This is a genomic window from Erythrobacter litoralis (assembly GCF_001719165.1).
GTDB classification, from domain to species: domain Bacteria; phylum Pseudomonadota; class Alphaproteobacteria; order Sphingomonadales; family Sphingomonadaceae; genus Erythrobacter; species Erythrobacter litoralis.
The window spans coordinates 227,763-281,267 of sequence record NZ_CP017057.1 but is presented as its reverse complement, the minus strand read 5'-3'; the positions used below and the strand labels follow the sequence as shown (position 1 = coordinate 281,267).

61 protein-coding genes (2 of these 61 running past the window's edge) are annotated in these 53,505 nt (G+C 64.9%); 17 read left to right on the top strand and 44 right to left on the bottom strand.

Features of this window, described 5'->3' with window-relative positions; genetic code table 11:
* From kynU to dksA, 7 genes are all read right to left on the bottom strand, one after another.
* On the bottom strand, window positions 1-737 hold the 5' portion of the coding sequence (gene kynU, locus Ga0102493_RS01325) for a kynureninase (RefSeq protein ID WP_034905638.1). It extends 487 nt beyond the left edge of the window; the window shows 737 of its 1,224 coding nt (coding positions 1-737); the start codon lies at window positions 735-737; the stop codon falls past the left edge of the window.
* Complete coding sequence (kynB, locus tag Ga0102493_RS01320; protein WP_034905640.1) at window positions 734-1,360, bottom strand: arylformamidase; 627 nt, start codon at window positions 1,358-1,360, stop codon at window positions 734-736. Before kynB ends, kynU begins: the two co-directional genes overlap by 4 nt.
* On the bottom strand, window positions 1,357-2,148 hold the full coding sequence (locus tag Ga0102493_RS01315; RefSeq protein ID WP_034905642.1) for a tryptophan 2,3-dioxygenase: 792 nt from the start codon (window positions 2,146-2,148) through the stop codon (window positions 1,357-1,359). Before Ga0102493_RS01315 ends, kynB begins: the two co-directional genes overlap by 4 nt.
* A gap of 36 nt (window positions 2,149-2,184) precedes the next feature.
* Entirely contained in the window at window positions 2,185-2,574 is a 390-nt protein-coding gene (locus tag Ga0102493_RS01310; RefSeq protein ID WP_150132383.1) for a DUF4112 domain-containing protein, read from the bottom strand.
* A gap of 44 nt (window positions 2,575-2,618) precedes the next feature.
* Entirely contained in the window at window positions 2,619-4,088 is a 1,470-nt protein-coding gene (locus Ga0102493_RS01305) for an ABC transporter substrate-binding protein (RefSeq protein ID WP_034905644.1), read from the bottom strand.
* 78 nt (window positions 4,089-4,166) lie between these two features.
* Window positions 4,167-4,541, bottom strand: a complete 375-nt coding sequence (locus tag Ga0102493_RS01300) for a PilZ domain-containing protein (protein WP_034905646.1) — start codon at window positions 4,539-4,541, stop codon at window positions 4,167-4,169.
* Between the two features lie 211 nt (window positions 4,542-4,752).
* A complete protein-coding gene (gene dksA / locus Ga0102493_RS01295) occupies window positions 4,753-5,211 on the bottom strand; it encodes an RNA polymerase-binding protein DksA (RefSeq protein ID WP_034905648.1) in 459 nt (152 codons plus the stop codon).
* 308 nt (window positions 5,212-5,519) lie between these two features.
* On the opposite strand from dksA, the gene Ga0102493_RS01290 reads away from it, so the two are divergent.
* Window positions 5,520-5,849 (top strand): SEL1-like repeat protein, encoded by a 330-nt coding sequence (locus tag Ga0102493_RS01290; RefSeq protein WP_034905650.1) that lies wholly within the window; start codon window positions 5,520-5,522, stop codon window positions 5,847-5,849.
* Between the two features lie 4 nt (window positions 5,850-5,853).
* On the opposite strand, the gene Ga0102493_RS01285 is transcribed toward Ga0102493_RS01290, so the two are convergent.
* The 5 genes from Ga0102493_RS01285 to Ga0102493_RS01265 are packed head-to-tail and all read right to left on the bottom strand — an operon-like array spanning window position 5,854 to window position 9,008.
* A complete protein-coding gene (locus Ga0102493_RS01285) occupies window positions 5,854-6,999 on the bottom strand; it encodes a GNAT family N-acetyltransferase (RefSeq protein ID WP_034905652.1) in 1,146 nt (381 codons plus the stop codon).
* Entirely contained in the window at window positions 6,996-7,724 is a 729-nt protein-coding gene (locus Ga0102493_RS01280) for a glycerophosphodiester phosphodiesterase family protein (RefSeq protein WP_034905660.1), read from the bottom strand. Before Ga0102493_RS01280 ends, Ga0102493_RS01285 begins: the two co-directional genes overlap by 4 nt.
* Window positions 7,721-8,176: a RidA family protein gene (locus Ga0102493_RS01275; protein ID WP_034905662.1), complete on the bottom strand. Its 456-nt coding sequence runs from the start codon at window positions 8,174-8,176 to the stop codon at window positions 7,721-7,723. The genes Ga0102493_RS01280 and Ga0102493_RS01275 overlap by 4 nt, the downstream gene beginning before the upstream one ends.
* A complete protein-coding gene (locus Ga0102493_RS01270; RefSeq protein ID WP_034905663.1) occupies window positions 8,173-8,802 on the bottom strand; it encodes an HAD family hydrolase in 630 nt (209 codons plus the stop codon). Before Ga0102493_RS01270 ends, Ga0102493_RS01275 begins: the two co-directional genes overlap by 4 nt.
* Window positions 8,799-9,008, bottom strand: coding sequence for a DUF3572 family protein (locus Ga0102493_RS01265; RefSeq protein WP_034905664.1), 210 nt, complete (start codon window positions 9,006-9,008; stop codon window positions 8,799-8,801). The genes Ga0102493_RS01270 and Ga0102493_RS01265 overlap by 4 nt, the downstream gene beginning before the upstream one ends.
* Window positions 9,009-9,142: 134 nt before the next feature.
* Between Ga0102493_RS01265 and Ga0102493_RS01260 the strand changes: the two genes are divergently transcribed.
* A complete protein-coding gene (locus Ga0102493_RS01260; protein ID WP_034905731.1) occupies window positions 9,143-9,511 on the top strand; it encodes a response regulator in 369 nt (122 codons plus the stop codon).
* On the opposite strand, the gene Ga0102493_RS01255 is transcribed toward Ga0102493_RS01260, so the two are convergent.
* Window positions 9,508-10,197 carry a Pycsar system effector family protein gene (locus Ga0102493_RS01255; RefSeq protein WP_051698303.1) on the bottom strand — a complete coding sequence of 230 codons (690 nt, stop codon included), beginning with the start codon at window positions 10,195-10,197 and terminating at the stop codon, window positions 9,508-9,510. The genes Ga0102493_RS01260 and Ga0102493_RS01255 overlap by 4 nt on opposite strands.
* 69 nt (window positions 10,198-10,266) lie before the next feature.
* Here Ga0102493_RS01255 and Ga0102493_RS01250 point away from each other — a divergent pair, with 69 nt between their 5' ends.
* A complete protein-coding gene (locus Ga0102493_RS01250) occupies window positions 10,267-10,509 on the top strand; it encodes an acyl carrier protein (RefSeq protein ID WP_034905665.1) in 243 nt (80 codons plus the stop codon).
* 14 nt (window positions 10,510-10,523) lie between these two features.
* On the top strand, window positions 10,524-11,768 hold the full coding sequence (gene spt, locus Ga0102493_RS01245) for a serine palmitoyltransferase (RefSeq protein WP_418251649.1): 1,245 nt from the start codon (window positions 10,524-10,526) through the stop codon (window positions 11,766-11,768).
* 9 nt (window positions 11,769-11,777) lie between these two features.
* Here spt and Ga0102493_RS01240 read toward each other — a convergent pair whose 3' ends face one another.
* On the bottom strand, window positions 11,778-12,401 hold the full coding sequence (locus Ga0102493_RS01240; protein WP_034905666.1) for a YqaA family protein: 624 nt from the start codon (window positions 12,399-12,401) through the stop codon (window positions 11,778-11,780).
* An 856-nt stretch (window positions 12,402-13,257) separates the two neighbouring features.
* Between Ga0102493_RS01240 and Ga0102493_RS01235 the strand changes: the two genes are divergently transcribed.
* Window positions 13,258-14,406, top strand: coding sequence for an OmpA family protein (locus tag Ga0102493_RS01235; RefSeq protein WP_069297415.1), 1,149 nt, complete (start codon window positions 13,258-13,260; stop codon window positions 14,404-14,406).
* Between the two features lie 232 nt (window positions 14,407-14,638).
* On the opposite strand, the gene Ga0102493_RS01230 is transcribed toward Ga0102493_RS01235, so the two are convergent.
* The 7 genes from Ga0102493_RS01230 to Ga0102493_RS16500 all read right to left on the bottom strand — a co-directional run bounded on the left by Ga0102493_RS01230 (window position 14,639) and on the right by Ga0102493_RS16500 (window position 21,632).
* A complete protein-coding gene (locus Ga0102493_RS01230) occupies window positions 14,639-16,261 on the bottom strand; it encodes an MFS transporter (protein ID WP_034905735.1) in 1,623 nt (540 codons plus the stop codon).
* Between the two features lie 68 nt (window positions 16,262-16,329).
* Window positions 16,330-17,028 carry a 7-cyano-7-deazaguanine synthase QueC gene (gene queC, locus Ga0102493_RS01225; protein WP_034905668.1) on the bottom strand — a complete coding sequence of 233 codons (699 nt, stop codon included), beginning with the start codon at window positions 17,026-17,028 and terminating at the stop codon, window positions 16,330-16,332.
* 52 nt (window positions 17,029-17,080) lie between these two features.
* On the bottom strand, window positions 17,081-17,494 hold the full coding sequence (locus tag Ga0102493_RS01220; RefSeq protein ID WP_051698325.1) for a hypothetical protein: 414 nt from the start codon (window positions 17,492-17,494) through the stop codon (window positions 17,081-17,083).
* Between the two features lie 85 nt (window positions 17,495-17,579).
* Complete coding sequence (gene hslO / locus Ga0102493_RS01215) at window positions 17,580-18,467, bottom strand: Hsp33 family molecular chaperone HslO (protein ID WP_236922269.1); 888 nt, start codon at window positions 18,465-18,467, stop codon at window positions 17,580-17,582.
* A gap of 97 nt (window positions 18,468-18,564) precedes the next feature.
* Complete coding sequence (gene argF, locus Ga0102493_RS01210) at window positions 18,565-19,518, bottom strand: ornithine carbamoyltransferase (protein ID WP_034905670.1); 954 nt, start codon at window positions 19,516-19,518, stop codon at window positions 18,565-18,567.
* Window positions 19,518-20,717, bottom strand: coding sequence for an aspartate aminotransferase family protein (locus Ga0102493_RS01205; RefSeq protein ID WP_034905671.1), 1,200 nt, complete (start codon window positions 20,715-20,717; stop codon window positions 19,518-19,520). Before Ga0102493_RS01205 ends, argF begins: the two co-directional genes overlap by 1 nt.
* Before the next feature lie 153 nt (window positions 20,718-20,870).
* Window positions 20,871-21,632 (bottom strand): cold-shock protein, encoded by a 762-nt coding sequence (locus Ga0102493_RS16500; protein WP_034905672.1) that lies wholly within the window; start codon window positions 21,630-21,632, stop codon window positions 20,871-20,873.
* 295 nt (window positions 21,633-21,927) lie between these two features.
* Between Ga0102493_RS16500 and Ga0102493_RS01195 the strand changes: the two genes are divergently transcribed.
* On the top strand, window positions 21,928-22,362 hold the full coding sequence (locus Ga0102493_RS01195) for a protein tyrosine phosphatase family protein (RefSeq protein WP_034905673.1): 435 nt from the start codon (window positions 21,928-21,930) through the stop codon (window positions 22,360-22,362).
* 7 nt (window positions 22,363-22,369) lie between these two features.
* On the opposite strand, the gene Ga0102493_RS01190 is transcribed toward Ga0102493_RS01195, so the two are convergent.
* Window positions 22,370-23,824, bottom strand: coding sequence for an amidohydrolase (locus Ga0102493_RS01190; protein ID WP_034905674.1), 1,455 nt, complete (start codon window positions 23,822-23,824; stop codon window positions 22,370-22,372).
* A 53-nt stretch (window positions 23,825-23,877) separates the two neighbouring features.
* Between Ga0102493_RS01190 and Ga0102493_RS01185 the strand changes: the two genes are divergently transcribed.
* From Ga0102493_RS01185 to Ga0102493_RS01175, 3 genes are read left to right on the top strand one after another with little or no spacing between them, the layout of a single operon-like run.
* Window positions 23,878-24,303, top strand: a complete 426-nt coding sequence (locus Ga0102493_RS01185) for a hypothetical protein (RefSeq protein WP_236922268.1) — start codon at window positions 23,878-23,880, stop codon at window positions 24,301-24,303.
* Between the two features lies 1 nt (window position 24,304).
* Entirely contained in the window at window positions 24,305-25,264 is a 960-nt protein-coding gene (locus Ga0102493_RS01180) for a sterol desaturase family protein (RefSeq protein WP_034905675.1), read from the top strand.
* Between the two features lie 22 nt (window positions 25,265-25,286).
* Window positions 25,287-26,876 (top strand): GMC family oxidoreductase, encoded by a 1,590-nt coding sequence (locus Ga0102493_RS01175; protein ID WP_034905676.1) that lies wholly within the window; start codon window positions 25,287-25,289, stop codon window positions 26,874-26,876.
* A 147-nt stretch (window positions 26,877-27,023) separates the two neighbouring features.
* Here Ga0102493_RS01175 and Ga0102493_RS01170 read toward each other — a convergent pair whose 3' ends face one another.
* From Ga0102493_RS01170 to Ga0102493_RS01150, 5 genes are all read right to left on the bottom strand, one after another.
* Entirely contained in the window at window positions 27,024-28,343 is a 1,320-nt protein-coding gene (locus Ga0102493_RS01170) for an ammonium transporter (protein ID WP_034905677.1), read from the bottom strand.
* A gap of 14 nt (window positions 28,344-28,357) precedes the next feature.
* Window positions 28,358-28,696, bottom strand: coding sequence for a P-II family nitrogen regulator (locus Ga0102493_RS01165; protein WP_034905678.1), 339 nt, complete (start codon window positions 28,694-28,696; stop codon window positions 28,358-28,360).
* A gap of 216 nt (window positions 28,697-28,912) precedes the next feature.
* Complete coding sequence (locus Ga0102493_RS01160; RefSeq protein ID WP_034905679.1) at window positions 28,913-29,482, bottom strand: pyridoxamine 5'-phosphate oxidase family protein; 570 nt, start codon at window positions 29,480-29,482, stop codon at window positions 28,913-28,915.
* Between the two features lie 11 nt (window positions 29,483-29,493).
* Window positions 29,494-30,378: an alpha/beta fold hydrolase gene (locus Ga0102493_RS01155; protein WP_034905681.1), complete on the bottom strand. Its 885-nt coding sequence runs from the start codon at window positions 30,376-30,378 to the stop codon at window positions 29,494-29,496.
* Between the two features lie 51 nt (window positions 30,379-30,429).
* The gene (locus Ga0102493_RS01150; RefSeq protein ID WP_034905683.1) at window positions 30,430-31,968 is read right to left on the bottom strand and encodes a peptide chain release factor 3; all 1,539 of its coding nucleotides are present in this window, start codon (window positions 31,966-31,968) and stop codon (window positions 30,430-30,432) included.
* A 78-nt stretch (window positions 31,969-32,046) separates the two neighbouring features.
* Here Ga0102493_RS01150 and Ga0102493_RS01145 point away from each other — a divergent pair, with 78 nt between their 5' ends.
* Complete coding sequence (locus tag Ga0102493_RS01145) at window positions 32,047-32,445, top strand: hypothetical protein (protein WP_034905684.1); 399 nt, start codon at window positions 32,047-32,049, stop codon at window positions 32,443-32,445.
* 9 nt (window positions 32,446-32,454) lie between these two features.
* Here Ga0102493_RS01145 and pheT read toward each other — a convergent pair whose 3' ends face one another.
* The 9 genes from pheT to hisN form a co-directional block, all read right to left on the bottom strand.
* Complete coding sequence (gene pheT / locus Ga0102493_RS01140) at window positions 32,455-34,896, bottom strand: phenylalanine--tRNA ligase subunit beta (RefSeq protein ID WP_034905685.1); 2,442 nt, start codon at window positions 34,894-34,896, stop codon at window positions 32,455-32,457.
* Window positions 34,893-36,020 (bottom strand): phenylalanine--tRNA ligase subunit alpha, encoded by a 1,128-nt coding sequence (gene pheS, locus Ga0102493_RS01135; RefSeq protein ID WP_034905739.1) that lies wholly within the window; start codon window positions 36,018-36,020, stop codon window positions 34,893-34,895. The genes pheT and pheS overlap by 4 nt, the downstream gene beginning before the upstream one ends.
* 102 nt (window positions 36,021-36,122) lie before the next feature.
* On the bottom strand, window positions 36,123-37,031 hold the full coding sequence (locus Ga0102493_RS16645) for a helix-turn-helix domain-containing protein (RefSeq protein ID WP_236922267.1): 909 nt from the start codon (window positions 37,029-37,031) through the stop codon (window positions 36,123-36,125).
* Window positions 37,032-37,115: 84 nt separating this feature from the next.
* On the bottom strand, window positions 37,116-38,030 hold the full coding sequence (locus Ga0102493_RS01125; protein ID WP_034905686.1) for a helix-turn-helix domain-containing protein: 915 nt from the start codon (window positions 38,028-38,030) through the stop codon (window positions 37,116-37,118).
* Window positions 38,031-38,155: 125 nt separating this feature from the next.
* On the bottom strand, window positions 38,156-38,515 hold the full coding sequence (rplT, locus tag Ga0102493_RS01120; RefSeq protein ID WP_034905688.1) for a 50S ribosomal protein L20: 360 nt from the start codon (window positions 38,513-38,515) through the stop codon (window positions 38,156-38,158).
* A gap of 23 nt (window positions 38,516-38,538) precedes the next feature.
* The gene (rpmI, locus tag Ga0102493_RS01115; protein ID WP_034905742.1) at window positions 38,539-38,742 is read right to left on the bottom strand and encodes a 50S ribosomal protein L35; all 204 of its coding nucleotides are present in this window, start codon (window positions 38,740-38,742) and stop codon (window positions 38,539-38,541) included.
* Between the two features lie 246 nt (window positions 38,743-38,988).
* Window positions 38,989-39,393, bottom strand: a complete 405-nt coding sequence (locus Ga0102493_RS01110) for a gamma-glutamylcyclotransferase family protein (protein WP_034905691.1) — start codon at window positions 39,391-39,393, stop codon at window positions 38,989-38,991.
* A 2-nt stretch (window positions 39,394-39,395) separates the two neighbouring features.
* Window positions 39,396-40,169, bottom strand: a complete 774-nt coding sequence (locus tag Ga0102493_RS01105) for an SDR family NAD(P)-dependent oxidoreductase (RefSeq protein WP_034905693.1) — start codon at window positions 40,167-40,169, stop codon at window positions 39,396-39,398.
* Window positions 40,170-40,203: 34 nt separating this feature from the next.
* Window positions 40,204-40,974, bottom strand: a complete 771-nt coding sequence (hisN, locus tag Ga0102493_RS01100) for a histidinol-phosphatase (protein WP_034905694.1) — start codon at window positions 40,972-40,974, stop codon at window positions 40,204-40,206.
* Between the two features lie 259 nt (window positions 40,975-41,233).
* Between hisN and Ga0102493_RS01095 the strand changes: the two genes are divergently transcribed.
* The gene (locus Ga0102493_RS01095) at window positions 41,234-42,226 is read left to right on the top strand and encodes a helix-turn-helix domain-containing protein (RefSeq protein ID WP_161490022.1); all 993 of its coding nucleotides are present in this window, start codon (window positions 41,234-41,236) and stop codon (window positions 42,224-42,226) included.
* Here Ga0102493_RS01095 and Ga0102493_RS01090 read toward each other — a convergent pair.
* The 5 genes from Ga0102493_RS01090 to glpX form a co-directional block, all read right to left on the bottom strand.
* Window positions 42,175-42,537, bottom strand: coding sequence for a hypothetical protein (locus tag Ga0102493_RS01090; RefSeq protein WP_034905695.1), 363 nt, complete (start codon window positions 42,535-42,537; stop codon window positions 42,175-42,177). The two genes, Ga0102493_RS01095 and Ga0102493_RS01090, sit on opposite strands and share 52 nt — an antisense overlap.
* Window positions 42,538-42,632: 95 nt before the next feature.
* Entirely contained in the window at window positions 42,633-43,568 is a 936-nt protein-coding gene (locus Ga0102493_RS01085) for a ribose-phosphate pyrophosphokinase (RefSeq protein ID WP_034905696.1), read from the bottom strand.
* Between the two features lie 115 nt (window positions 43,569-43,683).
* A complete protein-coding gene (locus tag Ga0102493_RS16070) occupies window positions 43,684-43,839 on the bottom strand; it encodes a hypothetical protein (RefSeq protein WP_161490021.1) in 156 nt (51 codons plus the stop codon).
* 165 nt (window positions 43,840-44,004) lie between these two features.
* Window positions 44,005-44,709, bottom strand: a complete 705-nt coding sequence (locus tag Ga0102493_RS01080) for a DUF6544 family protein (RefSeq protein WP_051698309.1) — start codon at window positions 44,707-44,709, stop codon at window positions 44,005-44,007.
* A gap of 5 nt (window positions 44,710-44,714) precedes the next feature.
* Window positions 44,715-45,737 carry a class II fructose-bisphosphatase gene (gene glpX, locus Ga0102493_RS01075; protein ID WP_051698328.1) on the bottom strand — a complete coding sequence of 341 codons (1,023 nt, stop codon included), beginning with the start codon at window positions 45,735-45,737 and terminating at the stop codon, window positions 44,715-44,717.
* Between the two features lie 151 nt (window positions 45,738-45,888).
* On the opposite strand from glpX, the gene Ga0102493_RS01070 reads away from it, so the two are divergent.
* A complete protein-coding gene (locus tag Ga0102493_RS01070) occupies window positions 45,889-46,503 on the top strand; it encodes a hypothetical protein (RefSeq protein ID WP_034905698.1) in 615 nt (204 codons plus the stop codon).
* Window positions 46,504-46,563: 60 nt separating this feature from the next.
* Here Ga0102493_RS01070 and Ga0102493_RS01065 read toward each other — a convergent pair whose 3' ends face one another.
* Both Ga0102493_RS01065 and Ga0102493_RS01060 read right to left on the bottom strand, forming a co-directional pair.
* Window positions 46,564-47,898: a homoserine dehydrogenase gene (locus Ga0102493_RS01065; RefSeq protein WP_236922266.1), complete on the bottom strand. Its 1,335-nt coding sequence runs from the start codon at window positions 47,896-47,898 to the stop codon at window positions 46,564-46,566.
* A gap of 93 nt (window positions 47,899-47,991) precedes the next feature.
* The gene (locus tag Ga0102493_RS01060) at window positions 47,992-48,804 is read right to left on the bottom strand and encodes a hypothetical protein (protein ID WP_236922265.1); all 813 of its coding nucleotides are present in this window, start codon (window positions 48,802-48,804) and stop codon (window positions 47,992-47,994) included.
* Window positions 48,805-49,269: 465 nt separating this feature from the next.
* Between Ga0102493_RS01060 and Ga0102493_RS01055 the strand changes: the two genes are divergently transcribed.
* From Ga0102493_RS01055 to Ga0102493_RS01035, 5 genes are all read left to right on the top strand, one after another.
* Complete coding sequence (locus Ga0102493_RS01055; protein ID WP_034905700.1) at window positions 49,270-49,941, top strand: energy transducer TonB; 672 nt, start codon at window positions 49,270-49,272, stop codon at window positions 49,939-49,941.
* A gap of 76 nt (window positions 49,942-50,017) precedes the next feature.
* On the top strand, window positions 50,018-50,821 hold the full coding sequence (locus tag Ga0102493_RS01050) for a MotA/TolQ/ExbB proton channel family protein (RefSeq protein WP_034905702.1): 804 nt from the start codon (window positions 50,018-50,020) through the stop codon (window positions 50,819-50,821).
* A gap of 156 nt (window positions 50,822-50,977) precedes the next feature.
* Window positions 50,978-51,505, top strand: a complete 528-nt coding sequence (locus Ga0102493_RS01045; protein WP_174544527.1) for an ExbD/TolR family protein — start codon at window positions 50,978-50,980, stop codon at window positions 51,503-51,505.
* Window positions 51,506-51,541: 36 nt separating this feature from the next.
* Window positions 51,542-52,000: an ExbD/TolR family protein gene (locus tag Ga0102493_RS01040; protein WP_034905704.1), complete on the top strand. Its 459-nt coding sequence runs from the start codon at window positions 51,542-51,544 to the stop codon at window positions 51,998-52,000.
* A gap of 123 nt (window positions 52,001-52,123) precedes the next feature.
* Window positions 52,124-53,116 carry an aspartyl protease family protein gene (locus tag Ga0102493_RS01035; protein WP_034905705.1) on the top strand — a complete coding sequence of 331 codons (993 nt, stop codon included), beginning with the start codon at window positions 52,124-52,126 and terminating at the stop codon, window positions 53,114-53,116.
* A gap of 6 nt (window positions 53,117-53,122) precedes the next feature.
* Here the strand turns inward: Ga0102493_RS01035 and Ga0102493_RS01030 are convergent, their stop codons facing one another.
* Window positions 53,123-53,505, bottom strand: the final stretch of a protein-coding gene (locus Ga0102493_RS01030) for a ligase-associated DNA damage response DEXH box helicase (RefSeq protein ID WP_034905707.1). The gene runs 2,113 nt beyond the window's last position; 383 of the gene's 2,496 nt are visible here — the last part of the coding sequence; its start codon lies beyond the right edge, outside the window — the gene reads right to left on this strand; it ends in the stop codon at window positions 53,123-53,125.

The following is a 53,505-nucleotide window of genomic DNA, read 5'->3' as shown; positions in this document are numbered from 1 at the left end:
AGCGGCTGTGCGAGGTCTGCATGGTGTCGCTCGGCGACATAGGCGAAGGCCGGGGCGCCCGGACCTCCGCACAGGTATTTGTAGCCGCAGCCGACCGCGAAATCAGCATTCACCCCGCCGAGGTCGACCGGGACGGCCCCCGTGGAATGAGACAGGTCCCAGAGCACCAGCGCGCCGGCCTGGTGCGCCGCCTTCGTCAACGCCCGCATGTCGTGCAACGCGCCGGTCTTGTAGTGGACGTGGGTCAGCATCAGCAGCGCAACGTCCTCATCGAGCGTCCCGGCCAGTTCCTCGCGCGAAGCAAGGCGCCGCACCGCCAGCCCCTGCCGTTCGAGGCCTGCGACCATGTAGAGATCGGTCGGAAAATTGCCTGGTTCGGACAGCACCACCTTGCGCCCCGGCCTCATGTCGAGAGCGGCTGAGATCAGCTTGAACAGGTTAACGCTGGTCGAATCGCAGGCGATCACCTCGCTCGGCGCGGCCCCGATCAGGGGAGCGATCTTGCCTCCGATCCGCTGCGCCATATCGAACCATCCCGCGTCGTTCCAGCTGCGAATGAGCCCTTTGCCCCATTCCTCGCGCACCGCCCGCTCCATCGCCGGCATGGTGGCGCGCGGCAGGGCTCCGAGCGAATTGCCGTCGAGATAGATCACGCGCTCGGGCAGGTCGAAGCGATCGATGAAGGGCGCGAGCGGATCGGCCGCATCCAGCTCCCGGGTGCGCTCGGCGAGGCTCATGCGAGGTCCCTCAGAACTGCGCGCACGGGCGACGCATCGCCCCCCGCGATCGGCAGCGGCAGGGCGATGAGTTCGTAACGGCCCGGTTCTACGTGATCGAGCACCAGCCCCTCGAGCACGCGTATGTCGTGTTTCAGAACCGCCTTGTGGGCCAGCATGTCCTTCGAATCCTGCGGATCGATCGACGGTCCGTCGATCCCGACCAGCTTCACGCCCTCCCCCGCAAGCCATTCGATCGTCTGGGCCGCGATGGCGGTGGTTTCGCCGACCCATGCCTCATGCGGAAATGCGACGAAGGTCCGCAGGAGGACACGCCGGGCACCATCGAGAGGCGGAAGGTCGCCCACCCCGACCAGCGGCCCGGAACCGCGCACATCGACGACCAGGCACTCGCCGAGATAGGGAGCGAGATGGACAGATGCGATGTCCGGCGCGTCGGCGGAATAATGCAGCGGAGCATCGGCATGTGCGCCCGAATGGGTGGAGAGGGTGAGCGCGGACACGTTGACAGGCGAGCCCTGTTCCATCTGCCAGGTGCGCGACTGGGTGAACGGCGTGTCGCCGGGCCAGACCGGCAGGCCCGGATGGAGGCGCTGCGAGATGTCGCGGATGCGGCGGGTCATATCGCGGTCCTCACACTCAGCAATTCGGGGAAGAAGGCCTGCTTCAGCACGCCCTCCAGATAGGGCACGCCCGGGGTTCCTCCGGTCCCGCGCTTGAAGCCGATGACCCGCTCGACCGTTTTCAAATGGCCAAAGCGCCATCGCTGGAAATGGTATTCGAGATCGACCAGCTTTTCGGCCAGTTCGTAAAGGTCCCATGCGGCAAGCGGGTCGCGGTAGATTTCCGCCCAGGCCGCCTCGACGCTTTGGTCGTGTTTCCATTCCGCACCGACTTCTCGCTCCAGCACCGTGGGGTCGATCGCGAATCCGCGCCGGGCCAGTAGCTGGACGGCGGCATCGTAGAGGCTCGCCCGCCGGGTCTCGGCTTCCAGCCGCTCCGCCCAGTCCTCATTGCCGCGATGCAGCCGGACATGCTTAGCATCGCGCCCGCCGAGCATGAATTCCATCATTCGATACTGCGCCGACTGGAACCCGCTGGAAGAGGCCAGATGCGGGCGGATGCGCGAATAGTCGTGCGGAGTCATGGTGCTGAGCACGTCCCAGCTCTGGATGAGCTGCTGCTGCGCGCGCGCGACGCGCGCGAGCATCTTGAAGGCCGGCCGCAATTCGTCGGCCTCGATCCGTTCGCGCGCCTCGGTCAGTTCGTGCAGGCACAGCTTCAGCCAGAGCTCGCTCGCCTGGTGAACGATGATGAACAGCATCTCGTCATGCGCGTCCGAAGCGGGATGCTGCGCAGCGAGAATGCGGTCGAGATCGAGATAGCTCGAATAGGTGACGTCACGGCTCATGTCCCTGCCCCTATCGCAAGGGCGCGGGCGAGGAAACTAGCCCTCGATCACGCGGGTTTCGGGATGATGCTTGTCGAGATGCTTGCGCAGGATCTTTAAGTTGCGCGTGTTCGACCGGAAGAAGAAGTCCGCCGCATCGCCGACAAGCGGTACGATGCCGAGCATCGCGTCGAACGCGACATTGGCGCCCATCCGGGTGAGCTGCCACTTCGACAGGCCGAGATTGCGCGCCTCCCAAACGATATAGGCGCCGAGCGCGGTCGTAATGATGTCGCCGAGAATGGGCACGAGGCCGATCAGGCCGTCGAGCCCGATCGGCACTTTCACGCCGGGAATGCGAAGGCTGCGTTCAAGCAGGAATTCAAGCGCTTCGACGCGCTGGCGGATCGAAGCGGGATCGGTCCCGGTCGGCAGGGACATAGCCATCGGACGGGCTTTCATCGTCTCGTACGGGTTGTTTTCCATGGATCTTATGTGGTGGACTGCGTCAACGGGAACAAGGGGTGCAGCCCCCATTGGTTCGCCGTGTAGGGTCCGACCGCGCCCCGCACGAGCGACCATCGCACCGGTGGCCCGAGCGGGATGAATATCTCGGCATCGACCAATGCCTGATGCGCCTCGACCAGGCGCTGGCGCTTTTCGGCAGGATCGCGCAGCGCGAGCGCCTGCCGGACCAGCTCGTCCGCCTCGGATACGCAAAGGCCGAGATCGAGCTCGCAATTGAACTGGTTGAGGAACCAGCGCGGCGACGAGTAACGCGCCAGCCGGTCGCGGAGTTGAAGATCGGCCTCCTCTCCTGGTGCGGCACGCACCGTCCTTATCCCGATCGCTTCCCAGGCCCGCCCGATCGCCCGCAGCAGAAGCGCGCTGCCCGGGCCAGGCGGCAGGTCGATGCGAAGAACCGGTTCCTCGCCGGTCTCGGCCGCCCACTCGGCGATCCGGGCGGCAGCGATCCGGCGACGCTGCTCCGTATCGAGGTCGGGCCAGCGACTCGCCGGATAGGGCGCAGGTGCCTCGAACAAAGAAGGCGGCACGATCCATTCGGTTGGCTGCCATCCGCCAAGGCCGAAAGGCTGAATAAGCGCCGCGCGGTCGAGCGCCATCGACAGCGCTTCCCGCCGCTCCGGTTCGGCCAGCAGGCCGGTATCGGATAGCACGAGCAGACCGAACAGGCCGAGCGCCGGGTCGACCTGGATCGTCCCGCGCGAAAGCGGGCCAAGTTCGGCCAGCGGGAAGGTCGTGAGCTTGCCATTGAGAACGAGGTCGACCTCGCCGGCCGAGAACGCTTCGACTGCAGCCTCCGCCGACAATGCACGCAGGGTAAGGGGCCGAGCGAAGTCCTCCCAATTTTCGCGCGCCGGCAGCCCGCGATCCTCCGGCGGAAGCGCGCTCAACCGGACGAGCGCTTCGTCCTCGTCGCGCGACATGATCATCGGGCCGGTCCCGCTCCCCGCCCTGACAAGACCGAGCTCGGGCTGGGCCAGCAGGCGCAGGAATTCGGGCATGGGGCTCGACAGGCGCAGTTCGATAACGCGCCCGGTCATCGCTCTCACATCGGTGATCTTGGCAAGATCGAGACCAAGCGACGTTCCTTCGAGCTCGCGCAGGCGATTGCGCAGGATGCGACGAATATCGGCGGCGGTGATCGGGTCCCCGTCGGGCCAGTTCGAATCCCGCAGGCGGAAGATGTAGCTTAAGCCATCGTCGGTGACGATCCAGCGTTCGGCGATTGCCGGAATCACCTGCCCCGTCGAATCGAGCGAGACGAGGCCCTCGGCAGTGGCGGCCCGCAGATGCTGCGCCGCCGGGGAGAGGCGAACGCCCTCGTCGAACAGCTCCTCGCCGTTACCGATGATGGCGACGTCGATAGGGCCGGTGTCGCGTGCCGGCCCGCAGGCGAGCGTGGCAAGCGAAAGCGAGAGGCAGAGGAGGAATCGCATCGGGCGAGGTGTTAGCACCCTGCCCACTCGGTTCCAGCGCCCAATTGGCCCCCGGTCAAAGCCGAAGGGCGCTTTTCGTCAAACCTTGCGCAGGGTACCGGGGTCGGGCAGGCGCGGCGCTCGATGTGCGTATGAGGTGTAAGCCTCTTCGGGGCCGGTGCCATCGGTCTTGGCAGGGCGCCGGGCGCGCTGCGAATCGATTTGCTCGTCGAAGGCGACTCCGAAACGATCGTCCTGAACCCAAGCCACGCTTCCGCCGATTTCGCCGATATTGCGCAGATCGATCCGGACGCGGCTGCCGCGCTGAACGCGCGGGCTTCCCTCGCCCATCATGCCGCCATCCGACAAGTTTCGCACGCGCACGCGATGCGTCTTCTCGCTGTCCTCCAGCTTGAGATCCGCAAGCAGGAACAGGCTGTCGCGAGCAACGCTGCGCGTATCGACACCGGCCATGATCGGTTCGCCTCCCCCGGCCCGTTCAAGGGCCCGTGACTGGTTCGAACTGGCCCCGCCAGTAAAGGGCCGGGGCCACGAGCCGGCCCACTCCGGCTCGCAAACCGGAGGTATGCCGACGCGGTTAACAGAATCTTAACGAGCGGCTTCGCTCCGGCGGACACACAGGCCATGTCCCAGACTGGAACGTGTGCCTGCAAAGAGATGAAACTCAGTCGTCGCGCGACACCTTTTCGCGCCGTTCATGGGCCTCCTGGGCCTCGACCGTCATAGTCGCCACTGGCCGCGCGATAAGCCGCTTGAGACCGATCGGATCGCCGGTGACTTCGCAATAGCCGTATTCGCCTTCGTCGAGACGGCGCAGCGCGGAATCGATTTTGGCGATGAGCTTGCGCTGGCGATCCCGCGTGCGCAATTCGATCCCCCAATCGGTCTCGCTCGAGGCGCGATCGTTGAGGTCGGCCTCGCGGATCGGGCCGTCCTGGAGCGATTGCAAGGTCTGCCCGGCAGCGCTGTGGATCGACCGTTTCCATTCGATGAGCAGCATCCGGAAATAGGCCCGGTGCCGTTCATTCATGTATTCTTCGTCTTCGCTCGGGACATAGTCGGGCTCAAGCATACGCTTGGCCTTTTCGAGAATGTCGATGTCGTCCGACGTAGGCGATCCCATGTGATGCTCTTGTCCCCGCGAGTTCCTGCAGCGCCGACCCGTCTGGAGGCCCCGACAGCGTTGCGGGCCTCAGACGTTCCGGCCGGCCTTAGCCTCGCCGCGCCTATAGGGAAGCGCTGTTTGAGGCACAAGCCGAATCGCTTCCCGGCAAGTCACTCGACCCCGGGGTCGGCGCTTGCGAATATATTGTCCGGCGGAATTTCGCGAAAACTGCGCCTGCGTTAACCAGTTATTGACCACGATCCGTGACTTCTCATGTCCAAGCGAGCCGCAAGGGGGTCGGTTTCGCGAGTAACGGGGAGTGAAGAATGCAACTCACGTCGATGAAGGGGGCCGATTGCCAACCGGCCGAAACGGGCGACCACGATCTCGCCCTCGCAGAGCGTCTCGCGGCGGCTTCGCAAGGCGATATCGCCGCGCTGTTCGATCTGGGCGTTGCCTATTCGACCGCGAGCAGCGGCGCTCAGTCGGACATGGTGGAAGCACACAAATGGTTCAACCTCGCCGCCGCGCGCGGACACGAGGAAGCCGCCTGGAGCCGAGCTGACATATCCGAAGAGATGACGGCCCGCGAAATCGCCGAGGCGCAGCGCCGGGCCCGTCAGTGGCTGGCCCAAGAACGCGCCCGCGCCGCCTGAGGGGTCAGCTTCCGTCCGCCTTCCTGAATGGCGTACGGTCGCCGAGGAAGAGCTGGTCGCTGGCCACGCCCTCCCGCTCGCGTTTAAGAAAGTCGGCGACGGCTGCCCGGAAACCCGGATCGGCGATCCAGTGCGCCGACCACGTTTTCACCGGTTCGTAGCCGCGTGCCAGCTTGTGCCCGCCCTGCGCGCCGGCTTCGACCCGGGGCAGGCCGAGTTCGATGGCGATGTCGATCGCCTGATAATAGCACAGCTCGAAATGCAGGAACCTGATGTCCCGCGTGCATCCCCAATAACGCCCGTAGAGCGCATCGCGGCCGATGAAATTGAGCGCGCCCGCAACCGGCTCGTCACGGTCGAAGGCGAGAATGAGGACGATCTTCTCGCCCATCCGCTCGCCCAGCAGATCGAAAGCCGCACGCGCCAGGTAGGGCGTGCCCCATTTGCGCGCGCCGGTGTCCTGGTAGAAAATCCAGAACGCATCCCAGTGATGCGGCTTGATGTCGTCGCCGCATAGCCGCTCGATCCTCAGGCCCTCCTGAGCTGCGGCGCGCTCCTTGCGCAGGTTCTTGCGCTTGCGCGAGGCAAGTTCCGCGAGAAAGTCGTCGAACCTCTCGTAGTTGCGGTTGAGCCAGTGGAACTGGATGTCATTGCGGATCAGCCAGCCCGCATTCTCGAACAGCGCTACCTGCTCCTCCTCGATGAAGGTCGCATGGGCTGAGGACAGACCGTTCTGCTGGCAGACGGTTTCGGCCCCCTTGAGCAGGTGCCCTGCCAGGGCGGGGTCCGACAAAAGCAGGCGCGGACCGCTTGCCGGAGTGAAGGGCGCGGCGATCTGGAGCTTCGGATAATATCGGCCGCCCGCGCGGTGCCAGGCATCGGCCCAGCTGTGATCGAAGACGTATTCACCCTGGCTGTGACCCTTGGCGTAGCTTGGCAAGGCAGCGCGAAGGCGGCCCTGCGTATCGGTCACCACGATCGGAGCGGGATCCCAACCTGTCCCTTCACCGACGCTGCCCGAATCTTCCATGGCGGAGAGAAATTCGTGGCTTACAAAAGGGTTGCGCTCGCCTCCGAGCGCATTCCATTCGGCTGCATCGAAATCGCCAACCGATGGAGCGAGGCGGACGGTCAGAGCGCTGTCGCTCATGCCAGGCCCTCCCCTTCGGCGATCAGCGCGTCGGCGTGGAGCGCTGCGCGCGTGCGAGCCTCGGGCGAATCGACTGTCCATGTCAGGACCGGCAACCCGCCGGCGCGCAGTGCCGCGACCCAGCGGCTCGGCAACGCGGCGATGTGGTAGGCAAGGAAGTCGGGCTTCGCGATCCAGAATGCCAGGCGCCGCTGCCAAGCCCTTTGCGTGTTGCCGCGATCGTCCTCTCGCATCACCAGGCCGCAGGGCGTAAGCGGCGAATGAAGGCGAAACCAGCGCGAGACGCGCGGATCAAAACTCATCACGGCGTGCAGGCCTGAATAGGTTTCGAGCATGCGACTGACGCTCACACACGTCCACTCGACATCGTATCTGCGCTTGGACTTGATCTCTATGAGAACCGGGACTCGCCCGGCCACGATATCGAGAAACGTCGCCAGCCGGACTGGGCGCTGGTCGGACCCGATCAGGCCGAGCATCTCGAGTTCCTCCGATAGCCGCTCTTCGGTCGCGCCCACCACTCCGGTCAGCCGCTCGAGATCCCAGTCGTGGAAGACCATGGGGTGATCGTCCAAGCTGCGCTGGACGTCACATTCGACCCCCAAGCCCGCCGCGATCGCCGCTTCGGCGGCGGCGAGGGAGTTTTCGGGCACGCCCGGCGAATGAAGCCCGCGATGGGCATATTCCCATTGCGTCAACCAGTCGGGAGCGGTTCGGCGCGTCATCCCGAAATGGCGATCACCGCGTCGACTTCCACCGCCGCTCCGAGCGGGAGGGCAGGCACGCCGACGGCGGCGCGGGCATGGCGTCCCTTATCCCCGAACACCTCGAACATGAGATCCGAAGCGCCATTCGCCACTTTCGGCTGATCGGTGAAATCGGGCGTCGAATTGACGAAGGCTCCGAGCTTGATCACGCGTTCGACCTGCTCGAGCAGACCGGCGGCCTTCAACTGCGCGAGGACCATCATGCCGCAGGCGCGCGCTGCCATGATCCCGTCCTCTAGCGTGACATCATCGCCGAGCCTGCCGGTTACCAGAGCCTTGTCGATGAAAGGCAATTGTCCCGATACATGGGCAAGTCCGCCTTGATGCACGACCGGGACGTAGCTGGCCACCGGGGCGGCTGCTTCCGGCAGAACGAGGCCCAGTTCAGCGAGGCGTTTTTCAATCGTCATCGTGCATCCCCTTCGATCCGGTCGATCAGCCACGGCAACGCATCCGACCAGCGGTCGATCCGCGCCTCCGCATGCCCCGCCTTGTGCGCGCAGTCGATCGAGCCTGCAATCATCGGTTCGCCGCACATATGCAGCCGAACGACATTAGGCGCGATTTCCGCGACCGAAGCATGGTGCTGGGCGAGATCGTCGATGAACACTGCGCGGCTGGGAGAGAATTCCTCGACGATCTTTTTGAGGGCCGGCCCCTTGGGTCCCTGATTGGTGAAGACGCGCGCATGGATCCCAAGCGCAGCCAATTGCTCCGCCCGCTTCTCTCGCCGCTCGTCGACGAGATTGGTCAGGATCACGACATCCGCCTGCTCGGCCAGCGCATTGATCCCCTCGACTGCTCCTTCGATCGGTGTCTGCCTGTCCATTTCGCGATCGAAGAATCGCCCCAGCATTCGCCAGATATCGGCCGGCTCGAGCAATTCCCCGCTTTCCTGCCAGCGCAGGGCGTGGGCGAAATCGTGACCTTCGAGGTTGAAGTCGACCCCCTGGCTTTCCTCCAGCCACTGCTTGAAATGCGCGACCATGTGCAACAGCACTTCGTCGCAATCGCTGATTATCAGTGGGCGGCTCATCCAGTCAGTTCCTTTCGGGCGGCGATCAGTTCCACGGGCGTGACGGCAAGCGCTTCGGCCGCGCGGAGCAGGTCGGGTTCGTAATTGGCGAGAAAATCGAGCGCGGAGGCGAGGACTGTCGGATCGCCGAGCCCCTTGCGCAGCGAATCGGGATCAAGCCCCGTCAGTTCAAGATAGCGATCCGCGCGCTCGTCGTCCTCCAGCACCCAGCCAAGCGCCGCAAGAGCGAGCGTCTGTGCGCTCGCGCGGGTCCGGGCGGACGCAGCTTCGGATCGATCCGGGATTGTTACGACCTCCTGGTGGGGTTACCCTCATGTGCGGGGCAAAACGGGGCGTTGCAGTGATGAAACGAATAATGGTTGTCGAGGACAACGACCTCAACCGGAAATTGTTCTGCGACGTGCTCAAGGCGAACGGGTTCGAGGTGGAGCCGGTGGCGGACGGTGGAAAGGTGCTCGAAATGGCCCGCGCCGTCTTACCCGATCTCATCATCATGGATATCCAGCTACCTGGCATTTCCGGGGTCGAACTGATCGAGGCCGCGCGGCGCGACCACGCCTTGCGCGAAATCCCCGTGCTGGCCGTGACCGCTTTCGCTGCAAAGGGTGACGAGGACCGCATCCGCTCGGCCGGGGCGTCCGGCTACCTTGCCAAGCCCGTCTCGATCAGCCCGTTCATGAACGCGGTAAAGGCGCTTTTGCCTGGCTAGACCGTAGCTGAAGCCTCCGAGGAATACTCCCATGCGAAGACCAGCATGGTCAGCAGCAGACCGCCGAGAAATATGCGATAGCCATAAGCGAGGAAACGATATTTGCGCCGATGCAGCACCCGCCCGTTCTGGTAGATGTCGTGCATCATGGTCTCGAAAACGGCGGAATCGCGGCCGAGTTCTTCCATCAGACGCGCCTTCCATTGCTCCTCGTCGAGCGAGGCGAAATGGCCGAAGAACAACAGGTTAAACTGCTCGTCCTGCCGGGGAGGCGCGCCGAAGGTCGGCAGCACCGCGATCACGGCGCACAGCGAGGACAGCAGAGCGGTCGCGGCGAGACAAAGCGTGGCGAGGGTGATCGCCTCTCCCGTCAATCGCGTCACAGAAAGAGAGAAAACGACAAATGTCGCACCGATCATGATGTTGGCCTTCTGGTCGGCCATCTGCGACAGCGTCAGCGTGTTGATCTGGACTGTACGCAGAAGATGTATCGCGCTGGCGGGCCACTGTTCAGGCGCAACGAGCATATGATCCGACCCGGGATCAGAGCGGCTCTGCCGTGATTCCGTGCAGCTTTCCTCGTCGCCACCGGTCTTTTCCGAGCTGTTCGCCTGGTTCACGTGCATCGCCCCCGAACTGCACCCTGCATCGCTCTGCCAGCCGGTTCCGTACTTGACAAGAAGCACTGCAAGCCGCTTTGCAGGCAATGGCCCGCAATAAGCGCCTCCTCCAGCCAGAAAGAGCCGTTTCCCACCATGACCGAAGCCGAAGTCGACGAGCGCATCCGCGTCCTGATCGAGCCATTCAACAAGAAGGGTATCGACATAACGCCTGCGACGACCTTCGCCGGCGACCTCGAATTCGACAGCCTGACGGTGATGGATTTCGTCGCCGCGATCGAAGACGAATTCGACATCATCATCAGTATGAACCAGCAGGCCGAGATCGAGACCTACGGCCAGCTGGTCAGCGCGGTGCACAAGCTGCAGGATAGCTGATAGAAGGCCAATCCATGAACGACATGACCCCCCCCTCGGGCGAGGGTGCCCGCAGTTCGGGCGACCTCTTCGCCAAGTTCGACCCGATCATCGAAACCCGCGAGACATTGCTCGCCCGCGGGGTCGAGGATCCATTCAATCTAGTCATGGAAAAGGTGCTGAGCCCGACCCGCGCGATCTGCAACGGGCGCGACACGATCCTGCTGGGCACCTACAATTACATGGGAATGACCTTCGATCCCGACGTGATCGAGGCCGGCAAGGAAGCGCTCGAGCAATTCGGCTCCGGCACGACCGGGAGCCGCGTGCTCAACGGAACCTATCAGGGGCATCGCGAGTGCGAGGAAGCGCTCCGGGAATTCTACGGCATGGACCACGCAATGGTGTTCTCGACCGGATACCAGGCCAATCTCGGCATCATCTCGACGATCGCCGGCAAGGGCGATTACATCGTCCTCGACATCGACAGCCATGCCTCGATCTATGACGGCTGCGCCATGGGCAAGGCCGAGGTCGTGCCTTTCAGGCACAACGACATCGAGGCGATGGAAAAGCGCCTGCGGCGCATTCCCGAGGACGCGGGCAAGCTCGTAATCCTCGAAGGCGTCTATTCGATGCTGGGCGACGTCGCGCCGCTGAAGGAGATGGTCGCGGTCGCCAAGAAATACGGCGCGATGGTCCTGGTCGACGAAGCGCATTCGATGGGCTTCATCGGCAAGAATGGGCGCGGTGTTGCCGAGGAACAGGGCGTTATCGACGATGTCGATTTCATCATCGGCACGTTCTCCAAAAGCGTCGGGACGGTCGGCGGCTTCTGCGTTTCAAATCATCCGAAATTCGAGATCCTGCGTCTGGTCTGCCGCCCCTATGTCTTCACCGCGAGCCTGCCGCCGAGCGTTGTCGCAACTGCGGCCACCTCGATCCGCAAGCTGATGCATGGGGCAAACAAGCGGGCGCATCTGTGGGAAAACTCGAAGCGCCTTCATGCTGGTTTAACCGGTCTGGGCTTCAAGCTTGGGACTGACGAACCGCAAAGCGCCATCGTAGCAGTCATCATGCCCGATCTCGAGCGCGGTGCGATGATGTGGGAAGCGCTGCTAAAGGAAGGGCTCTACGTCAATCTCGCCCGCCCGCCGGCCACGCCCGCCGGCATGACCCTGCTACGCTGCTCGCTCTGCGCAGAGCATTCGACCGAGGAGGTCGAAACGATCCTCGCCATCTTCGAGCGGGCCGGAAAGGCAGTCGGAATAATCGACTGAGCGGCCGGCTCAGCCTGTCCGGTCATCGAGTGGCACTGCCGCCGCGCATGCTTTCGCGCCGTCCTTGCCGTCGTCAGCCCCCCGCAGCTGGGTGATCGCCAGGAAGCCGGCCACGACCAGAAGAGCGAAGACCGTGGTCACGAGCCCGAGATAGCGCTCGATGAAAGCCTTGATCGGTGTACCGAACACTCTGAACAAGGCGCCCACCACGACGAACACGAGTCCGCGACCGGCAAGGCTTGCGAGGATGAAGGGCAAAAGCGCCATCTCCATAAAGCCCGCGGTGAGCGTCATCAGTTTGAAAGGCACCGGCGTCGCACCTCCGATGAAGACCGCCCAGGGGCCCAGTTCAGCGAACCGGCATTGAGCCACGGGGAATGTCTCCGCATAGCCGAGCGTTGCGATCAGCCATTCACCGATGCTGCCGTAAAGCCCCCAGCCGATGGCATATCCGAGCACGCCGCCCGCGACCGAGGAAAGGGTCGCAATGATGCCGAAACGAAGTGCGTTGCGAGGCTCTGCAAGGCACATCAGGCCCAGCAGCGGGTGCGGAGGAATCGGGAAGAAGCTCGCCTCGATGAAGCAGAAGAAAGCCAGCCAACCCTGCGCCTGCGGGTGCGCGGCCTTGTCCATGGTCCAGTTATAGAGGCTGCGCAGCCACGCCAAGAGACGGCCTTTCCTTCGAGAGCAGCGCGGGATTAGGCGAGCCTCGCAGCCCGCGCAAGGCGCAAGTTTGTGCCATATGGGTTATTCTATATTCCCGTCTCGGATCTTTCGGGTTAAAACTGACAGCATCGCAATAGTGCGAGCCGGCGGATGCGCGTTGCTCCGCCCGACCCGTTAAAATCGAGCTCCGCTCCGGTATGAAGAAGGCATCCCGATGAACATATCGCGGACAGCCCGCAAGTGCTGGTTGCGAGGCTTACAGTCTCGCGGATCCCCGCTGGCGGGGGTGATTCATCGCCGATCTCGAGCAAAGTTGCTGCGTGAAGCGCTCCGCCGAACGGGCCGGGATCTCGACTGCCCGCGCCTACCGCGCCCGAAGCACCGAACCCGAATTCGTCCGCGCTTGGCTCGGTGCATTGGTGAAGAGCTGCGAATGATCTCGAATTGAAACTGATGCACCGCCTTGGCGAAGGGGACCTTCTCGCGCATGAGGCGAGGAAATACCATTTCGCCAGCGCGATCCGTTACTCGACATCTGCGACCTTCGGACCCGCGAAGCCATCATAGACCAAGGGGCCCGGACAGCGTTAATCGAACCTCTTGAGTCTCTCAGGTGAGTCGGGCTCTTCCGACAAAACTAAGCGCGAGAATCTCGCGCCGAACTGAGGGAGACCCACCAGGTCATGTAACTGGATCAGGCGTAAATTGCCCCATTATAGAGGCTTTCTTGCAACAGTTCGCGGCGATTGACTGCTTGCCTCCCCCATGCGGAAAAGATAGAGATACGCGGTGCCTCAATGAAATAAAAAAGGGGAATGTTAGAATGCGTAAAATCGTCATTGGCATGGCGATGGCTTCGACAGCGCTCTCCGCACCCGCCATGGCTCGAGAGGGCCAGTGGTATATTCAGGGTGACGGTGGTGCGATGATCGTCGAGGACATCACCTTCGATGTGGACGGCACTCAAGGCGATGCCCAGGGTGACTATGAAACTGGGTATGACTTTGGTGCAGCTGTTGGCTATGACTTCGGAGCTTTCCGTTTGGAAACCGAGGCGAGCTACAGATCTGCGTACCTCAATGAGTTGTCGGCCGGTACCGTGGGCCTCCAGATTGATCCCTTCGATCAACCAGGTGGTCGTAACGGAGAGCTCACGAGCCAAACCGCCCCAGCACTCGGCGGTTTTGACGCTCTTAGTTTCATGCTGAATGGTCTTTTCGATTTCGGTGACGATGATGGCGTTCAGGCGTTTGCCGGCGGCGGCATCGGCATCGCTCGGGTGGACCTCGATGCCAACTATGACCTTAATGGTCCCGGTGCATTCGATGATTCAGACACTGGTCTCGCTTGGCAGCTGCTGGCAGGTGTCCGGGTGCCGCTCAACGATAGTTGGGACCTCGGATTGAAGTATCGCTACTTCAATGCCGAAGACGTGAACATAATTGATACTCGCGGCTTGCCGTTGGAAACCGATCTGAGCACGCATTCCATTCTTGGCTCGATCGTCTACAACTTCGGTGGTGATGAACCGGCTCCGCCCCCGCCGCCGCCGCCCCCGCCGCCGCCGCCGCCGCCCCCGCCGCCGCCGCCGCCGCCTCCCCCGCCGCCGCCGCCGCCGCCGTGCAACACTGGGCCCTACATCGTCTTCTTCGACTTCGATGAGTCGATGATCACTGCCGAAGCGGCTACGATCCTCGACAGCGCAGTGACGGCTTATGCCAATTGCGGTACGGCGAATGTCATGCTGGCGGGCCACACCGACCGTGCGGGCAGCGTTACCTACAACATGGCGCTGGCAGCTCGCCGGAATGACTCGGTTCGCGAATATCTCGAAGGCCGGGGCATCCCGGACGGACGGATCACCAGCGAAGCGTTCGGCGAATCGCAGCCTCGCGTACCGACTGCGGATGGTGTGCGCGAAGCCCAGAACCGCCGCGTCGAGATCACCTACGGCCCGGGTTCGGGCATGTAAGGTCGTTCACCTTCGACATTGAGAGGAGGGCCGGAGAGATCCGGCCCTTTTCTTTTTTGGAGAGCCGACTGGTGCCGCTAGCGATGTGCAGTCACCGCGATTTCGGGCGATTAGTAGGGCAACTAGTACTTGAGCCTTGCGCGCAGAGCGCGAGTACCCTGCTAGGATCGAACGGGCGCTTCTCTCTTGGTTGGCAAGAGGCGCCGGTTTCCGTGGCGCTCGGATGGAGCGTTCATGGCTCTCCCGCAGAACGGGCCCGCTCCGCGATACTTGCGGCAGCGGCCGGGACCAGTCGGGAAGCCGTAATCAGCAGGGCGAGACCGATCGGGGTTATCCAGAGTGTAGCGAGTACGCCGGTCGACAGATTTCCATCGTTTCTCGCCGACACATAGCCCGCAAGATACGGACCCAGCGCCAGCCCGACCAGTGTGGTCGCGAGAAAGAACGTCGCCGTCGCTGTCCCACGCATCCTTGGCAGGACAAGCGACTGACTGGTCGCTGCGGCAGCTCCAAGAGCCGAAGCGGCCAGCGCACTCACCACGATATTGAGCACCACGAAAAGGGTCCAGCTGTCTGTCGTGTACTGGAAAACGGCGAACGGAACAGGGCTCAGCAGACCGAAGATGATGACCCATACCCGTCCCGAGGCAAACCGCTCAAGTAGTGCGTCGGCCAAGCGACCTCCAAGGATGACGCCTAGAAAACCGCCCACTGCCCCGCCTCCGCCCAGCAGAAAACCGAGTTCGGCCTTGGAGACATCGAGAAAGGTCCGCTCAGCGTACGGCGCACCCCAATAGGACGCCGAGTAGGCCATGAATGCGACCGTTCCGTAGCCAAGGATCGTACAAAGGAAAGCCGGCGATCCCCAAGTCAGTGCGAAGGTCGGATAGTCTCGAATACGAAGTGCGCTGGCCCAACAGAAAACTGCATAATAGCCTAGGGCAAGCAGCAACCATTGGTCGGTGACGATCGGCAGGTCTACTCCCAGCGCTGACCCGAGCGCTGCGACGATGGCGCCTTGGCCTGAGCCGAGCGCGACCGTCAGCATATGCGCCGCGGCAAGAGCGCCGACAAATACGACGACATTAAGGAGAAGGCTTTTCCATCCCCGGGCGGCGGCCCCGAAGAAGGTGAAGCCGGGAATGATCGTATACAGCTCGCGCACGAACCCGCGGAACGGATGGGGATCCTCCGAAGCGGTCAGGCCATCGATCGCACCCCGGATCGGTTCCCTAAGTGTCGCAACCCATACTGCAAGGAGCAGACCGGGCAATCCGACCGCCACGAAGGCCGCTTGCCAGCCGGCGAGGCCAAGGAGCGGATCGCCTGAAGGGAACTTGCGGTTCCAGCCATCGACGATGAACCCACCGATTGCGAGCGAAACGCCGCCGCCGATATAAAGTCCTGAACTGTAGATCGCGAGCGCCGTGGCACGCAGGCGGGCGGGAAACCAGTCCGAGATGAGAGAATAGGCCGAAGGGCTGGCGGTGGCCTCCCCGACGCCGACACCGATCCTCGCGACAGAGAGGGTCGATGCATCGCGCGCGAAGCCCGACAGCGCGGTCATCCCCGACCAGAGGGTAAGCCCCAATGTCATGAGGCGAACACGCTTCCAGCTGTCGGCCAGGCGTCCGAGCGGGATGCCGAAAAGGGCATAGAAAATCGCGAAGGCCGTGCCGTAGAGAAAGCCAAGATATGCGTCATCGACACCGAGATCGCGTTTGATGTCGTTCGCGAGGATCGAGAGGATCTGGCGATCGATAAAGTTCAGCACGTAGACGAGAACGAGCACGCCCAGCGCATACCAGCTATAGGCCGGCACGCGCTCGCTGGCCGCTTCCTGCTGGCCATTCATCTCTTCGCTCAAATGACGATCCCCTCGACCTTTATCGTTTTAGCCGGCAATCGGTTGCCCGCGCCGGATCATGTCGCATAGCGCGTGCTATCGACTAGTCCAGCCTCGGCAAATCCCTTTTTCCGCAAACGGCACGAGTCGCATGCGCCGCAGGCAAGGCCCTCTTCAGTCGGATCGTAGCACGACCAGCTCCATGCCGGATCGAGACCAAGCCTCACGCACTCACGGGCTATATCCGCCTTCGTCATGTGCTGGAGCGGGGCGTGCACTGTGAAACCCTGGCCTTCCACACCCGCTTTCGTCCCGAGTCGGGCCGCCTGTGTAAACGCGGAAATAAATTCGGGCCGGCAATCCGGATAACCGGAGTAATCAAGCGCGTTCACGCCGATGAAGATATCGCTCGATCTGCGCGCCTCGGCAAACGCTGTCGTCAGTGCAAGGAAGACGAGGTTGCGCGCAGGCACGTAAGTCACAGGAATGTCCGAGCCCACCCCGTCTTTCGGAACGTCGATGGAGTCGGTCAGCGCTGACCCCCCGAACTTGCGCAGGTCCAGCTGGATCTCGACCTGGTCTGTCAATTGAAGCCGGCGGGCGATTAGCCGAGCCGATTCCAGTTCGCGCCGATGGCGCTGCCCGTAATCGACCGTCAGCGCGTGGATCGCAAAGCCGCGCTCGCGGGCGATTGCGGCAGTGACCATGGAATCCAAGCCACCCGACAGCAATACGACTGCCCTGCGAGCCGTGTCTTCACCTTGCTGAATTGTCATCGCGCGGGTGTAGCCATCGCTGCACGCGGGCGAAAGCCGCTCGCCGGGGTTTTCAGCAGGACCCCGTCCGGCGAGCTTCGGCGACGAATTCAAACGGAAGGCCTGAGGCGATGCCCTGGCTTTCGATCTGGACGAGACTGCTGGTCTCGCGCCTGATATTGGTCCGACCGTAGCCATTGCCCGGGCAGGTGTACTGGACCGTCACTTTGGAAGGCTCGTCCTCAACCACGAAGCGGCTGCAATTGCGGTCGTCGTGGCGCAGCTGGATAAGCTCTTCTCCGCTTCGCACGCAGATCTTTCGTTCACCCGAGCCATCGCGCGGCTTGATGGTCCATTCCCCCCTGGCCAGGCTGCCGAGCATTGCAAGGCCATCGCCCTGCGCCGCAGCGGGAATAGCAAGACCGAGCACAACCGCGCCGATCGCGAAGGTTCGAAGGACTGGTCTTGGTGAATAGCGCAATTTCATCGTCTCGCTTTCGCCCAAAGAAGGTGCGCTCACTTGCACATATTTGGCAAGAAGCGGCGGGCTGTTCCGAAATAGCGACGAACGGTTAAACTTCAATCGCGAACTCGCGCGAACAGAATGCGCAGTCGACCACGATCCTGCCATCCTCATTCTGCATCTCGCGCTGTTGCTCGGCCGGGAAGCGGGCAATCACCGAAGCGTAATACTCCGCGCTGCAGCGGCAGCCACGGGCGAGTTCGGCTCCGGGCTGAACCCGGATTTCATCATCTTCGCTGAACAAGCGCCAGGCTATGGCTTCCATGGACAGATCCGGATCGAGCAGTTCATCGTGGCTGATCGTCGAAGCCAGCGCCGTGACATGCTCCCAATCGGGATGGTCCATCCGGACATGGAGCCTCTCGCGGCCTTCCTCTCCATCGGGCAGATGCTGCACGAGCAGGCCGGCGGCCACCCTTTCCCTGCCCTGACCGCCCGAACGGCTGGCCACCCGGATGAGCGTGGGAACCTGTTCCGACTGGCTGAAATAGGTTTCGCACGCTTCTGCCAGCGTGTCCCCCTCCAGCGGAACGATTCCCTGATAACGCTGCCCCGCTCCGGTATCGAAGGTGATCGCGAGATAGCCCTCCCCGAACAGAGCCGATAGGCCGGGATTGGCTCCGAGGCTGGCAAGCGCCATCTCGTCGAAATCGGCGTAGCCTCTCATCGATCCGCCACGGTAGTCGCAGACCAGCAGCGACACGACGCCGGCCTGCGTCTGTGCCTGCATCGTGAGCTGGCCGCCTTCGTCCTTCAACAGGCTACCCATCAGCGCGCCAAGCACGAGCGCTTCGCTAAGCAGATGCGTAATCGGCGGCGGGTAGTCATGCGCTGAAAGCACCTCATTCACCACTGCATCGAGGCGAAGGACCCGGCCCCGCGCATTGCGCCCGGGCAAGGTGAAGGCAAGGAGCTTGTCCGAGTAGGTTTCCGGCATTTCGGATGTCGATCTGGCAGGTTTCATCGGGGCGATATGGGGGGCGTCGCGGCCCGCGATAAGCCCCCCGGATCGCTTAATCCCGGCGGCGTGTTGATCAGGAACCCTCGCCGAGCAGCCCGAAGCTCCACAGTAGAACCGACTTCTGCGCATGGATCCGGTTCTCGGCCTCGTCGAACACCACCGATTGCGGGCTTTCGAAAACGTCCTGCGTCACTTCCTCGCCGACATGGGCGGGGAGACAATGCAGAAAAATGGCGTCCGGCTTTGCCGATCGCATCAACGCTGCATCGACCTGGAACGACGCCATCGCGGTGCGCTTTTCCGCCGCGTCGGCCTGTCCCATCGAAATCCATGTGTCGGTCACGATCACGTCCGCGCCGCTCGCCGCGGCCTGCGCGTCGTCGAAGCGCGTGACCTCGGCTCCCGCCGCACGCGCTCGTTCCACGAATTCAGTGTCTGGTTCGTAGCCCGAGGGGCACGCCACGCGCACATTGAATTTCATCAATCCGGCCGCCTCAAGGATCGAGTGCAGCACGTTGTTCCCATCCCCGAACCATGCCAGTTCCAGGCCGGGCAGCGCCTTTTCGTGTTCGATGACCGTAAGCAGGTCGGCGACGGTCTGGCAGGGGTGGGAACGATCGGTCAGGCCGTTGATTACGGGCACGCTTGCATGCCTCGCCATGTCCTCGATCTTGGCATGATCGTCGGTTCGCAGCATGATCGCGTCAGCCATCCGGCTGAGCACCCGCGCGGTATCGGCGATCGTCTCCCCCCGGCCAAGCTGGCTCGAAGCCGAATCGAGTATCAGCACCGATCCCCCAAGCTGTCGCATCGCGATATCGAAACTCACCCGGGTGCGGGTCGAATTCTTCTCGAACACCATGGCCAACACGCGCCCTTCGAGGGGGCGGTCGGCGTCGACGCGCCCTTTCGGCCAGCCCTTGCGCGCCGCCTTGCGGTCGATCGCGCCGTTGATCATCGCCGCTATCGAATTCGCCCCGGCGTCCCCGAGATCGAGGAAATGCCGCACACCCTCAGCGCCGGGCATCAGGCCGGCTCGGGCACTTTATAGCTCGCCGCGCCGGCGGAAAGTTTGTCGAGGAATTCCTCGATCTCTGCCTCGCCGATCACCAGCGGCGGAATGACGCGGATGGTGTTGTCGCCTGCGGCCACGGTCAGCAGCTGGTGATGATCGCGCAGATGGACGAAGAAGGGCCGGCTCTCGACCTTCATCTTCAGCCCCAGCATCAGGCCCTTGCCGCGGACGCATTCGAACAGCTCGGGATAATTCCCGATGAACTGTTCGAGCCGCGATCGCAGGCGCTCGCCCTTGTCGCGGACCTGTTCGAGGAAGTCCTCGTTCGCAACCGCTTCCATCACCGCGCTAGCCGCCGCCATCGCGAGCGGATTGCCGCCATAGGTCGAACCATGCGTGCCGAAGGTCATCCCGCGCGCGGCCTTTTCGGTGGCGAGGCAGGCGCCGATGGGAAAACCGCCGCCCAGCCCCTTGGCAGTCGCGACGATGTCCGGGGTGATCCCATAGTGTTCGTAGGCGTAGAGCTTGCCGGTGCGCGCGACGCCGCATTGCACTTCGTCGAGGACCAGCATCAGGTCATGCTCGTCCGCCAGCGCGCGCAGGCCCTGCATGAATTCCGTCGAAGCGGGACGGATGCCGCCCTCGCCCTGGATCGGTTCAACGAGGAAGCCCGCCGTATGCGGCCCGATCAGCGCCTTGGCCGACCCGAGATCGTCGAACTCCGCGTATTTGAACCCTTCCAGCATGGGCGAGAATCCGTGATGCATCTTGGTCTGGTTCGACGCGCTGATCGTCGCCATCGTCCGCCCGTGAAAGGCATTGGTGAAAGTGATCAGTTCAAACCGCTTGGGATCGCCGAGATCGCCCGCGTTCTGGTGATAGGCCCGCGCGCACTTGATCGAGGTTTCGACCGCTTCGGCGCCCGAATTGGTAAAGAACACCGTGTCTGCAAACGTGTTGTCGACCAGCGTCTGCGCGAGCTTTTCCCCCTGCGGACTGCCGTAGAGGTTCGAGACGTGCATCAGCGTCTCGGCCTGTTTCTGGATTGCGCCGATCAGGCCGGGATGCGAATGGCCGAGCAGGTTGACCGCGATCCCGCTCGCGAAATCGAGATAGCGCGTCCCGTCCTCGTCGACCAGATGGCAATGCTCACCGCGCACGGGACGCACGCCGCAGCGCGGATAGACGGGCATGAGGGGCGTGATCGACATTCTCTTATCCTGGCTTTCCGAAGGCCGCGCCCGACACCTTTCCTAAAGCGCCGGCGGGCAAAAACAAACGGCGGCCCCGTATCGGAGACCGCCGTTCGTTCAATAAATTGGCCACCGGACAAGGTCAAACGCAGCCCGGCGAAAGGTCGTTTCTCACCCCTGGACGGGGACGAGGTTGACCGCAGAATACTTGCCGCGGCGATCGACTTCGAGGTCGAACTCGTAACGCTCGCCCTCGTTGATGGTCGAAAGCCCGGACCGCTCGACCGCGCTGATATGAACGAAGGCATCAGGCTGGCCGTCATCACGCACGAGGAAGCCGAAGCCCTTCATCGAATTGAAGAACTTGACCGTGCCGGTCGCCTTTTCGCCGGTCAGCTCGCGCTTGGGCGGGCCGCTCTGCGGCGCTGCGATGACTTCGCCCACGACCTGCAGGTCCTGCGCGGAAATCTTGCCGCCGCGATCGACAAGGTTGAATTCGAGCTCCTGCCCTTCGGCAAGGCCTTCGAGGCCGGCACGTTCGACCGCGCTGATATGGACGAATACGTCTTCGCCCCCGCCTTCCTGCTGGATGAAGCCGAAGCCTTTCTGGCCGTTGAAGAACTTGACCGTGCCCTTGCCGGTACCGACGACCTGGGCAGGCATGCCGCGAAAACCGCCGCCACCACCGGCGCCGCCCGGGCCTCCGCCGCCACGCGGTCCGCGAGGACCACCACCGCCGCCGCCGCCGAATCGATCGCCGCCCCGGTCGCCGCCGTAGCGATCGCCGCCACCAAAACGGTCTCCGCCACGGTCACCCCCGAAATCGGAAGGAGGAGGAAATCCGTCCATGCCTCCACCAAAGGGATCGAAACCGTCTTCGCCGATTCCGTCGCGCTTGTCCCGCCCGCGGCGACGTCCTCTATCGTAACCCATAGTCCAGTACGTATCCTGTCACACTGCCCACCCTCCAAAGCGCAGGCCGCGGGGACAGTGAGCCGCGTCCGACGCTGGTGTTCGCCCCCGACATAGACCGAGAATCCGCACCGACTTACGCGAGTCATAGCGCACAAAGGGCATCTTTGCGAACGAATTAACCCGAGGCCCGCACCCTTGCGCAAAATTATGACATTTTTGAACCAGGCGGCTCGCTGCATCGCGCGTCTTGCACCACTGGCTGGGTTTCGGCATGACCCGGGCGTTGGCTGCAACATGCCGGAGGGACCCGACGATGAGCGCATTCCGCACGCTTTCAGAAACCATGCTGGCAAGCCCGCAGATCGGGCCGGAGGACATCGCCGCCGCGAAAGAGGCGGGTGTCACGCTGATCGTCAACAACCGCCCCGACCAGGAGGACCCCGGCGCGCCTCAGGGCGACGAGATCGCCGCAGCGGCGAGCGCGGCCGGCATCGATTACCGCGCCATCCCGATCGGCCATTCGGGCTTTTCCGAAGTGCATGTCGCCGCGATGATCGAGGCGCTGGAAGGGGCCGACGGCAAGGTGCTCGCCTATTGCCGTTCGGGCACGCGCTCGACCTTCCTGTGGGCGCTGGCCCAGGCGAAGAGCGGCGCGGCGAGCCCCGAGGAAATCGCCGCCGCCGCCCGGGATGCCGGTTACGACGTGAGCCCGATTCGCCCTATGATCGACATGCTCGCCGCGCGCTGATCGCGCCTTACTTGCGATAATCGAGCGGCGGATCGCGATCGCCGAGCAGCGAACGGTATTCGTAATCGCCCCCGCGCGCTGCATCAAATTCGGCGCGTGCGGCTTCGCGCAGGCTCTCGTCGGTGAACAATTCGACCGCCATCAGCGTCATCGCCTTGGCCGCGACCTGCGCGCCCTTGACGCCGATCGAGTGCCCGCTTGCCGCGACCGCCTGCCAGCTGTGCGCGCTCGTCCCCGGGACCCAGGTCGCGGTTCGCACGCCGACTGTCGGGGTGGCCCATGAGACATCACCGACATCGGTCGATCCATAGCCGAGGCTCTTGCCATAAGGCTGCACCTCGCCCGCGCTTTCGAGCGGCAGCGCCGCTTCGCCGAGCGATTCGTGGACCTTTTCGGCCCAGGCGCTTTCCTCGGCGGTATAGGTCACGCCGCCGACTTCGCGCAGCTTGGCGTCCATGACCCGCGCCAGCGTCTCGTTCACCAGCAGCGGGTTGTTGCCGTGAATGACTTCCCAGTCGACTTCGGTCCCGGTGCCCATGGCGCCGCCCCGTGCGGCGTTCTCTAGCCGCTCCCAGATCGCCTCGACGCCTTCCGGCTGGGGCGCGCGGACATAGTAGAACACCTCGGCGAAATCAGGCACGACATTGGGCGCATTGCCCCCGCTGGTGATGACGTAATGCATGCGCGCGTCCTGCGGCATGTGTTCATGCAGCATGTTCGCCATCATGTTCATCGCCTCCACCCCGTCGAGCGCCGAGCGCCCGCGTTCGGGCGCGCCCGCGGCATGGGCCGAGATCCCGCTGAAGCGGAACTTGGCCGAGCGATTGGCGAGGCTGGTCCGTGCGGCCGCGCTGTTCTCGTCATCGCCGTGCCAGTGGATCGCGATGTCGACGTCGTTGAACAGGCCGGAACGAGTCATGTAGACCTTGCCCGATCCGCCTTCCTCCGCTGGCGTGCCGTAGAGCCGGATGCGGCCCGCAGTGCCAGTCTCCTCGAGCCATTTCTTCACCGCGATCGCCGCCGTGAGCGAACCTGCGCCGAACAGATTGTGCCCGCAGGCATGGCCCGCATGCTTGCCTTCCAGGGGATCGCGCACCGGGCTGTCGGACTGGTTGATGCCTGGCAACGCATCCATCTCGGCGAGGATTGCGATGACCGGCCCGCCCTCGCCCCATTCGGCCACGAAGGCGGTGGGGATGCCGGCGATGCCCGGCTCGATGCGGAACCCCTCGGCGGCGAGTTCCTGCTGCAACAGCCCGGTCGAACGGGTCTCGAGATAGCCGACTTCGGCATAGTCCCAGAGCGCCCGGGCGACGCGCGCTGTGCGGTCCTGCTCGGCTGCGACCAGTTCGACCGGGTCCGGCCCGCGCATCTCGGGCGCGGCATCGGCGGCGAGCGGAGAGTGGGACAGGACCAGTGCGACGAGCGCGGTGGTGGCGAAGGAAGTGGCGACAAGCTTCATTGAAATTCTCCTCGCAGCGCTGCTTGCCGCAGAGCGCGGCCCATGCCAAGCGCTTGGCCGAGATTTCGGCCATGGATATTCACCCGCTCCTGCTCCAGACCCTGGGTTCGCTCGTCGCCATCCTCGTGCTGGCCGGGCTGGCGGCGCTGCTGAAGCTCGGCGGCGCATCGAAGCTCGCGAGCGACGGGGACGTGCGGCGCGCCGCGGGCGAGGTGGTCGACGGGTTCGAGGCGATCGAATCCGCGGCTGCCCGGGACGGAGCCGCAGCTCTCGCCCGCGACGCGCTGGGGCGGATCATGCTCATCAAGCGCCATGGCAACCGCTTCGCCGGTCGCATCCTCACCCCGCTGGCCCGCGTCCGCCGCCACGGCGATGCGCTCGAGGTCGATTGCGGGGAGAAACGCTTTGGCAAGGTCCTGCTCGCACTCGACGATCCGGCTTCCTGGCAGGCGCGGATCGATGCTATAGGCCCTGCCTGACATGCCCGAATTCTCGCCCACCCAATATGCCGTGCCGCTCTTCGTGATCGCGGTCCTCGCCGAGATGATCTGGGCGCGGTTCAAGCGGCCGGACGCCTATGAGCCGAAGGACACGCTGCTGAGCCTCACCTTCGGGCTGGGATCGACCGTGGCCGGAGCGCTGCTGGGCGGTTTTGCGCTCTACGTCTTCATCGAGGCCTACGAATATCGCATCCTTGATTTCGGCGATGAATGGTGGGCCTTGTGGTGGGCATGGCCGCTCTGCTTCGTGCTCGACGATCTCAAGTATTACTGGGTCCACCGCGCAGGCCACCGTATCCGCTGGATGTGGGCGAGCCATGTGAACCACCATTCGAGCCAGCACTACAACCTCTCGACCGCCTTGCGGCAGAGCTGGACCGGGGCATTCACCTTCGGCTTCGTGTTCGCGCTTCCGCTGGTGCTGCTTGGTTTCCACCCGGCGATGATCGCGATCTGCGCGGGCTTCAACCTCGTCTACCAGTTCTGGATTCACACCGAGGCGATCCGCAGGATGCCGCGCTGGTTCGAAGCGGTCATGAACACGCCCTCGCACCACCGGGTCCACCACGCGACCAATCCGCGCTATCTCGACCGCAATTACGCCGGCGTCTTCATCGTCTGGGACAAGCTGTTCGGCACCTTCGAGCCCGAGCGCGACGACGAGCCGATCCGGTATGGCATCATCAGGCAGCTGGGCAGCTTCAACCTGCTGTGGGCGGTGTTCCACGAATGGATCGGGATGATCGGCGACATCGTCCGAGCGCCATGGAAGCACAAGCTTTCCTATCTCCTGCGCGAACCCGGCTGGAGCCATGACGGCACCCGCGAGACTTCGGACATGATCCGCGAGAGCTGGCGCGCGCGGACAGGACAGGACAGCCGCACCGCCGAACCAGTAGCGAACCGAAACCCGATTGCGGAGCACGGCGAAGCCGCCTAGCTTTCTCCCCAGAGGAGAGAACATGGAGACTTTCGATTACATCGTCATCGGCGGTGGGAGCGGCGGCAGCGCGGTTGCCGGACGCCTTGCCGTCGACGGAACGCGCCGCGTGTGCCTGCTCGAGGCGGGCGGGCGCAACGACAACATCTTCGTCAAGACGCCGGGCTTCATGCCCTTCATCCCGCAGGCGTCGAATTATCGCTACGAAACCGTCCCGCAGAAGGGATTGAACGGCCGGATCGGCTACCAGCCTCGCGGCAAGGGGCTCGGCGGCTCCTCGGCGATCAACGCGATGGTCTATATCCGTGGCAACAGGTGGGATTACGACAATTGGGCCGGGATGGGCTGCACCGGCTGGGCCTATGACGATGTCCTGCCCTATTTCCGGCGATCCGAATCGAACGAGCGCGGCGAGGATGCCTATCACGGTGCGGGGGGGCCGCTGTTCGTGTCCGATCAGGTCTCGCCCAACCCCACTTCCGAGGCCTTCGTCGAAAGCGCCGCCGCATTGCAATTGCGCACGAACGACGATTTCAACGGCGAACGGCAGGAAGGCTTCGGCCTCTACCAGACCACCCAGCGCAAGGGCGAACGCTGGTCGGCGGCGCGTGGCTATGTCGAGCCGATCCGCCACCAGGGCAATTTTGCGGTGCGTACCAACACCCTGGTCGACAAGCTCGAGATCGAGGGCGGGCGCGTCACCGGGGTGCGCGTGCGGCGAGGCGGGCGGTCCGAAATGCTCTATGCGCGGCGCGGGGTGATCCTGTCGGCCGGGGCGTTCAATTCGCCGCAGATCCTGATGCTGTCGGGGATCGGCCCGGCCGAGCACCTGAAACAGCATGGAATCGAAGTCGTGCTTGACCGATCCGCAGTCGGCGCCAACCTGCAGGATCATATCGACTATGTCTCCGGCTGGGAGACACAAAGCGACGTGCCGCTCGGCGGCAGCCTCAAGGGAACACTCAAGATGCTCGGCGCAATGGTGGAGCATCGCCGCAAGCGCACCGGGGCGATGACGACCTGCTATGCCGAGGCGGGCGGATTCTGGACCGTGATGCCGGACAGCCCCGCGCCGGATGTGCAATGGCATTTCGTCCCCGCCGTGCTCGAGGATCACGGGCGCGAAAAGGTGAAGGAGCACGGCTTTTCGCTCCATGCCTGCGTGCTGCGGCCCGAAAGCCGCGGCACGGTTCGGCTGGGGTCGAAGGACAGCGCCGCGGCGCCCGTCATCGATCCCAATTTCCTCGACGACGAGCGCGACATGGCTGTCCTGCGCGCCGGTGTTCGCCTCTCGCACCGCATCGCCGAGGCTCCGCCGCTGACCGATTACGGGCCGCGCGATCGGCACCCGATCGATTTGGAAGACGACGCGGCGCTTGACGCGCTGATCCGCGACCGCGCGGACACGGTCTATCATCCGGTCGGCACCTGCCGGATGGGTTCGGACGCCGATGCGGTGGTCGACCCGACGCTCAAGCTCAACGGGCTCGACGGGCTGTGGATCGCCGATGCCAGCATCATGCCGAAGATCGTCAGCGGCAACACCAATGCGCCCTCGATCGTGATCGGCGAGCGCTGCGCCGATTTCATCAAGGCCGCCGAAGCCGCCTGACACCTTCCTTCGCGGGATGAAAAGAGGGCCGGAAGCGGTGATCCGCTTCCGGCCCTTTTCAGTCGTTCGTTCGCAGGAGGAACGAGGGTAGGCGGGGGAGGGAGAGAGGAGAGAGACCTCCCCCGCCAAGCTGGTGGAGCGCCGTGCCTAGTTGTAGGCGCGCTCGCCGTGTTCGGTGATGTCGAGGCCGTCGACCTCGTGTTCTTCGGAAACCCTCAGGCCGATGGTCGCCTTGACCGCGAAGCCCGCAATGACAGTGCCGATCCCGGCCCAGGCGATGGTGACTAGGACGCTGAAGACCTGCACCCAGAGCTGCGCGCCGAGCGGGGTCGAGCCGTCGCCGGGGCCGCCGAGGAAGGGCTGGTAGACGATGGCGGTGCCGATCGCCCCGACGATCCCGCCGACACCGTGGATGCCGAAAGCGTCGAGCGCGTCGTCATAGCCCAGCCTGGCCTTCACGCTCGCGACGAAGACGTAGCACACGCCCGAGGACACGATGCCGAGCAGGATCGCACCGAACGGCCCGCTATTGCCAGCCGCCGGGGTCACCGCGACGAGGCCGGCGATCACGCCCGAGCAGAAGCCCAGCGCCGAACCCTTGTGGCCCGCGGCCCGCTCGATCACCATCCAGGCGAGCGCCCCTGCCGCGGTCGCGACGAAGGTGTTGATCATCGCGAGACCCGCCGAACCGTCCGCTTCGAGGGCCGAACCAGCGTTGAAGCCGAACCAGCCCACCCACAGCAGCCCCGTGCCGACCATGGTCAGCGTCAGGCTGTGCGGCGGCATCGGTTCTGCCGGCCAGCCCCGACGCTTGCCGAGAAGATAGGCGAGGACGAGGCCCGAGACGCCCGCGTTGATATGCACCACCGTGCCGCCCGCGAAATCGAGCGCGCCGTCCTCGAACAGGAGGCCGCCCCCGGCCCAGACCATGTGCGCGATCGGGAAATAAACAATGGTCAGCCAGATCGGCACGAACATCATCACGGCGGAAAACTTCATCCGCTCCGCCGTCGCGCCGAGGATCAGCGCGGCGGTGATCGCGGCGAAGGTCATCTGGAAGCTGATGAAGACGTACTTGCTGATCACCTCTTCGGTGAAGGTCGCCGCCGTGCTCGAGGCATCCGTTCCCGCGAGGAAATAGCTCCCCCCGCTGATGAACAGGCCGAGCGTGCCTTCGTAGACGGTGTCGCCGAATGCGAGGCTGTAGCCCCACATCACCCAGATGATCATCGCGAGCGAGGCCGTCGCACCGATCTGCGTCATGGTCGAAAGCATGTTCTTCTGCCGCGTGAGCCCGCCATAGAACAGCGCGAGGCCGGGCAGGATCATCAGCAGGACCAGCAGCGTCGCGGTCATCATCCATGCATTGTTGCCCGGGTTCGGAACCGCCGGAACGGCAGCCAGGGCCGGCTGGCTCGCGGCGAAAGCGAGCGCGGCGGCGGCGAAAGTCTTGTAAATGCGAGTCATCGTCTGCCCCCCTGTCACAGTGCCGTCTCGCCGGATTCGCCGGTGCGAATCCGGGTCGCCGAAGCGAGATCGAGGACGAAGATCTTCCCGTCTCCGATCGCTTCGGTGTTGGCGGTCTGCTGGATCGTCTCGACGACCTGTTCGGCGACCTCGTCGCTGGCGGCGATCTCGATCTTCACCTTCGGCAGCATGTTGGTGGAATATTCAGCACCCCGGTAGACTTCGGTCTGCCCCTTCTGGCGGCCGAAGCCCTTCACCTCTGAAACGGTCATTCCCGCGACGCCGATCGCTCCGAGCGCTTCGCGCACTTCATCGAGCTTGAACGGTTTTATGACGGCGATGATGAATTTCATGCCCAACCCCTGTTGTTCTCCGGATATTTCCGGTCATGGGTTGTTCAGCAAAAGCCGTGCCAATTCGTTTTCGGCGAACAAATCGCGGGAATCCGCATAAGTCCTTCGCAGGCGCAGCAACGCAGCTGCACAAATTTTAACCTGCTGGTCATATTTTGGGCAAGGTTCGGCGGATATTTGCGCAGGAGTCCGGCGCGTGGAACGATAATGTCGCCGTTAATCGCCCGCGATGAAACGATCGGTCGCACGGGTCGGCAGGCCGTCGATGCTGGTCGTTCGACCGGCGGTCTTGGCGGTCCATTTTTCGGGATCAGCCTGGCGATGCGCTTTCTTGAGCGTGTCGCGTTCGCCCTCAAGCGTCATGAAGGGAACACCCCAACCGCAGCTCGTCTGCACGGTATCGACCGCGATATCGAAAATCTGCCGTGTGCCCGGCATAAGGGTGAAATGGCTCGCCAGTTCGTGCCATCCCTCGTCTTGCGGCAGGATCGGGACACCCCGGCCATAGATCCGCAGGATCAGCGCGGGTTGTTCGAAATTGCAGAACATCACCGTGATCCGTCCGGCATCCTCCTGATCGGCGACGAGATGCGCGTGCGTCTCGTTGCCAGACCCGCCGAGGTCCAGGTAGGCGACCCGCTCGGGCGAAAGAACCCGGAACGCATCGTATCCCTTCGGGCTGAGATTGATTCGCCCGTTCGCTGCCGCTGTCGCTACGAAGAAGACCGGTTGCTTCTCGATCATGGCGACATGCTTGGATTCGAGCGCATCGAAGAAATCGGCCATGATCCTCTCTCCTAGTCCTTGAGGAAGTCGTGCACCGTGGCGACGAAGCGGTCGAACTGGTCGTGGTGGAGCCAGTGGCCCGCCTTTTCGAATTCGATCACCTGCGCGGTGTTGAAATGCGCGATCCGCCCGTCCTTCTCGGGATTCGAGGCCCAGCTGTCGGCGCCGTAGAGCAGCAGCGTCGGACAACGGATCGCCGCCCAGGTCTGCTCGAGGAATTCGTCGGCAAGGTCCTCGATCGGCCAGACATTGAGGTGAGGATCGAATTTCCAGCTGTAGGTCCCGTCCTCGTTGCGATTGACCCCGTGGATCGTCAGATGCCGCGCCTGTTCCTCGGTGAGATAAGAGTTCTCCTCGATCATCCGGGCAAAGGCGGTTTCGATGCTGTCGTAACGGCGCGGGATCCGCCCGGCCGCCGCGCGCTTCTTGCCGATCAATTCGGCGAGCCGTTCGGGATAGGGTGTCGCACGCTGCTTGTCGCGCCATTCGGGCGAGGGTCCCAGACCCTCGATCGCGACCAGTTTCGTGACCATGTCGGGGAAGGTGCCGGCATAGCGCAGCGCGACATTGCCACCCATCGAATGCGACACGATGGCGACCGGGCCGACGCCAAGCTGGTGGATCAGCTGGGCGAGGTCGTAGACCATGTCGCCGGCCGAATAGTTCCCGTCCGAAACCCAGTCGCTGTCGCCATGCCCGCGATGATCCATCGCCACGACGCGGTAATCGGGGCACAGCGCCTCGGCCGTCCAGTCCCAGCTTCTCGCATGGTCGCGACCGCCATGGACGAGCACCAGCGTAGGCTTGTCGCCGCGCCCGCCGGTCCCCCAATCCTCGTAATTGAGGCGGAGGCGCTGCGAGATGAAGGTTTGCGAAGTGGGTCCCGATCCGTTCATGCCGCCGCCATGCCGCGAATGCGCGCGTCCCGCAACATCGGGAAGGAACCGTTACCGTTCCTTGGTCGCGGAGAAGGTCAGCTCTGGGTTCTTCTCGACCTGGTAATTCACGTCCCACGGGCTCTTCGCCATGAAGACGAGGTCCCCGTCGCGGTCGCGGGCGAGATTGGGGCGGTTGAAGCTCTCGAAATCGGCGAGCGCCCTGGCATCCCCCTTTATCCAGCGCGCCGTGGCGAAGGGGGCGGGCTCCAATGCGGCCTCGACCTTGTATTCGACCGAGAGCCGGTCGACGAATACCTCGAGCTGGAGCTGGCCGACAACACCGATGATGTGGTTCGCGCCGATCTCGGGATAGAACACCTGGATCACGCCCTCTTCGGACAGGTCGTCCAACGCCTTCCTTAGCTGCTTGGTCTTGGTCGGATCCTTCAATTGCACGCGGCGCAGGATTTCCGGCGCGAAGTTCGGCAGGCCGGTGAAGCGCACCTCGTTCTTCTCGCTCAGAGTATCGCCTACCCGCAGCGTGCCGTGGTTCGGAATGCCGATGATGTCGCCCGCCTCGGCCGTGTCGGCAAGCTCCCGGTCCTGTGCGAAGAACAGGATCGGCGAATGGACCGAGATCGGCTTGCCGAGGCCCGAAGGGGTGAGCTTCATGCCGCGCTTGAAGGTGCCTGACACCTGCCGCATGAAGGCGATGCGGTCGCGGTGATTGGGGTCCATGTTGGCCTGGACCTTGAAGATGAAGCCCGTGACCTCGTCGCGGTCGGGCGCGACATGGCCCTCGCCCGCCGGTTGCGGACGCGGCGGCGGGGCGTGTGCCGCGATCGCATCGATCAATTCGGTGACGCCGAAACTCTTGAGCGCCGATCCGAAATAGACCGGGGTGAGGTCGCCGTTGCGATAGGCCTCGGGGTCGAATTCGGGATAGCCGACCTGCGCGAGTTCGGCCTCTTCGGCGAAGTTTTCGGGAATATCGGGGTTCTCGTCGCGCTTGCCGAGGAATTCCTTGGACGGGCCTTCCGGGCGGCATACCGTGCCGCTCGCGAAATCGAGAATGCCCTGGAACTGCCCGCCCATGCCGACCGGCCAGCTCTGCGGGCTTACGTCGAGCGCGAGCATGTCGGCGACCTCGTCCAATGTCTCGAACGGGTCGCGCCCTTCGCGGTCGACCTTGTTGATGAAGGTAATGATCGGGACCGAGCGCAAGCGGCAGACCTCGAACAGCTTCCTCGTCTGCGGCTCAATCCCCTTGGCAGCGTCGATCACCATGACCGCGCTGTCGACCGCGGTCAGGGTGCGATAGGTGTCCTCGGAGAAATCCTCGTGCCCCGGCGTGTCGAGCAGGTTGAAGGTGATTGTCTCGCCCCCGTATTCCTTCTCGAAGGTCATCACCGAGCTCGTGACCGAGATGCCGCGCTGCTGTTCTATCTTCATCCAGTCCGACCGGGCGCGCCGCGCCTGTCCGCGCGCCTTCACCTCGCCCGCAAGGTGGATCGCTCCGCCCTGCAGCAGCAGCTTTTCCGTGAGCGTCGTTTTCCCCGCGTCGGGGTGCGAGATGATGGCGAAGGTGCGGCGCGAGTTTGCGGTCATCGCCGGGCCGATAAGCTGCTATGGTCGCCTAGTCCACAGCCGAAGGGGCAGGGGACGCCAAGGGTGGGAGACAAAGCGATGCGCAAGGGCCTGGTTACCACGGGTGCGGTTCTCGCAGCACTGGGGTTGGGATTTCCAGCCACAGCGCAGGATGCGCGCGATGCCGAACGCCAGTTCGAACGGCTGGAAAGACAGATGGAAAAGCTGGAGCGCGGCCTCGAAAGGAGCGAGCGTGACCTCGACAGGCTGCGCCGCCAGATCGGGAGTGAACAGAAGGATCTCGACAAGGCGCGCCAGAAACTCGCCCGCGACGAAAAACGCCTCGCCGAGCGCCAGCGCAAGCTCGAAGCCGACATGCGCAAGCGGCAGGCGCAGCAGAAACAGTTCGAGCGGATGAGCAGCCAGATGGCCGAACTCAAAGAGCAGCTGGCTGAGGACGCGGACGAGAACGAGGAGGACGCGGACGACCAGCGCTGAAAGCGCGCCCTAGCCTCTCAGCTCCGCCCCAAGCTTCGCCGCCGCAGCAACGACCTTGTCGGCGATCGCCTTGATCTCGGCGTCCTTGTAGCTCTTTTCCTGCGGCTGGAGCGTCACCTCGATCGCGAGTGATTTCATGCCCTCGGGCACGCCCCCCTCCTTACCCGGAATGCCGGTGAAAAGGTCGAACACCCGCGCGGCGATGATATTCGCCTTGTCCGCGCCCTGCACCGCGCGAAGCAGATCGCCGGCCGCAAGCGGCTCGGGCACGAGGAAGGCGAAATCTCGCATGACCGGTTGCAAAGCGGGCGGCGTGAAGCTGGGACGCGCGAAGCTGACCGGGCCTTTCGCGGCCTTCCTGGCCGGAATCGCATCGAGGAACAGTTCGACCGCAGCGACAGGCCCGTCGAGATCGAACGCCTTGAGCGTCGCCGGATGGAGCATGCCGAATCGGGCAAGCACGTTCTTCGGCCCGAGCCTGAGCGTCGCCGACTGGCCGGGATGGAACTGCGTGCCCGGCCCAAGGGAATCGGGGCCCATCACCATGAGATTGCCGGTCGGCGCTCCCGCCGCCTCGAGCAGCGCAATCGCCGCGGCCTTGGCGTCGAAGGCGTCGAACATCTCGGCCTTGCCCGTCCCCCAGCCGCGCGGGGTCTTCTCTCCCGCCAGCAAAACCCCGAGCGTCGCTCGCTCATCGCTGGTCCCATCGTCTTTGCGGAAATAGCGTCGTCCCAGTTCGAACAGCCGGGTCGAGGCCGCGCCGCGATCGGCATTGCGCTTCGCGGACATCAGCAGGCCGGGAAGAAGCGAGGGGCGCATGACCTTCAAGTCCTCGCTGATCGGGTTTTCGAGCGTCCAGAGCGTCTCGCCCTCCGGCCCGAAATGAGCCGCCTCCTTCTCGGGGAGGAACGACCACGTCACCGCTTCGTCCAGCCCGCTCGCGGCGGCGGCGCGGCGCAGGCGGCGTTCCATCACCTGCTGCGGGGTCGCGGTCGGGCGGGCGACGCCTTCCGCGCGCGGAAGGGGGACGCTTTCCACCTTGTCGAGGCCGTGAATGCGCACGATTTCCTCGACGATGTCGACCGGGCCTTCGATATCGTGACGGCGCAGCGGGCAGGTGACCTGCCAATCACCATCGACCGCGAAATCGAGGCTTTCGAGAATGCGGCGCTGCTCGTCCTCGGGCACCTCGACACCGCCCAATCGCTTCGTCAGCCCGGTATCGAACGCAACCACCTTCGGCTCGGACGGCGGCGAACCGGCGCGCACGACCTCGCTCGCGGCTCCGCCCGCGAGTTCGACGATCAGGCCGGTCAGGAGATCGAGGCCTTCATCGAGGAACGCCGGGTCCACCCCCCGCTCGAACCTCGTGCGGGCGTCGGAGGCGAGGCCCAGCTTGCGACCCGTGACGCCGATGCGGGCCGGATCGAAATAGGCTATTTCGAGCAGCACGTCGGTGGTGCCGTCCGACACACCCGAATTCTCGCCACCCATGATCCCCGCGATGTCGTGGACCTCGCGTTCGTCTGCGATCACGACCATGCTGTCATCGAGCGTGTAGGTCTTCTCGTTCAGCGCCAGCACCTGTTCGCCCGGCTTCGCCCGGCGCGCATGGACCGCGCCATGCAGCTTGGCGCAGTCATAGGCATGCGCCGGGCGGCCATAGGCCAGCATGAGGTAATTGGTGAGGTCGACCAGCAGCGAGATCGGCCGCTGGCCCGCGCTCTTCAGTCGCTGCTGCAGCCAGTCGGGCGAAGGACCATTCTTCACGCCTGTGATGACGCGCCCGTAGAAGGCCGGACAGCCTTGCGCATCGTCGGTGCGGATTTCGACCGGACAGGCGCCGGATGCTGCGAATTCGGGCACGGCGATCGGCTTCAGCGTGCCCAGCCCCGCCGCGGCGAGGTCGCGGGCGATGCCGTGAACGCCCATGCAATCGGGCCGGTTGGGCGTCACCGCGACCTCGATGATCGGCGAGGAGCCCTGGTAGTCGGCGAAGGAATGCCCGGCGGGCGCATCATCGGGCAGTTCGAGGATGCCCTCGTGCGATTCGCCGATGTCGAGTTCGCGCAACGAACACATCATGCCGGTCGATTCGACCCCGCGGATCGCGGCCTTGCGCAATTCCATGCCGTTCGAGGGCACGACCGCGCCCGGCAGCCCCAGCACGCCCTTCATCCCCGCCCGCGCATTGGGCGCGCCGCACACCACCTGCAGCGGCTTGCCGCCATTGACGTCCGGTCCTGCATCGACGGTAAGCACCTGCAGCTTGTCCGCATCGGGGTGCTTTTCGGCCGTCAGCACATGCGCGACGCGAAATCCCGCGAGCTTTTCGGACGGGTCCTCGACCCCCTCGACCTCTAGCCCGATCGCGTTCAGCGCCTCGGTGATCTCGGCCAAAGTGGCGTCGGTTTCGAGATGGTCCCTGAGCCAGGTCAGCGAGAACTTCATGGCCGCACCCCCACGCCCGCGGACAGCGTCGGCTGGTCGAACGGGGAAAAGCCGTAATGCTTCAGCCAGCGCGGATCGCCGTCGAAGAAGGCGCGCAGGTCGTTCATGCCGTATTTGAGCATGGCGATCCGGTCGATCCCGAGGCCGAAGGCAAAGCCCTGCCATTCCTTCGGATCGATCCCGGCGAATTCGAGCACGCGTGGGTTCACCATGCCGCTGCCGCCCAGTTCCATCCAGTCATGGCCGTCGTCGTCGCCATGTCCGCCGACGACCCGGCGGCCGCCTTCATTCGAATAGCCGACATCGACCTCGACGCTGGGTTCGGTGAACGGGAAATAGGACGGACGCAGGCGCAGGACGATGTCCTCGCGCTCGAAAAAGGCCTTGAAGAAGGTCTCGAGCGTCCATTTGAGATGGCCGAGATGGATGTCGCGGTCGATGACGAGGCCTTCGACCTGGTGGAACATCGGCGTGTGGGTCGCATCGCTGTCCGAGCGATAGACCCGGCCCGGCGCGATGAGGCGGATCGGCGCGCCCTGTTCGACCATCGAGCGGATCTGCACCGGCGAGGTGTGGGTGCGCAGCAGCATTCTTTTCGGGTCCGCCGCCTCGTTGCCTGATGCCGCGCCCGCCGCCGTGTCCGGGAAATAGAACGTGTCGTGCATCGCCCGCGCAGGGTGGCTTTCATCCATGTTGAGCGCGGTGAAATTGTGCCAGTCGTCCTCGATTTCCGGCCCGGTCGCGACCGCGAAACCGAGATCGGCGAAGATCTCCGCGAGTTCGTCCATCACCTGGCTGACCGGATGGATGCTGCCGCGCGGAGACTCGGGCGCGGGCAGGGTGAGGTCGACCGTCTCGCTCGCGAGCTGGGCTTCGAGTTCCGCCTGTTCGAGCGCGTCCTTCTTCGCCGCGATCGCATCGGCGATTTCGCCGCGCACTGCCTGGATCGCCGGGGCGGCCTCCTGGCGCTCTTCCGGGCTCATTCCTCCAAGGCTCTTGAGCTCAAGGCTCACCCAGCCCTTCTTGCCGAGCGCCGCGACGCGCTGCTCGTCGAGCTCGGCGAGGCTGCTTGCACCCTGGATCAGGCGCAGCGCTTCGTCTTTGCGGGAAGTGAGGTCGGTCATGGATTCGGCTTCGATCGGCAATTTCGGGAAACGAGCCGGTCCGCTAGCGGCAAATGGCGCGCCATGCAAAGCGCTTTGCCCCCCGCCCCGCCGGTTTCGGCTTCAGGCGACGCCCTGGGGCCGATGGAGCCCCTGCACCGCCTCACCAGCGATCTCCATCCGGGCCCGCGCCGCCGCCGCGAGAAAGGGCTTGTCGAGCCTTGCGTATTCGCTCGGATTCATGCCCATGAACCGCTTGACGTCGCGCACGAAATGGGCCTGATCGTGATATTGGCAATCGAGCGCGTCAAGCCATTTGAGCGAGGGGTCGAGCACGAACTGCGCGAGGCTGCGCAGGAAACGCTGGCGGCGCAGCAGCAGCTTGGGCGTGAAGCCGAAAGCGCGCCGGGTGAGCCGTTCGAGCGAGCGCACGTTCATCCCCACCCGTTCGGCCAGCTGCGCGACCGTGGCGATTTCAGGATCGACCAGCGCCGCATTGACTGCTCGGATCGGCCCGCCTGAAAGAACGCCGATGGCGGCGCTGCGCGCGACGATCCGGTCCATGTGCTGCTCGATCAGTTCCAGCCCCGGAGCAAAACCGGCCTCGCCCTGCGCGAGCGCGCGGGCAAGCGGGTGGAACGCGGAAAAGGCGCGGTCGGCAAGCGCGTCGACGAAGCGGTCGGCATAGTCCCCCGCCCGCGCCTCGACCAGCGCGGCCCAGCCGAGCGGCATCAGGCCAATGCGCCATATCTGCCCCGACCCCATGCGAAAGCGAGCTGTGCGGCTGGTCGGCCCGGTCGCGGCGAAGAAGGGGACGGCGCGCAATTCCTCCCCGCCGACCGCGCTTTCGCAAGTCTGCGCATGGATGAAGCGCAGGTTCGGCCATTTGGGGTGGAGGTAGTCCTCAAGCAGTGGCTCGCGCGCGGAACATTGCGCCTCGGTGTAGTAATAGGTCGTCACGAACGGCCGCAGCTCCTTGCGCGGCAGGGCGAGACGCACCGTGATCCACGGGCCCGTCCTCGCTTGCGTCACCACACCCCCCTTCTCCGGCAGAAACCATAGCGGGCGGAGCGCAGCACCGATTGGCGAATCCCGCCAGGATCGAAGGTTTTGCGATCAGCGCGCGGGCCGGTCGAGGGTCTGTGCCGCGCTTCCCCAGACCTTGGCCCGCGCCTCCATGAAGGCCGAGAGGATCGGGTGATCGAGCGCCGCGTAATCGCTCGGATTCATGGTCATGAATTCGCGGAATTCCCGGCTGAACTGGGCCTGGTCGTGATAATCGCGGTCCATCGCCTCGGTCCAGCGCGAGCCTTCGCACAGCATGAAGGCGGTGAGGCTGCGCATGAAACGCTGCCGGCGCATCAGCAGTTTGGGGGTGAAGCCGAAATAGCGCCGGCACACGCGTTCGAGCGTGCGGATGCTCATGCCGCCCGCATCGGCGAGCTCGGCGACCGAGGCGCATTCGCCCGACACCAGCGCTTCGTGGACGCGCACGATCTTGATCTCGTCGCGACTGGGCCGCATCAGCGCGTCCATCCACTCGAGAATTGCGGCGTATTGTTCATCGAGGCTTGCCTCGGGGTCGCACAGGGTCCGGGCGAGCGGGGCGAATCGGGCGAAGGCGGGATGCCGTTCGCCGTCGCACACGACATTGGCGCAATCATAGGCATCGGTTTCTATGTAGCGCGCCCAGCCCTTGGGCAGAAAGCCGATCCCCCACATGCGCGAGGTGCCGAGCCGGAAGCGGCAGGGGCGCGAGCTTGGTCCCGTGGCGGTAAAGCGCGTGCCCACGGCCCGCGATGCGCCGATTTCGGCCACCGGGAGCGCGCCTGTGAAGAATCGGACATTGCCCCATTCGGGCTGGAGATAGTCCTCGACCGGCGGGCCACCGCCGGTGTCGAGATCGAGCTGGTAGAACGTCGTGAAGCAGCCCTCGAAACGCTCGGGCGGCGGATGGAAACGGCTGAGGACCAGCGGCCTTTCGCCACCGGTCGCGCGGGCCGGGTCGCCGACAAGTTCAATCTCCCCCATTGTTGGGAGCTTGCCGTAGATGGCGTGATTCTACAAGGGGCGCGAACGCGCGAATAGCGCTCCGCCGCCACGGTGATGCCGTGGCGGCGGAGGCCTGTTCAACGCTGTCGCAGGGCGAGGCCCTGTCAGGCGGGAAGCGCGTCCTTGGCCTGGGCGATGATCGCCTTGAAGGCCGCTTCCTCGTTCATGGCGAGGTCGGCCATCACCTTGCGGTCGAGTTCGATCCCGGCAAGCTTCACGCCGTGCATGAACTGCGAATAGGTCAGCCCTTCGGCGCGCACGGCGGCGTTGATGCGCTGGATCCACAGGGCGCGGAAATTGCGCTTCTTCACCTTGCGGTCGCGATAGGCGTACTGGCCGGCCTTCTCGACCGCCTGGCGCGCGATGCGGATGGTGTTCTTGCGACGACCACGATAGCCCTTGGCCTGGTCGAGGAGCCGCTTGTGCTTGGCGCGTGTGGTCACGCCGCGTTTGATACGAGGCATATCTCTATCTCCTTAGTTCGCGGTCAATCGAGCCCGTAGGGCGCCCACTTCTTGACCGTCTTTGTGTCGGCCTCGGAAAGCAGGGTGGTGCCGCGGTTCTGGCGGATATACTTCGCATTGTGGCTGATCAGGCGGTGGCGCTTGCCCGCGACACCGTGCTTGATCTTGCCGGTCGCGGTGATCTTGAAGCGTTTCTTCACACCGCTCTTGGTCTTCATCTTGGGCATTTTCATCTCCTCATGTCAGAGACACATCGAATCAGCCCTGGCAGCCCTTGTGGCCAGGCCGATCCCTACGATCTGTGTCGGCGAAGGAGGGCCACATAGCGTTTTCGCGCAGGTTTGCAAGCGATTCGGGGGCGATAGTTCGCGCCGATCATACGCGGGTGTCCCGCCTGGAGCGGTTTTCGCACGACGGCGCGCCGGGAAGGCCTGGGGCGGAGCAGGACGTGCGCCGGGCGGGTAGGAAAGCCCCTATTGTCCCGCAAAGACAGGCCGCCCCGTCTCGGCCAGCCAGGCCGCGAAATCGCCGTGGGGGATGGGCTCTGCGCCGTCGGGCAGATCGCCGGTCCAGACATAGGCAAAGGCCTCGCTCCCGCCCGCCTCCCAGCCATCGACGGGCACGGCCATGCGCTCGTATTGCGGCCCCTCGAAAGCGTCGATCACCGCAAGGTCCACATCGCCCGCCTCGTGCAGCGAGCCGACCACGTTCACCGCATGGCCTGCGCGGGTCAGCACCAGCGCGGGATACCAGCCGCCGGCATCGGGAATCGCGAAGAGCGCACCCTGCACGCTCGCCTGCGACCCCATGCCGAGCCCGGCAAGGAACGGCCAGTCGCCCACGCCTTCGCGCAGCACGCCATAGAAGAAGAGATGCATGCCTAGTCCTCGTAGATCATCTTCACCGTCATCCCGCCATCGACATTGAGGTGCTGTCCGGTCACGAAGCCCGCGCCGAGGAAATACTCCACCGCCTCGGCAATGTCCTGCGGCGTGCCGACGCGCCCGGCGGGGTGCTGGCCCTTGTCCGTCTCGCGGTGTTCGACCTCCTGCCGCTCGCTTTCCTTTTGCCAGTCGCGTGTCTCGATCCAGCCGGGGCGGACCGCGTTCACGCGCACTTGCGGCCCGAGCGAGACCGCCATGGCGTGGGTCAGCGCGTCGATCCCGCCTTTCGAGGCGGCATAGGCGAAGCTTTCGGGTTCACTCATGACGCTGCGGGTGGACGAGATGTTGACGATGTTCGCCGCCTCGCCGGTCTGCCTTTCGGCCTCGCGCAGCAGCGGCAGCGCCGCGCGCGAACACAGAAATGCGGCGGTGAGGCTCGCGTCGAGCCATGCCCGCCAGTCGGCAAGGTCGACATCCTCGAGCGGCCCGCAATAGGGATTGGCGATGGCGGCGTTGTTGACGAGCGCCGCAAGCGGGGCCTTGCTGGTCCACGATCCGATCGCCTCGAATGCGATCGCGACCTCGCGTTCCGATCCGACATCGCAGGGCAGGGTCATCAGCCGTTTCGGCGTAGCGGCCCCGACCAGTTCGGCGAGCGCCGCGGCATCGATGTCGAGCGCGGCGACGCGCCAGCCCTTGTCGAGGAAATGGAGAGTCGAAGCCCGGCCAATGCCCTGCCCCGCCCCTGTGATCGCGATTGTCTTTTCCATGGGAGCGTCAACGGGCGAAGCGGCGCAAGGTGCCCTAGCCCATCGCCTCCAGTACGTCGTCGAGCCGCGCCGGGTCGCCCAGCGCGATAACTCGGCCATCGGATTGTGCGTCGAGCGGGTTGCCCTGCCAGTCGCTCATCGTGCCGCCCGCGCCTTCGACCACGGGGACCAGCGCGGCGAAATCGTGAAGTTTGAGGTTCGCCTCGATCACGAGGTCGACATGGCCCGAGGCGACGAGGCCGTAATTGTAGCAGTCGCCGCCGTAGATGATCTTGCGCTCCGCCACCGCCTTGGCGACGCCCATGAAGGCATCGACATCATTGCCGGCGAACTGGTGCGGGGTCGTGGTGCCGAGCACTGCGTCCGACAGCTCGCGGCAGGGGCGGGTGCGGACCGGCTTGCCGTTGAAGGTCGTGCCCTCGCCGATCCGGCCGACCCAGCGTTCGCCCGCGATCGGCTGATCGATCACGCCCAGCACCGGCCAGCCGTCCTGCAGCAGCGCAATCAGCGTGCCGAAGATCGGGCGCCCGGCCATGAAGCTGGTCGTCCCGTCGATCGGATCGAGCACCCATTGCCGGCCCGCGCCTTCGTTCCTCGTCCCGTATTCCTCGCCGATGATGCCGTCGCTGGGCGCGTGGCTTTCGATCAGGGCGCGCATCGCGGCTTCGGCGGCGCGGTCGGCCTCGGTCACGAAGCTGCGGTCGGCCTTGCGCTCCTCGGTCCATTGCCCCCGGAAGAGCGGGCGGATCGCGGCCCCGGCGGCATCGGCAAGGCGCAAGGCAAGAGCGAGGTCATCTGAGTTCATCGAGGCACGGTCCCGGGTAATCGTGAAGACAAAAGCGAGCGCCTCTCTAGCCGGTCGCGCGAAGGATGAAATCCCCCGACCGATGGTTTCTTGGGCACGACTATCCGGACAATTGCAGTCTTTTACTTGGGCTTGCGTGTGTTTATACCATCCGCCCGTGTTCTCATCCCCCGGGGTCAGGACATCAGAGGGGGGTATGAGAAAAGAAGGTCGCAGGATCGAAGGGTTGGAGCCGCGTTCAGGCGCGACGGCGGATGGCATGCCGCTGTCGGTGAACCGCGCGCCCGCGACCGATCTCGCGCCGTGGATCGGGCGGGTCGCCGTCACCCGCATCCATGCCGCGCGCGACCATGAGGTCACCTGCTCGGTGTTCAACGACCTCGCCTATGCCCGCGTCCTGCTGGCGGGCGAATGGATCGCCGAAACCCCGGCCGGTCCGATGAAGCTCACGGGCGAACCGCTGCTGGTCGGCCCGCAGGCCCGGGCGATGAAACTGTGGTGCCGCGGACCGATCACCACCGTCAATATCGGGCTGCGCCCCGGCGCGCTCGATTGCCTGCTGAAGCGGCAGGCGGCCGCGCTCGTGAACCGGATGGAACGCGCCGATCCATTCGCACTGGTCGGGGACGGAGCCGGTTTCGGCTATCCGGAAAGCGCCTCGATCGAGGAGTTGGTCGAGATCGCAGAGAGCCGCATGCGCTCCTTCATCGAAAGAACAAACCCCAAACAGCCGGACCCGGTCAGCACCGCCTTCGAGGCGGCGAGCTTTCTCGATCCCAATATCAGCCCGGGCGATTTCGCCGAGGAGCAGGATATCAGCCTGCGTCAGGTCGAACGGATCGTGCGGCGCGATTTCGGGATGACGCCGCGCACCGTGCTGCGCCGCGCGCGGGCGATGGATCTCGCCTGCCAGATGCTCGGCATTTCCGATAGCGAGGAGGAACAGGATTTCCTGCTGCGCTTCTTCGACCAGTCGCACCTGATCCGCGAATTCCAGCATTTCTTCGGCGTGACCCCGCAGGCGCTGCGCTCGCAGCCGCGCCCGCTGCTGACGCTCAACCTCGAGACCCGCGCCGCGCGGCGGCTGGAAGAGCTCGCCCGGATCGCACCGGGCATGCGGCAGCCGTGGCGCCGCAAGGAAGGGTCCGATGTCGAGGAAGAGGAGGAGGAAGCCCCGATCAAGGGGGGCGGGCAAGCGGGTCAGCCGGCAGACCAGCGCTCGAAGGCGAGAAACTGGTGGAGGGCGACATAGGCCTTCGCCTCGGCACCCTCCCAGTCGAGCGGCCATTCGCCAGGCATTTCATCGGCCAGGTGTGAGCGCGACACCCACCAGCCCTGCCCCGGCAGCCCGTCCGACTGGCGCACGACCAGCACGGCGAGACCCGGCTCTCCGGCCAGCCGCCCCTCCTCGTCGATCCGGTCCATCGCCGCGCATAGCTGTCGCATCAGCGGCCGGGTGAAGGAATGGCCCAGCGCGAACAGCGCCTGGCTGTAGGTGAGCGGCGTGCGCTGGCGGGCCGCGCCGATCAGGAGTTCGCGGATTTCGGCCGGATCGAGCGGCATGGCACCTCCCTTCGGCGGTCGCCCGCAGCGGTGCGACCGTCAGGTCGCTTGAGCGAGGATATCGCAGTGCGGATGCGCTGCGTAAACAGGGACTCTCAGTCGAACAGGCTCGACACGCTGCTTTCGTCCGCGATCCGCCGGATCGCCTCGCCCACCAGCGGGGCGATGGTGAGGATGCGGATCTTAGAGGAATTCTCCGCCGCCTCCGTCGGGCGGATCGAATCCGAGATCACCAGCTCTTTCAGCTTCGATCCGTCGATCCGCGCCACCGCGCCGCCTGACAGCACGCCGTGAGTGATGTAGGCCGCGACCGATCTCGCGCCGTTTTCCAGCAGCGCCTCGGCCGCATTGCACAGCGTTCCGCCCGAATCGATGATGTCGTCGATCAGCACGCAGTGCCTGTCCTTGACCTCGCCGATGATGTTCATGACCTCGCTCTCGCCCGGGCGGTCGCGGCGCTTGTCGACGATCGCGAGCGGGGCATTGTCGAGCCGTTTGGCCAGAGCGCGGGCGCGCACCACGCCGCCGACATCGGGGCTGACCACCATCAAGTCCTGGTCGCCATAGCGCGCCTGGATGTCGGCCGCCATGACGGGGGCGGCATAGAGATTGTCGGTCGGGATGTCGAAGAAGCCCTGGATCTGCCCGGCGTGGAGGTCCACCGCCAGCACCCGGTCGGCGCCTGCCTGCGTGATCAGATTCGCCACCAGCTTGGCCGAGATCGGCGTCCTCGGCCCGGGCTTGCGGTCCTGCCTTGCATAGCCGAAATAGGGCACGACCGCGGTGATCCGCTTGGCCGAGGCGCGGCGCAGCGCGTCGATGCAGATCAACAGCTCCATGAGGTTGTCGTTCGCCGGAAAGCTCGTCGGCTGGACGATGAAGACGTCCTCGCCGCGCACGTTCTCGTGGATCTCGACGAAGACTTCCTCGTCGGCGAAACGCCGCACGCTCGCATCGGTCAGCGGCATTTCGAGATAGGCGGCAATTGCCCGGGCGAGCGGCAGGTTCGAATTGCCCGACATGATCTTCATGGAAGCGGATCCCCGATTTGCGCGTAACGGGGAACGCCTAGCGGCGCGTCATCAAAACGCAACAGAGGAGCGTGGATTGTCGTCAGACCGTTGCCGTCGGTCCGCGCACTGCGGATCAGGGGCCCGGCGACTGGTCCGGATCGTCGTCCACAAGGTCGGGACCATCATCGGCCGCCGCGAAGACGACGCCCGTGACCCACAGGCCGACGAGGATGAGGGCGACGATGTCCGCTCCACCGGCGATCCGTTCGCCGTCGGCGGAACGGCCCATGCCCGGCTGCGAGACCGACTGGGCGGTGTAGGTGCGGGCGCTGTCACCTGCGCGGGTGTTGGCCTGGACCGTGATCGGCGCGATTGCGAGCCCGGCTGCGGCGGCCCCGAGGGCAAGTTCGCCTCGTGCACGCCGCGCGAGAGGCGGGGCCGGCGTCCAGCCGGTTCAGCCGCGCCCGCGCCTGTCCTGCGCGATCCGCCAATCCTCGATCCGGCCCCGCCACACTTCGAAACGGTGCCCGTCGCATTCCCATGCAACCCGGCCTGCATGCGGGATCATGCGGCCCGCCACGGCGCGGTAATCGGAGAATTGGCCGTGCCAGGGGCGCAGCACATAGCCCCCGCTCTCGCGCGCCTGGCGCATCGCGAACGTGCGCGCGGGAAGCCCGTCCTCGCCGAGAGACAGCACCACCCCCGCCTCGACCCCGCCGATCCGGGCGGATACCGCAAGCGTGGTCTCGTCCTTCACCTCCCAGTCGAGAGCCCGATTGGACAGGAGCGCATCGGGGTTCCACGCAAGCTCGGCGAGATAACGCTGCAACTGGCCCTGCAGCAATTCACGCGAGCGCCCGGCACGCGCCACCGGGACAAGGCCGAGCGCTCTCACCCGCCCGGTCGGCTCGCCATCGATCAGCGCGTCCTCGACCTCGATCAGGCCCAGCGGGCCAACCCGCGCGCGCCAGCGGAAACCGGTCGCGCTGATCGCCATCCATTGCCGGCCGGAAAAGCGCATCCAGCGTTTCGCGCCCAGCCCGCGCAGCGTTCCCGACTGGCGGAAGACGGCCCGCCCGCTTTCCTGCCCACCGGTCAGCGCGCGCGCGCCGAGCCGCTCAGCCAGCGCCGTTACCGCGTCGGGGAGCGCGGCCTTCATTCGCGTCAGTCGCGCGGGGCGGGGCGGTGCTCGGAAATCCGGTGTTCGCCCCTGATCCAGCGCACCGTGCCGGACGACGCGCGCATCACCACGCTCTGGGTGGTCATGATCGTCGCACCAGTCGCCTTCTTGCGTTTCTTCACCCCTTCGAGCAGCGAGCCGTCGGTGACGCCGGTCGCAGCGAAGATGCAGTCTCCCTTGGCAAGGTCTTCCAACCTGTAGATCCGGTCGAGTTCGGTGATGCCCCATTTCCTCGCGCGGGCCTTCTCGTCCTCGTTCCTGAAGACGAGCCGACCGTTGAACTGCCCGCCTACACAGCGCAGCGCCGCCGCGGCGAGCACGCCCTCGGGCGCGCCGCCCTGGCCCATATACATGTCGATCGTCGTGTCCTGGTCGGTCACCGCGATGACGCCCGCGACGTCCCCGTCGCCGATCAGCACCACCCCGCAGCCGAGCGAGCGCAGTTCGGCGATCAGTTCGGCATGGCGCGGGCGGTCGAGCACGCAGACGATGATCTCGCTGGGTTCGACGCCCTTCGCCGCGGCCACGGCCTTGACGTTCTCGGTCGGGCTTTTCGCAAGGTCGATCACGCCGTCGGGATAGCCGGGGCCGACCGCGAGCTTGTCCATGTAGACGTCGGGCGCGTTGAGCAGGCAGCCTTCCTCCGCCGCCGCCAGCACGGCGAGCGCGTTCGGCCCGGCCTTGGCGGTGATGGTCGTGCCTTCGAGCGGGTCCAATGCAATGTCGATCTTCGGCCCCTTGCCCGGCGCACCGCCGACCTTTTCGCCGATATAGAGCATCGGGGCCTCGTCGCGCTCGCCTTCGCCGATCACCACCCTGCCGTCGATGTAGAGGTCGTCGAAGGCGCGGCGCATCGCTTCGACCGCAGCGGCATCGGCGGCCTTTTCATCGCCCCGCCCGACGAGCTGCGCGGCGGCGACCGCGGCGGCTTCGGTCACGCGGACCATTTCGAGAACCAGCACGCGCTCCATCGCGGAATCGACATTCCTGGATTTTGCCGCCAGCATGTCGGAGCCAGCCACGAGATCTGTGGTAGTCGGAGTGTTCATGCGCAATTTCTTCCCTGTCCTTCTCGAGCCCCAGCCGGGTCGGCTTTTCCCGAACCGTCCCGGCGCGCTTAGGCCGATCCGTAGCGTCTTGTCGAGCGGACGGGGCCGGATGGCGGCGATTTTGCTGGCGAGCTGTGCCGGGCTTTCGGCTCATCCCCCGCTGGCCGCGCAGGATGACACCGGCATGACGCGGGACGCGGCTGCGGACATGGCGGACGGGGAGGACGAATCGCAGAATGCCGAAACGGACGAAGCCCCGGCCCGAAACAGGCCGATCAACGTCATGATCACCGTGCCGCGCGGCGAGGTGAACGAAGCAGCGATGCAGGAATGCGTGGACGAAGCCGACGCCGCCACGATCAGCGGCGACATCATCGTGTGCCGGCGCCGCGGGAGTTCGGGCGAGGAACAGTATTCGAACCGAGAGGAGGCGCGAAAGCGCTATGCCCGCGAGACCGCCTTCAAAGGCGCACCTCCGCCGCCGGACATGTTCGGCATTCCCGACAACGGGAGAGGCATCGGCATAGGCGGCGTGCCTCCGCCCGCGCTGATCATCGACGTCGAGGCGCTGCCGCAGGCGCCCGCCGGGTCCGACGCCGACCGGATCGCGCGAGGTCTCCCGCCGCTGGGGCAGGACGAGGACCTGTCGGAAGAGGAAATCCGCAAGCGCCGCGAAGCGCTCGGCCTGCCGCCGCCCAAGTTCGAGCGCAAAAGCCCTCGCTGATCGGGTTTTCTGCTGCGGGCGGTTCCGGCGTCCGCCGGACGGACCCCTGGGCCGGACCGGTCAGGAAAGGATCGGCAGCACCAGCGGCGGGTCGGTCAGGCTGTCCGAGCCTTCGAGCAGTTCGAGCGCGCGGGTAACGCAGCGTTCCGGCCCTTCATGCGTCACCATCGCGACCAGCACCTCGCCGCCCTCGCGCGATCTGCCGTGCTGGATCAGGCTTTCGATCGAGACGTCCGCATCGCGCATCGCCGCGGTGATCTCGGCAAGCACGCCGGGGCGATCGTTGACGGTGAAGCGGATATAGGTGCGCTCGGTGCGGTGGCCGGGCTCGGCCGGAGGGAGTGCGGCGAGGCGCGCGACGGGGATCGAGAAAGGCGCGGAAACCTCGCTCCTTGCAATGTCGATGAGGTCGGCCACGACGGCCGAGGCCGTCGGCCCATCCCCCGCGCCCGCGCCTTGGAACAGCAGCCGGCCGGAGAAATTGCCTTCCGCCACAACCGCATTGGTCGGCCCGTCGACAGGGGCGAGCGGGTGGTTCTTGGCGACGAGGCAGGGGCGCACGCGCTGCAGCAGGCAGGGGCCGCCTTCGCCTTCCTCCACGTCGGCCTCCCCGATCAGGCGGATGACGAAGCCCAGCGCATCGGCCTGCGCGATATCGGCGGCGCGGACCTGGCGGATGCCGTTGACCCTGACCGCATCGAAATCGATCCGCGCGCCGAAACCGATCGCGGCTAGGATCGCGAGCTTGTGCGCGGCGTCGATCCCGTCGATGTCGAAGGAGGGATCGGCCTCGGCATAGCCCAGCTTCTGCGCCTCGATCAGCGTTTCGGCAAAATCCGCGCCGGTCTCTTCCATTTCCGACAGGATGTAATTGCAGGTCCCGTTGAGGATGCCGTAGACCTTGGTCAGCGCGTTGGCGGAGGTGCCCTCGCGGATGCCCTTCACCACCGGGATGCCGCCCGCGACCGCCGCCTCGAATTTCAGCGCGACGCCCGCCGCCTCGGCCGCTTCGGCCAGTGCAAGGCCGTGATGCGCCACCATCGCCTTGTTCGCGGTGACGAGGCCCTTGCCGCCCTTCAGCGCCGCGCGCGAGAGGGCAAGCGCCGGGCCGTCCGCCCCGCCGACCAGTTCCACCACCACGTCCACGTCATTGCGCGCGGCGAGCGCGGTCATGTCGTCCTCCCACGCGAAGGGGGAGATATCGACGCCCCGATCCTTCGCCCGGTCCCGCGCGCTCACCGCGGTCACCTCGATGGGGCGGCCGGCGCGCGCGGCGATCAGGTCGCGATTGGTCTCGAGCAGCCGGATCACGCCAGCGCCGACCGTGCCGAGCCCGGCGATCGCGATTCTGAGCGGAGCGATACTCAACGGGTCGGCGGCATGGCTGTCGGGCACGGATGGAGGCTCCTCGGATCGCGGGACGTGTCGCGCCCTGCGCTTAGTCATGCGCCGCGCAGCGTCAAGCAGCTGCGCGCCTCACGGCATTCCTCAGGGAGCTTCGGTGATCGCCCGCTCGCATTCGCCGAGGTCCGACATGACGAGCGCATAATCCGCCTCGGCCAGTGCGCGCGCTTCGGGATCGCGGGCGAGATTGGCGCTGCTCGGCAGAGCGGGCGGCAGCGCGCAGGCGAGCCGATACCAGCGCAGCGTGCCGGGCTCGGGCGGGCGGGCGGACGAATCGATGATCTCGCCCCACGACACGCCCCAGGCAGGGTCCTGCCCCGGCCGGCGCAACACGGTGATCGAGACGGGCGAATCGCCTTTCGCCGCAAGGAAGATCTGCGTTTCTGATTCCCCTGCGAGATTGCCGCGCACCGACAGCGCATCGGCGATCCCGGTGATTTCGGGCGGGGCATCGGCGGCGAGCAGTTCGGTCAGCACGCCGCGCACGCGGCTCTCCAGCGCCGGGGTCCAGGCGAGCTGCGCGGCCTTGTCCACCAACACGATCGTTCCCGGCCTGCCGGGCACGGTGTCGGCGAACAGCAGGACCTCGCTCTTCTTGAGCTTGGGCACCTTGCCCTTGGCATCGAGCGGCACGTCGACCAGCCAGGCGAGCGATTCGCCCACCCCCGATCGCCCGGCGAGCAGAGTGCGCGTCGCGCCCTCTATATAAAGCCGTGCGAATCCGGGCGCGACACCGGGCGCGCGCTCCGGCTTGAGCGTGATCTGTTCGCGAATCTCGGCCCGGATGACCAGTTCGCTAGCCTCTGCAAGAGCGGCGATATCGGCATAGGTCGGCCCAGGTCGGTCTGGCTGTGCCGCTGCGGGACTGGCCTGTGCAAAGGCTGGAAGGGCGGGCACGGCCAGCGCCACGGCAAGCCCCGCGGCACCAGCGCGAAGCGCGCGCAGCGCCTTGTTTTCATTTGTTAAGTTTCGGTTAAAGCGCATCCCTGTCCAATCCTCTCAGCATGCCGCAAGGGGCCGCATGTCGGGCTCTGCCATATCAGGTTCGGGCCCGTGAATCCGTCCTGAACCGATAAAGCGTTTGATCACCTAGGGGCCAGTCGTTAAAGCCCGCAAGGCCTGCACCGGGGTTGGGGACCAAAGCCGGAGCAGCGATAGTGTCGTGCATGGCACCCGCAGCCGGGAGTATCTGACGGATCATGCACGGCCAGCCGGGTCAGGTTTGACTTCGCCCAGCGGGGCCAGCCGCTCCCGGCTTGGGAGGACCTACAATTGGGATTTCGCGCCCCGGCCTGCTTTTCCGGGACGCGAACAGGTGTGTCGGCAATCTGTCGGCAGTAGTGATGGAGAGAAAGCGACTGGATGGCTTACGCTGACCAACAGATGAGTGGGAACAAGGTTGTTTCCATTGTTATCGTCGCGCTAATCCATGTGGCGGTCGGTTACCTGCTGATCTCTGGGCTTGCCATTTCGGCGGCCAAGAAGATCATCGAGCGGGTCGATACGTTCAACGTGGAAGAGCCGCCGCCCCCGCCGGAGGAGCCGGACGAACCGCCGCCCGAGCAGCCGCAGGAGACTGCGCCCCCGCCGCCGGTCGCCCCGCCGCCGCCGATCAATATCGCGCCGCAGCCGCCACAGATCCAGACGCAGCGGGAAATCCCGCCGCCATCGCCGCCGGCGTTGGTTCTGCCGCCGCCCGCGCCTGCCGCTCCGCCGGCCCCGCCGCCCCCGCCGTCGCAGGCGCGTGGTGTGCAGCCGCGCAACCAGAGCCGCTGGGTCCAGAGGATCATCGAGGACTATCCCTCGCGCGCCCTGCGCCAGGAGGAAGAAGGTACCGTGGGCGTTCGCGTAACGGTCGGAGCGGACGGGCGCGTCGCAGCCTGTTCAGTCACCTCCTCGAGCGGGTCGAGCATCCTTGACGATGCGGCCTGCCGTTCGATGCAGCGCTATGCGCGGTTCGAACCCGCACTCAACGATGCGGGGAACCCGATCAGCGGCAACTGGAGCACCCGGATCACCTATCAGATACGGTAACACTGCGTGACGGAAGCGAAGGCCGCTGAGGCCGGAGCGACCATTCGGGACATTTCTTTCAAGAGGACTTTTCGCAATGAACCTTTACCTTCTCACGGCCGCAGCCGCCGAAGCGCCGAAAAACGAATTCGGCTTCATGAAAGCGATGGAAGAAGGCGGCCCCGTCGCCTGGTCGATCCTCGCGGTCATGGTCATCATGAGCGTGGGCTCGTTCTACATCCTGTTCACCAAGCTGTTCGAACAGAACAAGGTGATGAAGCAGTACAAGCAGGTCCAGACCCAGTTCTGGCGGACCTCCAGCCTCAAAGAAGGCGCTGCCAAGCTCGAGAAGAACAGCGCCTGGCGCCAGATCGCCGACGACGCGATCATCGCCCAGGAAAAGCACGGCAAGATGACCGACAGCCTCGAAGCGCATGACTACATGCACGGTTCGCTGCAGCGTTCGGAAGACTCGATCAATTCGAGCCTTGCCGGCGGCCTGCCGTTCCTCGCCTCGGTCGGTGCGACCGCACCGTTCATCGGCCTGCTCGGCACCGTGATCGGGATCTACCGCGCGCTCATCAACATCGGCATCGCCGGGAACGCCTCGATCGACAAGGTCGCAGGTCCCGTCGGCGAAGCGCTGATCATGACCGCGATCGGCCTGCTGGTCGCCGTGCCGGCGGTGCTCGCGTTCAACTGGCTGCAGTCGCGCAACCGCCGCATCGCTGAACTGCTGAACAGCTTCTCGACCGACATCCTCGCCTACATCTCCTCGGATGGCGCGGTGAAGCCGGCGGCCGCCCCGGCAGCCTCGAAGCAGTCGGGCGCCAAGCCCGCCGCCAAGAATGCCGGCACCACCGCCACCACGGCGGGCGGCGTGAAGGCAGGCTCGAAGTAAGGCACGCATCCGGGGCGGGCGGGGAGCGACGCTTTCCGCCCGCCCAGGAAACCGGCCGGCGAACGCCGGCCAGACGGGTCAGGACAACCGGCACCAAAGCGCCGGGAAGCCGTGAAAGACTCGTCGCAAGACCATTCTCAAGGGTAGGAATTCACAATGGCGATTTCGATGGGAGGCGGGGAAACCCCGATGTCCGACATCAACACCACGCCGCTGGTGGACGTGATGCTGGTGCTCCTGATCATCTTCCTCATCGCGGTCCCGGTGGCGATCCAGACGATCGAGAAGCTGGAGATCCCGATCTTCGAGGCGACCGAATCGAAGAACAAGGTGGAAAACCTGCTGCTTACCGTCAGCACCACCGACGCGGCCGGCCGCAGCGCCGGCGAACCGGGCTTCGACGGCGCCTCGCGCACGGGTGAGTGCCGGATCTATTTCAACAACATCACCCCCGTCACCTCGGAAGAGCTCTACGACCAGGCCTTCACCCGGCTGGACCGGATCGTCGAACGCGCCGGCGGCGCCGAGGCGATCATGCAGGATCCCGATGCGATCCCGCAGGTCCATATCCGCGGCGATGTCAACGCGCCGTGGCGCTGCGTGGCGGGGACGATCTACAACGTGCAGGCGGCGGGCTATCCGACCGTGGGCTTCATCTCGAACCCGGTCGATCCCAACGGCTGATCGCCGCTGCGACGCGCATCCAAGGAGTAAACTGACATGGGTATGACCGGAGGCCAGCTCGACGGCGAACCGATGCTCGACATGAACATGACCCCGCTGATCGACGTGCTGCTCGTTCTGCTGATCATGTTCATCATCACCATCCCGATCGCCACGCACTCGGTCGACATCGACCTGCCGCAGGGCGATCCGCCGCCGAGCGAACTCGACATCGATCCGGTGAAGAACAAGCTGGTGCTGACCGCTCAGGACCAGATCCTGTGGAACGCCACCCCGATCAGCCAGGGCCAGCTCGTCACCACCCTCGCGGAGACGACCGGCATGAGCCCCGAGCCTGAACTGCAGTTCGAGCCCGAGGCGCTGGCGAGCTACGAGATCTCGGCCCAGGTGCTGCGGATCATCAAGCAGTCGGGCGTGACCAAGTTCGGCTTCGTCGGCAACGAGAAGTATCGCCAGTTCGGCACCGGCGGCCCCGCCGCGGGCGGCCAGCAGTAAGCAAGCTTCACAGCGAAAGTCTTCGAAGGGGCGGTATCCGAAAGGATGCCGCCCCTTTTTCGTGGGGCGTTGGGGAAAAGGGGGATTCACAGACCGTTCATCGGTTCGGGATAATTTTTCCCAATGCGAACAATACTTTTCCTCGGCGGGATCGCTGCGCTTCCCGTCCCTGTGGCGGCTCAGGAAAGCGCGCCGCAGCAAAACGTGGAAATAGATCCGGTAGCGCTCTGCCCCAGCGAAAAGTCCGAACAAGAACCCACGAAGCAGCAAAATCGCTCGATCGAAGTTACGGTCCTTCATACCCCCAAGCGCGTGAATCCGCTGAGATACGATCTGTCCGACGGGCTGATCTATGCCGAAGTGCTGGTCAATAGGCAGGCCGTACGAGGCATCTTCGACACGGGAGCGGACAGCACCTATGTCGACACTGGGCTGATCGAGCGGCTCGGCGGGACCCTTACCGAAACGCGTTCACGAGGGCAGACAGGGAGCAACGTATTCGACGTGAGGCTGGCCTGTGAAACGAGCTTCACGATCCCGGGGCAGATTACCTTGACCGGCGATCTGCCCGCGACCGACCTCTCGGGAATCTCTGAAAAACTGGGGCGCCAGGTTGGCGTCATAATCGGCAGCAATATTCTCAGCCGGGTTTCATGGATGGTCAATCCCGATGAGAGTGTCGGGGTATTGGTGCCCGACGGAGACCTGACGTTCAACAGCGGCGAACCGGACAGCGTCCCGGTCGACAACGGAAGGATTGAAGCCACGATCAACGGCAGGCCCGCGACATTGTTGTTCGACACCGGCTTCAACGGCTCGCTCGCCCTCAGCCCCGAGCGTTGGGACGATTACATCTCGGCCGACGCCGAAATTGCCCGGCAGAGAGCGGCCGATGCTACCGGAGCGGTCCAAGAGAAGCGGGCTACTTCGGGCGTCGCGCTGTCCGTGGGCAGCGTCACGGCCGAGGTCGAGGTAAGCGAAAGCAAGCTGGTGCACCAAGGTGTGGATGGCCTGCTCGGCTACGGCTTCTTCAGCCGCATGACTTTCGTATTTCAGCCAGACGAAGGCGTACTCTACTTCTCGAAGCCGAAGCAGGAGGGCGCGGGCCGCGACTGACCCGGGTCAGTTTTCCTCCTCCCGCTCCGCCCCCTCCCCGGGAGCGATCCGCATCGCCTCGGCAACCAGCCCCTCGGCCTCGATCAGCAATTCGTCGTCCACCGCCCCCTGCGGCACGGCCTCGCGCCCGATCATCGTCATCACCGGCACGGCGAGCGGGCTGACGCGGTCGAGTTCGACGTGCACCAGTTGGCGCTCCGATCGTTCGAGCAGGTCCGCTAGCCGCCCCACGTCGGTCATCCGCGCCCGCGCGTCGGCCCACGCCGCCTCGAGCAGCACGTGGTCCGGCTCGTATTTCCGCAGCACGTCGTAGATGAGGTCGGTCGAGAAGGTCACCTGCTTGCCGGTCTTCTTCCGGCCCGGATGCTGCCGCTCGACGAGACCGGAGA

Bases quoted from the DNA above. Each gene is read 5' to 3' on its own strand.
- kynB (WP_034905640.1), bottom strand. From the start codon at position 1,360: ATGACCCGCCGCATCCGCGACATCTCGCAGCGCCTCCATCCGGGCCTG.
- Ga0102493_RS01315 (WP_034905642.1), bottom strand. From the start codon at position 2,148: ATGAGCCGTGACGTCACCTATTCGAGCTATCTCGATCTCGACCGCATT.
- Ga0102493_RS01310 (WP_150132383.1), bottom strand. From the start codon at position 2,574: ATGGCTATGTCCCTGCCGACCGGGACCGATCCCGCTTCGATCCGCCAG.
- Ga0102493_RS01305 (WP_034905644.1), bottom strand. From the start codon at position 4,088: ATGCGATTCCTCCTCTGCCTCTCGCTTTCGCTTGCCACGCTCGCCTGC.
- Ga0102493_RS01300 (WP_034905646.1), bottom strand. From the start codon at position 4,541: ATGGCCGGTGTCGATACGCGCAGCGTTGCTCGCGACAGCCTGTTCCTG.
- dksA (WP_034905648.1), bottom strand. From the start codon at position 5,211: ATGGGATCGCCTACGTCGGACGACATCGACATTCTCGAAAAGGCCAAG.
- Ga0102493_RS01290 (WP_034905650.1), top strand. From the start codon at position 5,520: ATGCAACTCACGTCGATGAAGGGGGCCGATTGCCAACCGGCCGAAACG.
- Ga0102493_RS01285 (WP_034905652.1), bottom strand. From the start codon at position 6,999: ATGAGCGACAGCGCTCTGACCGTCCGCCTCGCTCCATCGGTTGGCGAT.
- Ga0102493_RS01280 (WP_034905660.1), bottom strand. From the start codon at position 7,724: ATGACGCGCCGAACCGCTCCCGACTGGTTGACGCAATGGGAATATGCC.
- Ga0102493_RS01275 (WP_034905662.1), bottom strand. From the start codon at position 8,176: ATGACGATTGAAAAACGCCTCGCTGAACTGGGCCTCGTTCTGCCGGAA.
- Ga0102493_RS01270 (WP_034905663.1), bottom strand. From the start codon at position 8,802: ATGAGCCGCCCACTGATAATCAGCGATTGCGACGAAGTGCTGTTGCAC.
- Ga0102493_RS01250 (WP_034905665.1), top strand. From the start codon at position 10,267: ATGACCGAAGCCGAAGTCGACGAGCGCATCCGCGTCCTGATCGAGCCA.
- spt (WP_418251649.1), top strand. From the start codon at position 10,524: ATGAACGACATGACCCCCCCCTCGGGCGAGGGTGCCCGCAGTTCGGGC.
- Ga0102493_RS01240 (WP_034905666.1), bottom strand. From the start codon at position 12,401: ATGGACAAGGCCGCGCACCCGCAGGCGCAGGGTTGGCTGGCTTTCTTC.
- Ga0102493_RS01235 (WP_069297415.1), top strand. From the start codon at position 13,258: ATGCGTAAAATCGTCATTGGCATGGCGATGGCTTCGACAGCGCTCTCC.
- Ga0102493_RS01230 (WP_034905735.1), bottom strand. From the start codon at position 16,261: ATGAATGGCCAGCAGGAAGCGGCCAGCGAGCGCGTGCCGGCCTATAGC.
- queC (WP_034905668.1), bottom strand. From the start codon at position 17,028: ATGACAATTCAGCAAGGTGAAGACACGGCTCGCAGGGCAGTCGTATTG.
- Ga0102493_RS01220 (WP_051698325.1), bottom strand. From the start codon at position 17,494: ATGAAATTGCGCTATTCACCAAGACCAGTCCTTCGAACCTTCGCGATC.
- hslO (WP_236922269.1), bottom strand. From the start codon at position 18,467: ATGCCGGAAACCTACTCGGACAAGCTCCTTGCCTTCACCTTGCCCGGG.
- argF (WP_034905670.1), bottom strand. From the start codon at position 19,518: ATGCCCGGCGCTGAGGGTGTGCGGCATTTCCTCGATCTCGGGGACGCC.
- Ga0102493_RS01205 (WP_034905671.1), bottom strand. From the start codon at position 20,717: ATGTCGATCACGCCCCTCATGCCCGTCTATCCGCGCTGCGGCGTGCGT.
- Ga0102493_RS16500 (WP_034905672.1), bottom strand. From the start codon at position 21,632: ATGGGTTACGATAGAGGACGTCGCCGCGGGCGGGACAAGCGCGACGGA.
- Ga0102493_RS01195 (WP_034905673.1), top strand. From the start codon at position 21,928: ATGAGCGCATTCCGCACGCTTTCAGAAACCATGCTGGCAAGCCCGCAG.
- Ga0102493_RS01190 (WP_034905674.1), bottom strand. From the start codon at position 23,824: ATGAAGCTTGTCGCCACTTCCTTCGCCACCACCGCGCTCGTCGCACTG.
- Ga0102493_RS01180 (WP_034905675.1), top strand. From the start codon at position 24,305: ATGCCCGAATTCTCGCCCACCCAATATGCCGTGCCGCTCTTCGTGATC.
- Ga0102493_RS01175 (WP_034905676.1), top strand. From the start codon at position 25,287: ATGGAGACTTTCGATTACATCGTCATCGGCGGTGGGAGCGGCGGCAGC.
- Ga0102493_RS01170 (WP_034905677.1), bottom strand. From the start codon at position 28,343: ATGACTCGCATTTACAAGACTTTCGCCGCCGCCGCGCTCGCTTTCGCC.
- Ga0102493_RS01165 (WP_034905678.1), bottom strand. From the start codon at position 28,696: ATGAAATTCATCATCGCCGTCATAAAACCGTTCAAGCTCGATGAAGTG.
- Ga0102493_RS01160 (WP_034905679.1), bottom strand. From the start codon at position 29,482: ATGGCCGATTTCTTCGATGCGCTCGAATCCAAGCATGTCGCCATGATC.
- Ga0102493_RS01155 (WP_034905681.1), bottom strand. From the start codon at position 30,378: ATGAACGGATCGGGACCCACTTCGCAAACCTTCATCTCGCAGCGCCTC.
- Ga0102493_RS01150 (WP_034905683.1), bottom strand. From the start codon at position 31,968: ATGACCGCAAACTCGCGCCGCACCTTCGCCATCATCTCGCACCCCGAC.
- Ga0102493_RS01145 (WP_034905684.1), top strand. From the start codon at position 32,047: ATGCGCAAGGGCCTGGTTACCACGGGTGCGGTTCTCGCAGCACTGGGG.
- pheT (WP_034905685.1), bottom strand. From the start codon at position 34,896: ATGAAGTTCTCGCTGACCTGGCTCAGGGACCATCTCGAAACCGACGCC.
- pheS (WP_034905739.1), bottom strand. From the start codon at position 36,020: ATGACCGACCTCACTTCCCGCAAAGACGAAGCGCTGCGCCTGATCCAG.
- Ga0102493_RS01125 (WP_034905686.1), bottom strand. From the start codon at position 38,030: ATGGGGGAGATTGAACTTGTCGGCGACCCGGCCCGCGCGACCGGTGGC.
- rplT (WP_034905688.1), bottom strand. From the start codon at position 38,515: ATGCCTCGTATCAAACGCGGCGTGACCACACGCGCCAAGCACAAGCGG.
- rpmI (WP_034905742.1), bottom strand. From the start codon at position 38,742: ATGCCCAAGATGAAGACCAAGAGCGGTGTGAAGAAACGCTTCAAGATC.
- Ga0102493_RS01110 (WP_034905691.1), bottom strand. From the start codon at position 39,393: ATGCATCTCTTCTTCTATGGCGTGCTGCGCGAAGGCGTGGGCGACTGG.
- Ga0102493_RS01105 (WP_034905693.1), bottom strand. From the start codon at position 40,169: ATGGAAAAGACAATCGCGATCACAGGGGCGGGGCAGGGCATTGGCCGG.
- hisN (WP_034905694.1), bottom strand. From the start codon at position 40,974: ATGAACTCAGATGACCTCGCTCTTGCCTTGCGCCTTGCCGATGCCGCC.
- Ga0102493_RS01095 (WP_161490022.1), top strand. From the start codon at position 41,234: ATGCCGCTGTCGGTGAACCGCGCGCCCGCGACCGATCTCGCGCCGTGG.
- Ga0102493_RS01090 (WP_034905695.1), bottom strand. From the start codon at position 42,537: ATGCCGCTCGATCCGGCCGAAATCCGCGAACTCCTGATCGGCGCGGCC.
- Ga0102493_RS01085 (WP_034905696.1), bottom strand. From the start codon at position 43,568: ATGAAGATCATGTCGGGCAATTCGAACCTGCCGCTCGCCCGGGCAATT.
- Ga0102493_RS16070 (WP_161490021.1), bottom strand. From the start codon at position 43,839: ATGGGCCGTTCCGCCGACGGCGAACGGATCGCCGGTGGAGCGGACATC.
- Ga0102493_RS01080 (WP_051698309.1), bottom strand. From the start codon at position 44,709: ATGAAGGCCGCGCTCCCCGACGCGGTAACGGCGCTGGCTGAGCGGCTC.
- glpX (WP_051698328.1), bottom strand. From the start codon at position 45,737: ATGCTGGCGGCAAAATCCAGGAATGTCGATTCCGCGATGGAGCGCGTG.
- Ga0102493_RS01070 (WP_034905698.1), top strand. From the start codon at position 45,889: ATGGCGGCGATTTTGCTGGCGAGCTGTGCCGGGCTTTCGGCTCATCCC.
- Ga0102493_RS01055 (WP_034905700.1), top strand. From the start codon at position 49,270: ATGGCTTACGCTGACCAACAGATGAGTGGGAACAAGGTTGTTTCCATT.
- Ga0102493_RS01050 (WP_034905702.1), top strand. From the start codon at position 50,018: ATGAACCTTTACCTTCTCACGGCCGCAGCCGCCGAAGCGCCGAAAAAC.
- Ga0102493_RS01045 (WP_174544527.1), top strand. From the start codon at position 50,978: ATGGCGATTTCGATGGGAGGCGGGGAAACCCCGATGTCCGACATCAAC.
- Ga0102493_RS01040 (WP_034905704.1), top strand. From the start codon at position 51,542: ATGGGTATGACCGGAGGCCAGCTCGACGGCGAACCGATGCTCGACATG.
- Ga0102493_RS01035 (WP_034905705.1), top strand. From the start codon at position 52,124: ATGCGAACAATACTTTTCCTCGGCGGGATCGCTGCGCTTCCCGTCCCT.